This window comes from Vibrio genomosp. F6, from assembly GCF_005146325.1.
Lineage (GTDB): Bacteria > Pseudomonadota > Gammaproteobacteria > Enterobacterales > Vibrionaceae > Vibrio > Vibrio cortegadensis.
Map to the genome: position 1 here is coordinate 1147 of NZ_SYUT01000011.1, position 57671 is coordinate 58817.

The window sequence follows — 57671 nt, forward strand, 5'->3', positions numbered from 1 at the left end:
GGCTTCCAATTGGAAGCCTTTTTATTTATCTACGATAATAGAAATTAACGTTCCCAGTACGCTTCTTCTAAACTATCTTCTCTTTCAGGCAAGCCACGAGAAAGTCTTGGTGAATGCTGAACCAATACTTCATAGCTCGCACGGTTTGAATATTTACATACTTGAGAGAAAGATGAATATGTCAAAAATGAATGCTGGTGCTTACTTGAATTTGGCACATTCTCTTTGTGATATTTATTTGCCGCCATATCATGCAACAACGCAGATAACGCAGCATCACCCGCACCATTAGTATTTTTAATTTTTTCAGGCCCACCCATATATGGTGCAATATGTGAGTACACTTTAAGTGGATTTTCACACAAACCTTTAAATGCAGGACGACTAAATTCAAAACGGTTAAATTCAGGCACAGAACCAGGCAATAGTGGCAGCGAGGTTTCACGTTTTGCTTCTTCTTCTGTATAACCCGCCATAAATAAGCCGACAGGACCAGAAGTGCATAAAACTAAGTCAACCCAATCTAATGCTTTATCAGAGGCTGCTAATGGATCGCTTTCACCTGTTAATGCTTCTGCTTCATCTTCATTCATTGCAACAACGGTAACGTGCTGTTGTAAGAAATCTTGCCAAAATTCTGGATCATCCTGAATAACGAATTTAGTACCTAGAGTTAATACCACTGGCACATCATATTGCTTCGCATACTCAATTGCTCGCATTGTCGCATCTGGCATAGGATCACCCGCTTTACAACGAACTAAATAAGCGGTTAATACCAACGCTGATGCATTTTCAAAAATACGCTCAGGGATATTATCTGGATGAAGTTGATTCATCTGACCTTCACTAATAGCAAAAGTACGTTCACCATCTTCTGTAATTAGCGCGAAACAACGACCAATAGCCCCATCGACGCCCTGTAGGTGATTCAAATCCATACGGCTAGAGGTATTACATAAATAGCGGTAACCGTAGCTTCCGATTTTAATGTCCTGACTCATCACACCTAATAAAGTAGAACGGTCATCCGCAAGTACAGAATAATTGTGTAACGTGTTGCCAATCGTGCCACCAGCATATTCATTAGTAATAAGTTGGTTTTCCTTCAACTCTTGATATAACGCTTCTGCAGAAGTGTCATCAATAACTAATGAATGTCCCTTACTCAAACCATATTTTTCGATAAGTTCTGAGTTTACTTTTGCCTCAATATCAACCAATGTTTGATCAATACCAATAATATGGGTACGTGACATTTTTTTACTTTCATGCGCTTGACTCACTAGTGGATCGCGAGCGTGGACTGGAAAGTAATGCTTTGATTTTCGTTGGCCAGGAAATTTCATACAATTCGTCTAAGTAAAGGAGAGGGTTGAGATCCGGAATTCTACCGCGACCAAATAGGCGCGGCAATAATGGAGATTATAGCAAACGATTGCTAAAGGTAATTATTATTCACCTTCCATAAAGCTAAGATCTGGTAGCATATCCAAGTGCTCTGAATAACGCTTTAAATTAAACTCAGCATCATTTTTCATGACATCAAAAATCTCTATAGCCAAAGCGCACGCCATTGCCTGAATAGCATCTTCACGCGCCGTACCTGTCATCATAAGACGCATTAGAGTTTCAGTTACTTTCTTTGGGTTGCCTTCTTCTAATTGATTTTCAATGGTTTCGATCAGTGTTGCTTCATCGATAAATTCACTTTGTTCTGTCATTTTTTCAGCTCTCGTCATCATTAATAGGCGGACTATGCCACATCCTCTTCATGACTGGGAATAAAATCTGATTTTCAGCTTCGATTTGGTTGAATTGCGTAACGCTTAATCGAATAAATTGTGATTAACGTCTCGGATCTGTCCCCCACAAATTCTTTCTGTTAGAATCTGCACCCAAGTCAATTTAGTGGTTTTATATAATGTCAGATAACAGCCAAAAGAAAGTCATTGTCGGAATGTCCGGCGGCGTTGATTCATCGGTTTCTGCCTACCTGCTTCAGCAACAAGGTTACCAAGTTGAAGGCCTGTTCATGAAGAACTGGGAAGAAGACGACAACGAAGAATATTGCACCGCAGCGGAAGATTTAGCCGATGCACAAGCAGTATGTGACAAACTGGGCATCCATCTGCACACTATTAACTTTGCTGCAGAGTACTGGGACAACGTATTTGAGTACTTCCTTGAAGAGTACAAAGCGGGTCGCACTCCAAACCCAGACATTCTTTGTAACAAAGAAATCAAATTTAAAGCTTTCTTAGAATTTGCAGACGAAGTACTCGATGCAGATTTTATCGCAATGGGTCATTACGTTCGCCGAACTTTCCCAACCGCAGAAGAGATCGAGAATGGTGCTAAGCCAGAAATGCTTCGTGGCCTGGACTCAAACAAAGACCAAAGCTATTTCTTGTACACTCTAAGTTCAGATCAGGTTTCTCGCAGCTTATTCCCTGTTGGCGAACTCGAAAAACCAGAAGTACGCCGAATTGCTGAAGAGCAAGATCTCATCACGGCGAAGAAAAAAGACTCAACAGGTATCTGTTTCATCGGTGAGCGTAAATTCACTGAGTTTTTAGGTAAATACTTGCCTGCGCAACCTGGCAATATCGAAAGCCCAGATGGTAAAGTCATCGGTCAACACCAAGGTTTGATGTATCATACTTTGGGTCAGCGTAAAGGTCTTCATATTGGCGGTACGAAAGGTGGCGGTGGCAACGAAGACCCATGGTTTGTAGGTGAGAAAGATCTTAAACGCAATGTACTTATCGCGGTACAAGGCAAAGATCATCCACTACTTAAATCTGAAGGCTTATTAGCGTCACAATTACATTGGGTAGATCGCACACCAATCCGTGAAACCATGAAATGTACTGTGAAAACACGTTACCGCCAGACAGATATTGCTTGTACAATAATCCCTGTCGATGATGAGAACATCAAAGTAATATTTGATGAGCCTCAAATTGCCGTCACTCCGGGCCAATCCGCAGTGTTCTATAAAGACGAAATTTGTCTTGGTGGCGGAATCATCGAGAAACGCATTTAATTCATTCTAAGTTTAGGAGTCGCAACGTGGCTAACACCATTTATGACCGTACTATTGCTTTTGCTGGTATTTGCCAAGCTGTTGCTCTAGTTCAACAAGTAGCAAAGAACGGTTCTTGTGATAATGATGCTTTTGAAGCGTCTATGAATGCGATTGTAAGTACGAATCCAATCAATACCATCGGTGTTTTTGGCCGCGAGTCAGACTTGAAGCTGGGCCTAGAGTGCTTAGTTCAAGGTATTGATAGCACTCCAACAGGGAGTGAAATTACACGCTACATTATCAGTTTGATGGCTCTTGAACGTAAATTAAGTGCTCGTAATGACACCATGTCACAACTTGGCGATCGTATCCAAATGGTGGAACGTCAACTAGAGCACTATGATCTGCTTGATGAACAGATGATCAGCAATATTGCGAGCATTTACTTAGACGTTGTGAGTCCTATCGGGCCTCGAATTCAAGTAAATGGCACACCATCAGTATTACAGCAAACGTCCAATCAACATAAAGTCCGTGCACTGCTTTTATCCGGTATTCGCAGCGCTGTTCTTTGGCGTCAAGTGGGTGGTCGTCGCCTCCATTTGGTTTTTTCTCGTAAGAAAATGGTAGAACAAGCACAAATTTTATTAGCTCGAATGTAAGCAAAGCTCGCCTGGATTGGCGAGCTACTTTTTTATACACCCCAACTTTTATTTACATATCTAGGAGATTCACATGGAATTGTCAGCATTAACTGCTGTTTCACCTGTAGACGGTCGCTACGGAAGTAAAACAATTTCTTTACGCAGCATCTTTAGTGAGTACGGCTTGCTGAAGTACCGTACTGTTGTTGAAGTTCGTTGGTTACAAAAATTAGCTGCGACGCAATCGATTGCGGAAGTGGCTACATTAAGTGCTGAAGCGAATCAATTCTTAGATAACATCGCAGCAAACTTCAGTGAAGAAGACGCTATGCGTATCAAAGAGATTGAACGCACAACGAACCATGATGTTAAAGCCGTTGAATATTTCCTAAAAGAAAAAGTAGCAGACGTTCCAGAACTGCACGCTATCAATGAATTCATCCACTTTGCTTGTACTTCTGAAGACATCAACAACACGTCACACGCCCTAATGCTAAAAGAAGCGCGTGATACGGTTATTCTTCCTGAGATCCGTAACGTTATCGATGCGATTAAAGCTTTAGCTAACGAATACCGCGATGTTCCTCTTCTTTCACGTACACACGGACAGCCTGCTTCTCCGTCAACTATGGGTAAAGAGATGGCTAACGTGGCGTATCGTATGGAGCGTCAATTCAAGCAGATCGAAAATGTTGAAATTCTAGCGAAAATCAACGGCGCAGTAGGTAACTACAACGCTCACCTTTCTGCTTACCCAGATGTAGACTGGCATGCATTTAGCGAAGAATTCATCACTGAATCTCTAGGCGTTAATTGGAACCCATACACAACGCAAATTGAACCTCACGATTACATTGCTGAACTATTTGACGCGATTGCACGATTCAACACAATCCTTCTTGATTTTGATCGTGATGTTTGGGGCTACATTGCTCTTGGTCACTTCAAACAAAAAACGATTGCTGGCGAAATCGGCTCTTCAACAATGCCGCATAAAGTTAACCCAATCGATTTTGAAAACTCAGAAGGTAACTTAGGCCTTGCGAACGCAATCTTCAGCCACCTAGCTCAAAAACTTCCTGTTTCTCGCTGGCAGCGTGACCTTACTGACTCTACAGTTCTTCGTAACTTAGGTGTTGGTTGTGGTTATGCAATCATCGCATACACCTCGACTCTAAAAGGCATCAGCAAGCTTGAAATCAACCAAGCAGCGCTTGAAGCTGAACTAGACAAAAACTGGGAAGTTCTTGCAGAACCTGTACAAACAGTCATGCGTCGTTACGGCATCGAGAAACCATACGAAAAACTAAAAGAACTGACTCGTGGTAAACGTGTAGACGGCGAAGGTATGCGTGCATTCATCGATGGTTTAGAAATCCCTGAAGATGAAAAAGTTCGTCTAAAAGAGATGACGCCAGCGAACTACATCGGCCAAGCGGTTGAGTTAACTGATAAGCTGTAATGAATATGAGGCATAAGTTCGATTGGGCATAGGTTCCTTTGGGCCTATCTTAATTGAATTTTCTCAATGTATAAAAAAGGTTCCTTAAGTGGAGCCTTTTCTATATTTGGTATTAGATTTTTTCAAAAAAGAGAGTAACCTTCCCTACTTCAATGCCAAACTTCTTAATGCTAGTGACATTAAATACTCGTTTTTCGTCCTGTCGATACAACCAATCATCAAAGAAGACGGTCACCGTTGAGTCCTCCATTTTTAGTTCGAAGTCATACTGCCACCAAAGTGCATTACCACTCTCCTTACCAATCGCATAGCCGATAATGTCATCTGCTTCTCCTTGATATGTTCCATCATCCAAACGCGTGATTACCCATATTCGTTGTGAAACTTCTCCATCATCAAATACAAAGTCTTCAGTCAATGTCAGTGTTCTGTCCTCTACTTCTCCGAATAAGGAAACCGTAAATCGACGAGTCTGAACGCCTTTATAGTCTTGAACCATCCCCCAAGCCTGAGTGTTCCCAGAAAAGTATTCAAACAACTCAAATTTTGGGGTACTTGCTTGGTAATCACTTATTTCGGATGAACAACCACCGAGGCCTGAAACACAGAAAATAAGAAGTGAAAGCTTTAAAACCTTCCATTTAATCATCATTGGCTTGCTCCTATAAGCTGTGAACGTAAATCTGGATATGAACTTTTTGGGGATAACCAAATGGCAAGAAAGGCATCATTGAGCTCTTCATCTGCTATTTCACCAATGACCTTTTTGTCGCCAATAATTTTTTTGTCACCAATAGCATTTTTCTTACTAATAGCCTCTGTTTCACGATCAACCTCTTTTTGACGAGTAACATCGGATTCAGACATCGCTTCGATAAAGTAAATTGTTCCTAATTCGCCATCGGTGACGTACACCAACCGATCGCCCTCTTTAAGATTCGGAAATATTGTCCCTAATATCTCTAGCCACTCTATTTGTTTGTCTTGAGGGTATTTCAGCTCATTCCATTGCTCCTCCGTTGCATCTAATAACTGCTTCTTGGATATGGTTCTTTGGTATTTGATATCTAACGCGATGGGATGAGGAGTGATATCTCTCGCTTGAATGTATCGCCCTGTTGGACTGTATAAGGTCGATTTATAGACATCGAAAAATAGCCAAGAGAGCTGAGCCTCTCCTATTTTTTTCCACGAATCCCAGTTTGTTAAGGTAGAGTGAGTTACAGGCTTTTCGACTATCGATATACTTGACGTGCCGCTGCTTGATAATGTTTTTTCACAAAAAAGCAAGGCACTAAAAAACAGGAATAGCGATAACCCTTTTCTTGTTGGATTATTCGAAGCCACATGCTCACTACAGTTGATATTTAATTTTTTGATTACCATGATCATAAACCTTCAACGTCACCCATATAACAATGGCCCATTCAATCATCAATACTAATACACTGCTGAATGGATCAAACCCAAACATCACCGCCCCGAGTTGTTCTCCTGCGTAATAACTTAAGCCACCCGCGATAGCTCCAACAAAAATAATGCCACCTCGCAAATAGTCTCGAATTAATGGATAGAGCTGGAAGGCATACCATGCGTATCCAGCCCAGAGCAAAACTAGCCACACAGGGATATATTGATCATCAAACACCAATACACCAATGAGTGAATTAACGCTGTCGAAAATAACGCCAAGTATCGCAATACTGAAACAAGACCAAATAGGCAAGCCTTGATATCTACACGATAATACAAAAGTGATGACCACGCTGACCACTAACCAACTGACCCAATCTCCTTGCCCCAGAACAGCCATAAACCAGAGCACTTGAAACCAGGTCGAAATTAAAAAAATTCTCATACTTGTGGTCTTTGAAGTGTGAGATGAATAGTACTGATACTTCTCGCTAAAAACCCACCTTCGCAATAGCATAAATAATATCGCCACATCCGAATAAATGGTTCATCATAGCCAAGCTCTCGTAATCTAGGCTCTGCAAGATTAAATCGAATCTGCCAATCTTTTAATGTTTTGGCGTAGTCCAATCCAATATCAAATAAATCTCTAATGACTAAATCACTGTGCTTGGTCGTCGCACTGGACAGGCAAGTGATGGATGGTAGAAATCCGCCCGGAAATATATATTTCTGAATAAAATCAACGCTATTGCTATAAGACTGGTACCTTTGGTCGGCAATGGTAATCGCTTGGATCGCCATCAATCCATTTGGCTTTAGAAGTGACTGACATTTTTTTATGTATGATGGTAAGTACGATTTCCCTACTGCTTCAATCATTTCAATTGAGACTAACTTATCAAACTCACCTTCAAGCACCCGATAATCCTGCTTTAAAAGCGTAATCTGATCTTCTAAGCCTGCACTGCGTATTTTATCTTGAGCATAGTGAAACTGCTCTTCAGATATCGTTGTGGTTGTCACTCTGCACCCATATTTTTCTGCCATATAAATGGCCATCGCCCCCCATCCTGTACCAATTTCTATAACATGATCACTCGCTTGTAATTGCAGCTGCTGGCATAGCCTTTCCATTTTATTAATTTGAGCCGCTTCTAAAGTATTGTTTGAGCCACTATATAATGCAGAGGAGTAGAGCATTTTTTCATCGAGGAATGTTTCATAAAGTGCATTTCCTAAATCATAATGCGCGTGAATATTCTTTTGTGATTGTGCAATGCTGTTACGGTTAAACCAATGACTCAGCTTATGCACTACAGAGCTCACCCAACTACTTTTAGATTCAATGCTGTCGAGAGCGCTCATATTAAGTGCCATCAACTGCATTAAATCCGTTAAATTTGGACTCTCCCACCAACCATCGATGTACGCTTCACCTGCGGCAATACTGCCTCCTTTCATTAGACGAACATAAAAGTCTGGATGATTGATTTCAATCGTCGCGTTTGGTTCGCCTTTTCTTGGTAAGCCAAAAGTATGACTTACTGATTCACGACTACTTGTATAAGATTCGATAAGGGTTAAGCTGCCCACTTCAAGATGTTGCAGGCATTTAAGTAAACCATCCCTTGTCACTCTTTGCAGGTAAGATTGAGTTTTGTGAATATTCAGTGATGAAGCATCTAACATGATGATTTCTCCTTATCTTTACTTTTTCCTTTGCTTACTAATGTGTTATCTAGCGCGTCTATGTTGTTTTCTTGCGTTGTTGCCTTCTTGCGTATAACTGAGTGTCCATAAAACGGCGCGCCTTTTAGCCACAATTTGAGCGCATGCCAATAGATACCGAGTACCACTTTTATCGCCATCACTGGGGTGCGCATTAATAGACTCATGAGATTGGAGGAGCTAAAAGCCTGCGGTTTCATGGCGAGTGTCGCCTCGAACTCTTTTCTCTCGCGATGACACTCCAGGTGGATCATCAAACGATTGTCTACAGGCTTTAACTTCCAAACGTATTTTTGATCCATCGGATTAAACGGAGACACATGAAATGATTTTTGATGTTGCCAGTGCTGTTCATTGTCACCGGGTTCGGCAGGAATGGCGTAGTAATGCCGCTCATTCCATGGCGTGTTACTCACCTCCGCCAGCATGTACTGCCAATGGTTATCTTCATCAAATAAATAGTAAAAATTCACAGGACTGAAATAGATCCCTAAATATCTCAAATGACAGATTGCTAGCACTTTTCCCGATAATGTCACCCCGGTTAACTCAGACACTTTCATTTGGACCGCTTTTTTTAAACAACCCGATCCAAGATAATCACTCCGACGAAATTGCGCCCAGTGCCACCAACGCGATCCGAATCCCCAAATGTTTTTTTCCAATACTGGCAACTCATCAATATCAATGCATGGCATAAAAAGCGGGTAACGAAGAGAATGCAATACCGGTGAAAAACGACGGTGTTGAACATGCCCTACCATCAACTGGCTTGAATATTGACCACTCATACTAAGCCACTCCCTGCTGATGAGAGCTACTGTCCTGACTACATTGATCAAATAGTTCGTTTACCACATCAACAGCACTCCTCACTCCATCTTCATGAAAACCGTTATGCCAATATGCACCACAAAACCAAGTATGATATTGCCCATTGATTTCATGTCGGCGGCGTTGCGCTTCAATCGTGTTAGTGCTGAACACAGGGTGGTGATAGGTAAAACGTCGTAGGATTCGTTCTTCTTTAATATTGTCACTACTGTTTAATGACACACAAAATGTTTCAGGGGCAGATATGTGTTGAAGGATATTCATGTTATACGTCAGCGAAGGTAATCGACACTGCTCTTGATCGGATTCATCAAGTACGTAATTCCAAGATGCCCAGGCTGCTTTTCTTTTGGGAAGCAGGTTAATATCGGTATGCAAGGTCACTTCGTTCGCTTGATATTCCATCTTCCCTAAAATATCCAACTCTAACGGTGTCGGATCGGCAATCATTTTCATTGCTTGATCGCTGTGACAAGCAAAGATCACCTGATCATAAAATTCATGCTTACCGTTCACTTCCAAGGTGACTCCAACGGCATCTCGACGAACCGAAGTGACAGGGCTATTAAGTCGAATATTGGCTGAGAACCCTCTGGTTAAAGGCTCGATATATGCTCTAGAGCCGCCTTCTATCACATACCACTGTGGTCGGTTTACCACATCAAGTAACCCGTGATTAAGAAAGAACTGCAAGAAAAAACGAAGTGGGAATGAGCGCATGTCAGCTAAAGTCGATGACCAGATTGCCGCTCCCATTGGAAGGATGTAGTTAGTGCAGAAATAGTCACTAAAACCATTTTTTTTCAAAAACATGTCTAACGTTTGACTATCACAAGATAAATCATCAACGCTGAGTTTCGCTAGCTTATTAAATCTGAGTATCTCACCAATAAAACCGTAAAATTTCGGATTAAACCAATTTCGTTTTTGAGCAAATAACGATGTTAAAGTGTGTCCGTTATACTCCAAACCATTCGCGTCATTTCGAACGCTAAAGCTCATTTGAGTCGGGCTTCCTTTCACCCCAATGTCATCCATCATCTTAATAAAATGCGGATAGGTTCGATCGTTGTAGACAATAAAACCCGTATCGATCGCGTATGACTTTCCCCCAACCGTCACATCCACGGTTGCAGTGTGTCCACCAATGTAATCATTCGCTTCAAACAAGGTTATATCGTGATGCTTGTGAAGATGGTAGCCACAGGTTAACCCTGAGATCCCACACCCTATAATGGCAATTTTCATCATTAACTCCTTTAATCTTTTATTAATTTAGAAACTAAAATGGTTTGCCAGTGGTAAGGCAGAAGTGAAATCATTCGTAAAAAATAAGTAAATCGTTTAGGGAAATAGATCGTTTTACATCCTTTTGCTACCCCATTGCGAATCGCTTTCGAGGCTTGTTCAACAGAGATTAACATTGGCATAGGAAAATCATTTTTAGCCGTCAAAGGTGTTTGAACAAAACCGGGATACACCGTCAAAACGTCAACACCTTTTGGACTCAAACTAAGTGATAAGCTTCGAGCAAAATAGCTCACTGCGGCTTTTGATGCGCCATAGACTTCCGCCCTAGGTAGAGCGACTTCACTGGCTATTGACCCCACAATCACCAATCGATCATTAGGCTTAAAATACCCTTGGATTGATTCGATGCAGTTCGCCAGTCCGATAACATTCACGCTCATCACTCTTGCCATAAGTTGAGCATCTATAATACCTTTATCTATATATTCGCAATCACCGGCATTCATTATCCAAAGAGAGGTTGTTATATCTAACGACCTGAGCCGCTGTTTGGTCTGATCTAAATCGGTAATATCAAAACACAATGGCGTAATGTTGTGCCCTGATGCGACAAGGTTATTGAGCTTTTCTTTATTACGCCCACATGCATAAACATGCCAGCCTTTCGAGGCATAATCTAAAGCGAGTTGCTCACCAATCCCAGAGGTTGCCCCTGTAATAAAAACGCTAGGGTTATGACTTTTCATTGGCCCAACCTCTGTTTGATTGAGCGAATAACGCTTCCCAGCAGAGGAATGTTTTCGTAGATCATCTCTCCGAGGTCAAAATAATCACGGTGATAAATCACTTTATCATTCTGAAATTTTAAGTGACTGGCTCCATTGACGGTAACGGTTTGGCCACCTTGTAGCTTAGGGTGTTGCAACGACATTGACCAAGTTAGAAACCCAGAATCTCCCACTTGCTGCTGAGTATGGATATCAAAGTCGCATCGATGGACATTTTGATAGAGCGATTCAAAGTAACCTAACAATTCATTCCAACCTTCCAGCCGATGTGCTGCATCTTCAAAAACGACATCATCATGGTAAATGCCATCCAGCAGATGTAAGTTGTCTCGGCTTAACTTCTGATAAATATCACTCACTACTTCAATATTCATCGCCACACCACTCTTATACAAAAAATCATTATGTATAAGTTAGTACAAGAATTTAGATTGTACAAAAAAATAATTGTACAAGTTTTTTTCTTATTCACATCTAATAGGCACAAAAAAGGCTTGGTCAGTAACCAAGCCTTTGTATTTAATTTATTTAGATCATGTGATGTTTTACATATTACGTAATGATTCAATTCGCTTATCAAGTGGCGGGTGACTCATCAGCAACTCCGTCATTGAACGCTTACCATTGATACCAAATGCCATCATTGAACCTTCAAGTTGTGGCTCATGGCTTACCTTCAATCGTTCTAATGCGGCGATCATTTTCTGCTTGCCCACTAATTGCGCAGCACCTGCATCGGCATGAAACTCACGATGACGGCTGTACCACATTGTAATGAAGCTTGCTAAGAAGCCGAAGACCAATTCTAGTACCATTGAAACACCAAAATATACCATCATGTTGCTTCCGCCTTCGCCCTCTTCGCTATCATTAGATGCGACAATGTTGGCAATAAAGCGGGATAAGAAGATAACAAAGGTATTAACCACACCTTGCATCAGTGTCATCGTCACCATATCCCCATTAGCAATATGGCTCACTTCATGCGCTAATACCGCTTCTGCCTCATCACGAGTCATGCTATGCAGCAAACCTGTTGAAACCGCGACTAATGAATCATCACGCTTCGCACCTGTTGCAAAGGCATTAATGTCTGGAGAGTCATAAATCGCAACGGTTGGCATCCCAATACCCACTTGCTGCGCTTGACGGCTCACGGTTTCCATCAGCCAATGTTCCGTTTCATTGCGAGGACTTTCAATAACAGAACCGCCCACTGAACGCAGTGCCATTTTCTTTGACATCAGCAAAGAGATAAAAGAACCACCAAAGCCAAACACTGCCGCCATTAGTAGCAGGCCCGAAAGACTACCTGGTTGCATCCCTGTGACAGCATAAACAATATTCAGAACAACACTCAGCACCATCACAACCGCTAGGTTGGTTGCTAAGAACAACATTACTCGTTTCATTACTTTTCTCCGAAGGAAACTTCTTATTTTTATGTTATACGTGGAGTATAGCTCTCACACACGATGAATATATACATATAGTCTTAGATTTGGAAAACAAGGTTAAGTAGTAAATTGAAACATTTAATTACTGACGTTTCTCTGTTCACTAAACTCCTTAGACTTTGGTCTTATTGAGATGTGGTAACAATAGGGTTAGATTCAGTCTATTAGTGATATACGAAACATACCCCAAGCGCAAGGAAAGGATAAGATCATGGTTGAAGGCACTAATTTTGAGATGGCAATTGACCTACTCTGCTGCCACTTAGGTATATCCGAAGATGAAGCAAAACAACAACTTGGCATAAAGACTGATACGCATACTCAGCAACAGATCAGTGAAATGCAACAAGCTCTTATGGGGCTAACTAACGACAAGTAACCGTTATAATCGATTTAATACGGAATTTAACGACAAAAAAAGGGCTACGAATCACGTAGCCCTTTTTATTTGTCTAAGATTTATGCCAAAGCGAGACTTACACTAAAGCTAGAATGGGATCGACATTAATGTATTTGCCAATATCTCTCGACTTAACATTTGGTACATAAGGAATTTCACCAAGTTTAGGTGCATCAATCTTATCTTCCAACATGCCGATAATATCTGCGTAATGCTCAGTACCTGGATTAATACGGTTAGCCACCCAACCCACAAGATTTAAACCATCAGCAATGATAGTTTCAGCCGTTAGCATGGCATGGCTCAAGCAGCCTAGCTTGATACCCACAACAAGAACAACTGGCAATTTCTCTTGTTTTACCCAAGTCGACAAGCATTCAGTATCCGAAATAGGAACTCTCCAGCCACCAGCACCTTCAACCAGTACAATGTCTGAAATCTCTTTATGTTGAGCAAGTTTCTCACTTAACAAAGGATATTCAATGGTCACATCTTCATGCTTAGCAGCAATATGTGGAGAGCACGGCAGCAATAAAGCGTATGGATTTACATCTTCATATGCTACGTCATTGGTCGCCGCTTGCTGTAAATGCAGCGCGTCTGAGTTACGCAGCCCTTGTTCAGTTTTTTTACTTCCGGCAGCAACTGGCTTGTAGCCAACCGTCGATAAACCTTTGGCAGCTAGTGCCTGTAAAATAGCCTTTGAACCGACTGTTTTACCTACTTCGGTATCCGTACCTGCAATAAAAAATGCATCAATCATAGATTAATAACCCCTAAACAAACTTGATATGTTGCTGGTAAAAGACCTTGTTGGTTTTGAAACTCTCGGTATTCATGTTCAACTTGCTGTAATACTTTGCGACTGGTCAAACCATGTGAGCGTCCGCTTACGTGGTTCGCACCAATCCCCTTAAGATCACGCATTAATTCAAAAGCGGTATCGTACCAAACTGTGATGGAGGGCAAGTCTAATTGATGCTTCAAGCAGTAAGATTGCGCTAACGCAATTTTTACCTGATTGATACAAATAAACTCATTCACGTGTTGATATGTATCAATTTTTGACCACGCTTGGCTTAGTTCAAATAACGATCCCTTAATTAGTGTTGAAAATACGCAGTGACCACTAGATTTAGTGACACGCTTAATTTCGCGCAGTGGTACTGATAAGTCATCACACCACTGAAGCGCTAAGCTGGAAAAGACGACATCGAAAGAGTCGTCATCAAACGGTAGACATTCAGCATCCGCTTGGCGATAGTCGGAAACCATCGATCCACACCTTATTTCTGCTTGTTGGAGCATCGCCTGTGACAAGTCAGCACAAGTCACCTTTGCGCCTCGTTTAGCTAATTCATAAGAGAAATATCCAGTTCCACAACCTAAGTCTAAAACTGCCAGACCAGTTAGGTCTTGTGGCAATTTATCAAGTAATCGCTGACCGACATCGCGTTGAAATTCTGCATGCTTATCATAAGATTCAGCGGCTTTACCAAAGGCTTGAGCAATAGCCGATTTATCTTGTACTGGTTTTTTATTGATCACAGGTGAATCCATTAACACTTCACATTTCATTGATTCTGGATCTCTACGGCTGCGGTGATCGCGTCGGCTAAAGCCAAAATATCACTGTTGGTATGCTTAGCGGTTAAGGTAATTCTTAGTCTCGCGAACCCGTTAGGAACCGTTGGAGGACGAATAGCCGTTACCCATAACCCTCTGTCTTTTAAACCGTTCGCAATTCCAACGGCTTGATCCGATGATCCACAGATAAATGGTTTAATAGGCGTTATCGTCTCGGTAAAGCCTGCCAGTCCAGCCAATCTCTCTGAATACAACTCTTGCAAGTCACTTAACTTATCTCTTCGCCATTGTTGAGACTGAATCATGGAAATCGCATGACTGATTGCATGAGCCTGAGCGGGAGGAAGTGCTGTAGAATAAACGTGATGTCTTGCAAACTGAGTCAAGTAATCACCAACTTCTGCACTGCATAGTATCGCTGCCCCTGAAAGCCCGACCGCTTTTCCAAAGGTCACCACTAATAAATCAGGTTTAACATCTACTTGTGAGCAGCTCCCTGCGCCATTCTCGCCATGTATACCGATACCATGGGCATCGTCGACCGCTAACCATGCGTTATTTTGTTCACACAACGTTTTAATTGTTTTAAGAGGAGCGGTATCGCCATCCATACTAAACACGCCTTCTGTCACCACAAGCGCACTATCTGATGCCGCCAGTATTGATGAAAGGTGTTCTGTATCGTTATGTCTAAATCTCTTTAAGCTTGCAGCCGATAACATCCCGGCTTCCATCAACGATGCGTGATTTAATTTATCCTGAATCAGGATATCTTGCTTATCAAGTAAGGAGAATATCAACGCTTGATTAGCACTAAACCCTGAATTGAAAAGAATGGCCCTTTCAAAACCTAGCCATTCACATAGCTTGGATTCAAGGTTCTGATGAGCGGAACTAAACCCCGTGACTAGCGGTGATGCGCCACTCCCGGCTCCAAATTGATCAAGCCCTTCCTTCCAAGCTCGAATCAATTCAGGATCGCCAGCGAGCCCTAAATAGTCGTTATTAGAGAAATTAATAAATGGCTTGCCATCATGCACAAAGCGCGTTTGATTACCTGATGACATTGGCTGCAACACGCGAGTGAGCCCTTGATTACGTCTCTGCTCAAGGGCGAATTTAATGCGTGAACTAAACGCTGGCATCATAAAAAATGTCGTCTTTCGAAGGACGTGAAGCGACACGTTCAACGACTTGATCAAGTAAGTCGTTCTCTTGAATTTCATCCGGTTTTTGGCTTACTTGCTCACTATTAATACCCAGCTTTTTAAATAGCTGCATATCACTATCTTCATCTGGATTTGGCGTCGTAAGTAGCTTACATCCGTAAAATATTGAGTTCGCACCGGCCATGAAGCACAGAGTTTGCATCTGCTCATTCATGTTTTCTCGGCCAGCAGACAAACGTACTGCTGATTTCGGCATCATGATTCGAGCAATTGCGATCAACTTAATGAAATCAAATGGTTCAACGTCATCAACGTTTTCCATTGGCGTGCCTTTGACTTTGACCAGCATATTGATTGGCACACTCTCAGGCTGCACTGGCAAGTTAGCAAGCTCAACTAGTAGTCCTGCGCGATCATTAGTGCTTTCACCCATACCAATAATACCGCCAGAACAAATTTTCATTCCCGCATCACGAACGTGGGAAAGTGTATCTAAGCGATCTTGGTAAGTACGCGTGGTAATGATGCTGCCATAAAATTCAGGTGACGTATCAAGGTTGTGATTGTAGTAATCCAAACCAGCTGTTGCCAACTCTTCAGCTTGGTCTGGGGTCAGCATCCCTAGCGTCATACAGGTCTCTAAACCCATCCCTTTCACACCTTTGATCATTTCCATCAAGTGTGGCATATCACGCTCTTTTGGATTTTTCCATGCCGCGCCCATGCAGAAGCGTGTTGAACCTGCTTTCTTCGCTTTTTCAGCGGCATCTAGCACGCGTTCAACTTCCATTAATCTTTCACGATCGACATCGGTACGATAGTGGGCACTTTGTGGGCAGTACTTACAATCTTCAGGACAAGCGCCCGTTTTAATAGATAATAGAGTGCTCACTTGAACGTGATTATGCTGTTGATGTTGACGGTGGATAACTTGTGCTTCAAACAACAAATCCATAAAAGGCTTATCCAAAAGCTTTCGAACTTCTTCTACTGTCCAGTCATGACGAACTTCCACGTGCCGATCCTTATTTCACTATTGATATTTTAATAATATGTGCATTGCTACTTGGCTAGTCTACCGACAAACAGTAGACTGTCAACGATCAACAAAAACACAAGTTTACAAGTGGTTAATATTTACACAATGCATTATGGAATGGCTATGGATCTCGAATTTGACCGTCAACACATCTGGCACCCTTATACATCAACACTGAACCCGCTCACTTGCTATCCTGTCACAAATGCTGATGGCGTATTCATTGAACTTGAGAACGGTAAACGACTTATTGATGGTATGTCTTCTTGGTGGTCTGCCATTCACGGTTACAACCATCCTCACCTTAACCAAGCCGCCCACCAGCAGATCGATAAAATGTCTCATGTCATGTTTGGTGGTATCACTCATCAACCTGCAATCGATACCTGTAAAAAACTGCTTAAACTCGCCCCTGATAATCTTGAACATGTTTTCCTTGCCGATTCCGGTTCGGTCGCTGTAGAAGTGAGTTTAAAAATGGCCCTACAGTACTGGCATGCCAAGGGGGAGCAGCGACCAAAGTTCCTGACATTAAGAGACGGCTATCACGGGGATACTTTCGCGGCGATGTCAGTGACTGATCCCAACAATTCAATGCATAGCCTCTATAAAGGTTTTTTACCTGAACATATTTTTGCAAACTCGCCAAAAACGGAATATTGGCAACCGTGGGATGAGACTGATATTGACGATTTTAAGCAGAAAATCACCGACCACCACTCGCAAATAGCCGCTGTTATTTTAGAGCCTATTGTTCAAGGTGCGGGGGGGATGCGTATCTATCATCCTGAGTTTCTCAAGCAAGTACGCTTATTGTGTGACGAGTTCAATGTACTGCTGATTTTAGATGAAATCGCGACTGGGTTCGGACGTACAGGTAAATTGTTTGCTAGTGAACACTCTGGAATTCAACCGGATATAATGTGTGTAGGTAAGGCATTAACTGGTGGCTATATGACACTATCAGCCACTTTAGCGAGCAAACAAGTCGCAGACACGGTATGCGGAGGCGAAGCAGGTTGTTTTATGCACGGCCCTACTTTTATGGGAAATCCGCTGGCTTGCTCAGTGGCTTCTGCAAGTCTGGATCTGATTGAGCAAGGTGACTGGCAAAAACAGACAAAGATGATTGAAGAGCAATTTTCAAAACAGTTACCGAAGCTCACTGAGCATGCGTTGGTAAAAGATGTTCGTTGGCTAGGCGCTATCGGTGTCGTTGAAACCCACCAACCAGTTAACATGGAGAATATTCAGGCCCTGTTTGTGGAGCATGGTGTTTGGATCCGCCCATTTGGTAAGCTCATCTACATGATGCCACCTTATATAAGCCAACCAGAGCATATCGAGGCATTAATTCATGCCATTGATTCTGCCTTAAATGATGACCACTGTTTCGCCTCAGAATAAGAGCGGTATAAACAAAAAAGAGCCGCGAATCATTCACGGCTCTTTTCATATTCGTTTAAAGTGTTACTGCACTAACATTTACCCATTTTGCAGGCAAACGGACCAGACAATAGATCTTCATCTTTAACACGAACCTGCCAATCTTGATGCCATTGTTCAAGTTCATGAAGAGGTAAAGGTCGACTCATAAAGTAGCCCTGCCCCATGCCATCAGTAATCGAACGTAAATGCATCCATACTTCTCGGGTTTCGATGCCTTCTGATACGGTTTCCATACCCAGTTTTTTTGCCAAAAATAGGCTAGCGGCAACAATAGATTCAGCACTGCGACTCACCAACATCTTCTGTACGAAACTTAAATCAATCTTTAATTCCGTAAAAGGCATATCATCTAGCAACTGCATCGAAGAGTAACCAGTCCCAAAATCATCAATAGCAAGTTCAAATCCCTTCATACATAAACGGATTGCTGATGAAAGCGTATAACCGAGATGCTCGATCATGTCGGTTTCGGTCAATTCAAACCTTAATCGCTGAGGCAACGATGGGTGCTCTACCTGTAACGCCAATACAGTATCAACAAAACTCGCATCCATAAGGTCTTGCGCGGTGATATTGATCGCCACACGACGGTTTCCTAGGGTTGGCAAGTCACGCAATGCGCACTTTAATAACAGCAGGGTCAGTTTTGTTGAAAGCCCATATTTAATGATCTTTTCAACAAAAAATATCGGAGATAACAAACCGTGCTCAGGATGGTCCCAACGAACCAAAGCCTCAGACTCTAGCCACTCACCCGTTTCGAATTTAATGAGAGGCTGATAGAAAGGGATGAACTGCTCTTTATCTAATGCTTCAAGTATGTCTTCACGGCTAAAGTCAGGCAACGGTTTTGAGAAGTAGTGCTTAGGCTTTAAATTTTGATTTAATATGGCATCAAGCTTTACTTTATTGATCGGCTTGCTGATCGCCCCTAATAAGTTCATGTTGTAAGCCGTACACATTCGACCCGCTGCTTTTAAAACGACTTCCGTTACCGCACTCGATATGATGACTTCACCACCATAATCCGCTTCAGCAAGTAACCTTAATAGCGTGATACCATCAATACCTGGCATATTTAAATCGCAGATCACCATATCTGGAGTCTGTATTTCGATTAAATCTAACGCTTCCTGCGCACTTCCGACACCTTCAGCTTCGACATGATCAAACTGTTTCAATAAGGCGAGAAGCGCCATTCTTTGAAAGTTATGATCTTCAATGACAAGAATACGTTTAGACATTTATGGTTATCCATATATACGAGCAAAAATATAGAAAGTAATAAATTAATTTACTCTTCTATTAATTTTTTGTTCTGCTCAATTGTTAAATTAACTTCTTTAAATAGCGATTTATTACCTGCAATTCCTTCTTGCTGTTTATAGTCATCATGACTAACAATCTGTTCTGCAACTTTTATATTGAACCGGTAGTCACCCCATAGCTTGAATAAATACTCAATTGGTAAACCATCGAATGATTTAGGGAATGTGACTAATGTACTTTTCTGACTGCGCCAATCTGCAATCAACTTTTTAGCCATTTTGTTTTGGATATCTCGCAAAAGCGATTGAGGCTCTTGATCTGATACCGCAACTAACTTTTGCAAAGTACTCTGCATTTCTTGCCACATACCTAGAACATGCAGCGTATGATATGCCACAAAGAGAGTCTCGAAACACTCTTCAACTTCTTCGCAGGATTGCAGTAGCTCATATGCAGCAGAATATTGGCCGCTGTTTGCTAAAGACCATACCCCTAAACGACTTTGCAGGGAGTTATCCGGCTTAGTAAACTTTTTGTTCCGAGTTAACATACCCCAGATTTCACTGGTAGAACGGTTACTAAACTCAGCTTCTTGTAAAAGGATCCAACTAAGCAAAAAGTACAGGTTTGGTTCTTCCCAAATAGAATGGCTAGATTTAAAGGCAAGCTCCTGAATTAACTTCGAGATATTTTCGTTAGCAAGAAATCCAACATGCTGCAAAATCAGAGCATACAAACGAGGAAGCCTTTGCGGCGACATTTTATGTAAATGCAGCATACTCTCCGCAGCTTGTTCATACATGCCCTTTTCAAACTGAAAACGACACTCTAATTCAAGCACAGGAACAGAGAAGCGATTAGCTTTACGTAGGGGCAGCAATACTTTCTCCGCCTCTTCGATATTGCCCGCCTTCAGCATTAAGTCAACGTACATAATATGCGCGCGAACATAACTATTGGCTTTTATGTAATTCACCAATAATCGTGATGCGATATCATCTTCACCTACCGATATAATTTCACTACACAATTTGGTTAACGCTAAATTGTATATTTTCTTACTCTTCGCTTCTTTTAACGTCGGTAGAGCCTCTGATAAACCCGCTTGATGATAACTATCAACTACTCGTGTGATGAATGCTTTTTCATCCATGCAGGCTTTCAATGATTCTGTGAGTACATCTACTCTCAGTGGTTTAACGATAAAACCACTTGGTTCAAACTCAGAAAAGCTACGAATTACAGTTGCTGAATTGTCAGCAGTGACAATCAAAATGATCGGATCGTGTGCAAGCAGTTTCTCGTGATAAAGCCTTTCTAATAACTGGAGGCCCGTGCTTCCTTCACCTAAATTATAGTCAACAATTAGAATGTCGAAGGCCGTGACTCGGCACTCTAGCACGGCTCTATTCGCCTGACCTACCAAACGAATTTTGTCTCGATTAAAGCCAATTTTAGTCAATAGGATACGGCTAGATTTACAGATAATATCGCTATCATCAACAACCAATAGATCCATGTTTTTCAATAACTTCATAGATATCCTATTAAACAATTTGTTCAGCTTCAGCGTTCAATTGTGCCAGCTTTAAAGTGAGTTCGGCTTCAAGTTCATCGTACACAAGATCGTTCCCATGTGTAGCCTCAGATTCCAATCGCTCTAGAGGAATTGAAAAAGAGTGACATGCAAGCATTCTAGCTGCACCTTTCATTCTATGTGATATCTCTTGTATATCAGAGTGATTTTTCTCATCAAATGCGGTCAACAGTAGATTCATATCTTCGTTCTGACTTTTTACAAAATCGAAAGCAATATTTTTGGCCACTTCTTCATCACCAAAAATGTCAATGATAGCGGGAATATCGAGTAAAGCTTCTTCTGGCTTATCCACTTCACTACTCTTGAGGTGCTCTTCACCCCAGAATGTCTCTTCTGAATCATCATCGCCTGCAAAATCAAACTCAAAACCATCGATGGCGGATAAGTCATCTGAACCGCTACCTTGCACTGGCTCAGCGACTTCAAACTCGTTCTCAAATGCAGCCAGTGCTAATTCGTCCGCACTTTTTTGATCTATTGCGCTATGTTCTTGAGCTATTAGATCATTTTCGCCAGCAACATCTACATTATCTTCAGTGACAACGATTTCTTCCTGAGCAGACAAAATTTGTGGTAACCAATGATCTAGCGTTTCAGTCAACTTCACCTTACTCACAGGTTTCGATAAAAATGCAGACATACCAAGCTCAATACACTTCTCATCTTCTCCCTGAATTGCATTCGCAGTAAGGGCGATAATTGGCATAGCTTCGCGACTTTCAGCACCCTCTTTGGCTCGAACCGCTTTTGTTAACTCATATCCATCCATTTCAGGCATATGACAGTCTGTAAGAAGCAATCCATATTCATCACTTTGCAATGCTTCAAACGCTTGAGCACCATCATTAACAACATCAGCGGTATAACCCAACTGAGACAGCATGGTCATGATCACTTGGCGGTTGATCGGATGATCTTCAGCAACGAGGATAAGTCGTCCATTTTCAATCGCTTCTTTACGACTTTGAACAACCACCTTGTTTTGATTTTCAGCCACATTCATCGAAGCACCGACAGCAACAGGTGTTTTTAGGCAGTGATAAAGCTGATCTGGAATGATTGGGTTAACAGACATTGCCCAGAAACCATCGTAAGGTTCAGGCGAAAGCATCCCTTTTCTTCTCTCAAGAACAATACATTTCACTCCCGGAAGCTGATTTTTAATCCAGCTGTGTTTCAAATCTAAACGCTCATATTCAAAACGAGTAATGAATAATGAACTGATGCGATTTCGAGATGCTAGAAAAGCAAGTTGATTCTTATCATCAAATGCTTCGTGGTCCATTTTGACATCACAGTGAGACATATACTCAATGAGATCATCAAGTTGATTAAACTCGCCAACTACAAGGCTCTTCTCACCTTTAAAGTTCAACGACTCTTGTTGCTCAATCGCTTTAACAGGAATAACCACGCTAAAGCATGAGCCTTCACCTAGTTGGCTAACAACGGTGATTTCGCCGCCCATCTGCGCAACAAGCTCATTAGTAATAGATAGACCTAAGCCTGTACCACCAAACTTCCTTTGAGTACTTTCGTCCGCTTGAACAAATGGCATAAACAAGCTGTTTTGAGCATCCTCATTAATTCCCACACCTGTATCTGATACAGAAAAACGCAATGTTTGATATGAGCCTTCATGTGCCAGCAGATCAACCGCCAAGCGAATGTGCCCTTTTTCAGTAAATTTAATCGCATTATTGATGAAATTATTTAGAATCTGCCCCAAGCGAACATCATCGACATGAACAATGCTTGCTACTTTTGGAGACAACCAGTACTCAAATTTTAACCCTTTAGCATGGGCATGACTGGCTTGTGTCTGAGTAATTCGAGATAACATCGAATGGATATCAGCATCGATTGGAGACAGCGTTAACTTGCCCGCTTCAATTTTCGAGAAGTCTAAAATATCATTAACGATATGCAGCAAGTTATCAGCCGATTTTGTTAAACTGCTGTGGACTTTCAGAGCATCATCACGCATTGGATATTGGCTAAATATTTCCAGTAAACCAATAATTCCGCTGATTGGAGTTCGAATTTCATGGCTCATATTCGCCAAGAATCGAGACTTAGCTTCTGTCCCTGCAATGGCTTTTGCTTTTGCGGCCTCTAGCTCGGCTTGTTGGTTTTTAAGCTCAGTGATATCGGTCAGTACGGTATTCCACGTAAAGTGATCACTATTTGAAGTAATTCGACTCTGAAGGTGTAACCATTTATCTCGATCTTCTGACGTGATATGCAGTTCATACGACATAGAACCAATATCTGCACATACTCTAGTATGAGCAATAAAGTCATCGCGTTGCTGTTCATCTAATACATTTAAGAATTTACGATGATCCTTGACGAGTTCTTCAGAGCTCACTCCGACTAACTCTTGAATACCCGCACTCACAAATGTGAAGTTGAGATCATCTAAATCTTCTTTACTTTGAACGTGTTGAATAACCGCTCCGCTAACGTTATCAGCTAGATACTGAACCCGCTGTTCAGCTTCACGAGCTCTTAGCTCTGCATTTCTTAACTCTGTAACATCATTAAGAATGGTAACAACACCGTCGGCACTGCTACTCTCTGAGAGTTGATATGGGCATTTCCAGTATGAGAACTGTCTTTCTTTACCACCAATAACGACATTTTTTTCCATTCGAGGGAGCATTTCACCCGCGAGAACTCTCTGGTCTTCACTACTATGGTTAACGATCTCATCAAGTTCTTTACTTTCAAGAGAACCACCAGCAACAAAATGAGCAAGATCGTCATCACTAGCACTCAACATCGAAATAGCAGGGTTAGTCGTAACGATATTGCCATCAATATCTTTTACCACAATCGGGAATGGGATGGCATTGAGCAACGATCGTTCAAATTGAACTCTTCGTTTTAATTCTGTTTCCGCTTCGACCCTCTGCTGAACCTCACCTTGTAGCTTACGGTTCCAATAAAAAACCACACCTATAATTAACAGCGATGCCACTGAAATAATCGAGATCCATAAAACAACTTTCTGAGTTTGTACTCCAGTTTGGTATGAAGTACTCATCCATTTTTTTTCTATTTCGACCATTTTACTTGGCGGTATCACGCTAAGCGCTTTATTTATGATATTAAGTAAAATCTGGTTTTCTTTATTCACCGCAAAAGTAACAGGAATAAAGGAACGTTCATTAATGTTATTAATGACTTTTAATTGGCCGGCATACTGGCCTTGTAGATATGGGGAAGCAAGCAATAAGGAGCTAATTGCGACATCAACTTTACTTTCATTTAGGGCCGTAACAAGATCATAAACACTATCGTATTCAAGCACGGTACAGCTTACACAAAACTCTTTAGCCATTGACTGACCGTACGTTGCCGCAATGACCCCAATGACATCACTTTTCTCTAAGTTATCGAATGACAACTCTTTCTCATAATCGTCTGAGCGTCCAATAAGTACCCAAGGTTCTCGCATGAACGCTTGGCTTAATAACATCTTTTCACGTCGTTTAGCGGTAGGAGACAGTGACGACATCATCTCAAACTCACCGTCTAGGAATGCCCAGTAGCTTTCCCTATGAGTTGAGTAGTATTTCGGATCGAATTTGATCCCTGTTAATCGGCTTACTTCTTCAAGAACATCCGCTGCGATCCCTTTGTAAACACCATTTTCAACGACTTCAATCGGAGCCCAATCACTTTCAACACCAATGCCAATGACAGGGTGATTATCGATCCACTGCTGCTCTTCTTTTGATAACGTTAGTGATGAGGCTTTACGAATATATTCTTGCTGTCTTTCATCTAACCAGCGATTAAGAATACGTTCATGTTCAGGTAAAGCATTCACTTCACGTATGCCTTGGTTCAATCGCTCCAGCATTTCACTATCAGATTTTGGCACACCTACATACAGTGTATCGACTGGAAGATCATCCAGCATGTACATATCCACATCTTCCAGGTACGGACTGTTTTTGTAATGCTCATATAACATTACGCCATCGCCAATTTGAGCATCTGCCAAGCCTAAAGCAACGGTTCGAATCGCTTCTAAGTTACTCGGGACAGATAACGAACTCGCGCTAGGTAAAACGTTTCTTAAAAAGCTTTCATCAGCAAAACCTTTAATTGTTGCGACCGTTTTGTTTTCAAGCTCTTTGTATGTCGTCACTGGGGTTGCGCTGATAGCAGCACGACGCACCGCAAACATAGGTTCAGTAAACGTCATGATGGATTCACGTTCTAATGTCGCTGTCACCCCAATCATTACATCCAGTTCACCTTTGATGTATGCATTCATAACATCGCTGAAAGTAGCGTAAGGCAGTATTTCGACTTTGTAGCCTGCTTGTTCTGCATAACGGCGAAAAAGGGATGGAAGCAAACCGACAATTTCGCCATCTTCATCAGCCATCGCTAATGGTTCAATATATCGAGAAGGGAAACCAATGGTTAAGGTTTGTAACTTGCTGTTATCAATATTATTTTGAGTTTCAGCTAGACTAAATTGAGATGTAAGAATTAAGAGAAGACACAAAAAAATGTTTTTGATCATCTTGACCTTCATGTGCATAACGATTTTCTAAATAAAATTCCGTATTTATTGTAAAAATCTTTGCGATGGCTTAATGAATTGATCACCTAATCATCAATTCACGTGATATTGGTGCATATACTATCACTTACTGTACCGTAAATAAAACCCACCTCCCCTTATTTATAAAATACACCTCACTGTTTAGAGAAGAGGGCACGTCTCGCCTGGTTTTACTATCTAATGAGAGGCCTATATTCGTCAAACTTAAACTCCAGATATAAAAAAACCAGCACGTGGCTGGTTTTTTGTTTATTCATTCAACGGTATATTTTTAACCGATGCATTAACCGATGTGCGTTGCGCCGCCCATGTATGGTTGTAATACAGTTGGAACCGCGATACGGCCATCTGCTTCTTGGTTGTTTTCAAGAATCGCAACCATAGTACGTCCTACCGCCAAACCAGAACCATTCAATGTATGAACCAGTTCAGGCTTCTTCTCGCCTTTACGACGGAAACGAGCTTGCATACGACGAGCTTGGAAGTCACCCATGTTTGAACATGAAGAGATTTCACGGTACGTCTCTTGCGCTGGTACCCATACTTCTAAATCGTAAGTTTTGCTAGAGCCGAAACCCATATCACCAGTACAAAGAACCACTTTACGGTAAGGAAGTTCTAACATCTGTAGAACTTTCTCAGCATGGCCAGTCAGTTCTTCTAATGCTTCCATTGAATCTTCAGGCTTAGTAATTTGAACTAATTCAACTTTGTCGAATTGGTGCATACGGATAAGACCACGAGTATCACGGCCGTACGAACCTGCTTCTGAACGGAAACATGGCGTATGAGCTGTCATTTTAAGTGGAAGCTCAGCTTCATCAGTGATGGTATCGCGCACCATGTTTGTTACTGGAACTTCCGCAGTTGGAATCAGCGATAGTTTCTTAAGAGGTACGTCACTCACTTGCTCAGTTAGCGGGCTAGTGTGGAATAGATCTTCACCAAATTTTGGTAATTGACCTGTACCAAACAAGCTGTCTGAGTTCACTAGGTATGGTACGTACATTTCTGTATAACCATGAGTATCGGTATGCAGATCTAACATGAACTGTGCAATAGCACGGTGTAGGCGTGCAAATTTACCTTTCATTACGATAAAGCGAGAACCTGAGATTTTTACTGCGCTAGCAAAATCCAAACCGCCAGACATTTCACCAAGATCAACGTGATCTTTCACTTCGAAGTCGTAAGTTTTTGGCTCACCCCAACGTGAAATTTCCACGTTCTCATCTTCATCTTTACCGTTTGGTACAGAGTCATGCGGAAGGTTAGGGATCGCGTTTGTGATCTCTTCTAGGCTAACTTGAAGTTCAGCAAGCTCTTTTTTTGCTTCATCAAGATCTGTACCTAAGCTACCGACTTCTGCAAGGATACGCTCAGCTTCTTCGTGCTCGCCCTTCGCTTTTGCTTGGCCGATGGACTTCGATCGAGAATTACGTAACGCTTGTAGCTCTTCAGTTTTCATTTGAAGGGACTTGCGCTTTTCTTCAAGTTCACGAATTTTCTCTACATCAAGAATAAATCCTCGACGCGCCAATTTTGCCGCTGTTTCATCCAGCTCAGCTCGAAGTAATTTAGAATCCAGCATTGCTAATCCTATGCTTTAGTTATATTTGAGGATACGGTAGAAACTCTACCGTTAAAGAATTTTTTATACTTGGTAACGATATCCAAAAAGCACTACTTTTCATAGCGCTTTTGTGGGCTTTTTGCGTCTAAATCCGCCAGATAATCTAACTTATCACCAATTTTCCCCTCTAAACCTCGATTTGTTGGGAAATAGTAACGAGTATCGGCTATTTCAGGAGGGAAATATTTCTCTCCTGCCGCATAAGCACCAGGCTCGTCATGAGCATAACGATATTCCGCGCCATAGCCCATGTCTTTCATCAAACTTGTTGGAGCATTACGTAGATGATGAGGAACTTCATACTCAGGCTGATTATGGGCGTCTAGCATGGCATTTTTCCACGCGACATAAACGGCGTTGCTCTTTGGTGCACACGCTAAATAGACGACAGCTTGTGCGATCGCCCTTTCACCTTCAGAAGGACCAATTCGAGTAAAGCAATCCCAAGCAGACATCGCCACTTGCATCGCTCTTGGATCGGCATTACCAATATCTTCAGAAGCGATAGCAAGTAAGCGACGCACGATATAGAGAGGGTCACAACCTGCGGCAATCATCCTAGCTGACCAATAGAGCGCGGCGTCAGGGTTCGAACCTCGGATGGATTTATGAACCGCAGAAATCAAGTCGTACCAAATATCCCCTTTGTTATCAAAACGAGCGACTTTTTCACCCGCCACTTCTGCAAGCAAAGGTAATGTGATGCTCTTCTGCCCTTCACTATTATCTTCTGCCATATCATACAGAAGCTCGAGATAATTAAGTGACATTCGGGCATCGCCATTTACTAATTCTGATAGGCGATCCAGTACATCATCGATAAAATCTGCCGAGATCTGACCTAAGCCTCTCTCTTTATCTTCAACCGCTTGATCGATCACTTGACGAATATCTTGCTCACTGAGAGAAGTGAGTTTGTAGACTCTTGCTCGTGATAACAGAGCGTTATTGAGTTCAAACGATGGGTTTTCGGTCGTCGCCCCAATGAAGGTGATCGTTCCATCTTCAATGTGAGGCAGAAAAGCATCTTGCTGACTTTTGTTAAAGCGATGGACTTCGTCTACAAATAAAATAGTACGTCTTCCTGCCATTTTATTTTCACGTGCTTTATCAATGGCCGCTCGAATATCTTTCACACCAGAAGTCACGGCGGATACCCGTTCAACTTCCGCATTGGCATAATTTGCCGCCACTTCCGCTAGCGTTGTTTTTCCTGTACCAGGAGGCCCCCACAAAATCATGGAATGAATGTGGCCAGCTTCTAATGCTCGACGTAATGGTTTTCCAACACCCAATATATGCTGTTGACCGATATACTGTTCAACCGTTTCTGGTCTCATGCGAGCAGCAAGAGGACGAAAATCTTCATCTCCGGAAAAATCTAGACTGTAATTACTCACGATAATGGCTCATTCGTTGAATATCTGACTCGGATGAATCAGTTGCGTTGATCGTCAACATCAACCCCATCAGGGATCTCAAAAGTAAACGTCGCTTTATTAGGTGTCGTCAAATTTACGTTTTTAAACTCAAAACGTCCTTGCTGGCCATCTTGCTCAATGACATTAAACCCTTGAACAACGCCTTTGCTGTTAATATCAATTTGGAATTGACCTTGATTCGAATCGACAGCCGTTGGAGTGAGAACAAATTGATCGCCATTTTGGTTAACTTGATAGTTATCCCAATCACTCTCTTTACTGCGAGTCAGTAGCACAAAAGGAGTTTGCTCTGTCGCCTGAGCTTGCCAATAAATGCTAACTTGCTCAATAAATGGACTGTAATACCATAGGCTCTTTCCATCTGACACTAGAACATTTTCATCGGGTAATGTTGTTGTCCAGCGGAACAGACCTGGTCGCGCGATCTCGACTGTCCCTTCTCCTTCCATGACAAGATCACCCCCAGGGCTAATCACTTGCTGGGAAAAATCAGCACTAAACCCTGAGTTCAGAGCCAAACGGCTACTCAATTCATCTTTAGGGGCCGCAAACACTGAGCAGCTCAAAAACAATAATAACGATAATTTTTTCATTCAGATTCTCTTATAGGCATACATTGAGTAGACCATCAGACATTTTCAAAGTTCAGTGAACTAATTAAGCCGCAACAACACAACCACTTGGCTGTGTTGTTGCTGTTCACTATTACTCAATATTTTAGACGATTACATATTTTTAATTGGAGGGGGTGCAATCACTTCACGATTACCATTATGGCCCGGAGCACTCACGATACCTTGAGCTTCAAGTTGCTCCACAATTCGTGCGGCACGGTTGTAACCGATCTTAAACTTGCGCTGTACGCCTGAAACCGAACCTCGGCGAGACTCCGTTACATGTTCAACCACTTGATCAAACAGTGGATCGGTATCTTCATCTTTTTCCAACTGTTCACCTGGAAGTAGTGAATCTGCCGTTTGTTCGCCATTAACGATCTCATCAATGTAGACAGGTTTACCCCGCGCCTTCCAGTTATTCACCACGGCATGCACATCATCATCGGACGCGAATGCGCCATGTACACGAATGGTATGGTTTGAACCTGGAGGTAAGTAGAGCATATCACCCATACCAAGTAATGATTCTGCGCCACCCTGATCGAGAATGGTTCGTGAATCAATTTTGGTTGATACGGTAAAACCAATACGTGTAGGAATGTTCGCTTTGATGATGCCCGTAATCACATCAACTGATGGTCTTTGGGTCGCCAGGATCAAGTGAATGCCTGCTGCACGAGCTTTTTGAGCAAGTCGAGCAATTAACTCTTCCACTTTCTTACCCACAACCATGATCAAGTCGGCAAACTCATCGACAACCACCACGATATACGGCAAGTTTTCAAGCAATGGCGCTTCTGTATCCATACTGTCTCCCTCTTTCCAGAAAGGATCGTGAATAGGATGTCCAGCTTCTGCTGCCATTTTTAGCTTTTCGTTATAGCCTTTCAGATTACGAACACCGACAGCTGACATTAACTTGTAACGTCGCTCCATCTCTCCAACGCACCAGCGTAATGCGTTCGAGGCATCTTTCATGTCGGTGACCACTTCTGATAATAGATGCGGAATACCTTCATATATTGATAACTCAAGCATTTTCGGGTCAATCATGATAAAGCGAACTTCATCTGGCGATGCTTTGTAGAGCATGCTCAAAATCATGACGTTTACCCCCACCGACTTACCCGAACCGGTTGTACCCGCAACAAGAACGTGTGGCATTTTGGATAAATCCGCCACAACCGCTTCACCTGCAATATCTTGGCCTAGTACAACAGTGGTTGGCGAAGTTGATTGCTCAAATTGAGGACTATTAATAACGTCTGATAAATAGACGGTTTGTCTGCTGACATTTGGTAATTCAAGACCAACATAAGGCTTACCAGGTATAACCTCAACAACACGAACCGCGATGGCAGAAAGTGAACGAGCCAAATCCATAGACAAGCTTGAAATCCGGCTGACTTTCACGCCTGGCGCTAAATCTAACTCAAAGCGAGTGATCACTGGCCCTGGGAAAATATCCACAACCGTCGCTTTAATCTTGTAGTCGGCAAGCTTAGATTCAACCAAACGAGCAATCTCTTCTAACGCATCTCTATCAATGAAGTTCTCGCGTTTTTCAGGATGATAAAGAAGTTGAAGTGTCGGCAGTGGCTCTGCGGGTTTAGGCAAGTTGATCTCTTGCTGAACCAAGAACGGGTTTTGTGCCCCAGCCATATTTTCTTGTGCAGCAGAGATGATCTCTTGGAAAGCTTGTACATCTTTATCAGGATGCTCAAGTTCACCTTCCACGACTTCAATGTCAGATTCAGATGCATTGACTTCAGCAGGGAGATCAACATCAGAAAATGCGGCAACCTCTTCCGACTCATGATGAGTAACGCTGTCGCTATCTTCTTCAATAATATTTAAATCTGAAATAACTGGTTCAATGTGATTTGGCGTGTCTACGTCGGTAATTTGTTCAAGCCCAAACTCTGAAATTCTAGGCTGATTCACCTCATCTTCCACGACAAAATCTGCGATTGGTTCCGAAAAATCAGTGTTAACTTCATTCTGATATTCAGGTTCTGGCTGAAATTCTGTTTGAGGAGAGTACAAAGGCTCTTGTTCAGCATTGACCTCAACGTTCTCTGATGCAAATGAAGCGATACGGCTGATCTCGTCTTCAAGATTTTCTTGGGCAAAGTCATCTTCACTTTGAGCGGCGTATTCTAACTCTTCAATCGTTGCAGTGAGTTGCTTAGAACGATCGACTGATAACTCAGGCTCTTCATCATAATGCTCAGGCTGATACGATGAAGCTGGAATACTGGCTGCAATAGAAGCGCCTCTTCCAGAAGTAGACTCGGCAGGCATATGAATATTGTAACGAGGCTTCACATCGCGTTCAGCGTCATCAGTATCAATGGTATCCGTATAATTATTGGCTTGAGATTCATCTTCAAGTGAGCTTGCACTCTCTTGCGAGACTAAGTGTTCAGTCGACTCAGAGCGAGATTCTACATCAGGTAAGTGAGCTTTCTCTGTCGTGAATTCTTGGTGATCAATATCATCAAGAACAGGTTCAAGAACTTCTCTATCAGTACCGCGAAGCTTATTTAGCCCCCAAGTACATGCCCCAATCGCACCGTTACCTAGCCCTTCAACAATACTTAACCACGAAATACCCGTCAGAAGGGTAAAACCCGCCCCCCATAAGAAGAGAAGAACTAGGGTCGTTCCGAGAATATTCAAAACAGGCAATGATAAGTTTGTGAGTACATCACCCACAACGCCACCTGATGAGAAATACCATATATCATCAAAGTTGGTATCAGCTAAACCGCAACTGGTTAATATCAATATAGACAAACCGAGTAATCGAGTGCCCCATAGCACAAAATCTAAGTCGTCTTGTTCGCCTCGCTTACGGCAAAGAACCCAAGCAGCAATGATAACAATAAGAGGGATTAAGTAGGCAAGTGAACCGAAAATGAAAAATAGTGTATCTGCTATCCACGCTCCGACGATACCACCAGCATTTTGAATGTCACCGCCCCATGCCGTTTGCGACCAAGAGGGGTCCGCTGGGTTAAATGTGAATAATGCAATAGAAAGTAAAATGGAAGCGAGCACGCCTAAAATTAAGCCACACTCTTTAAGGCGTTGTACGCCATCTAAACGTGAAGACTGAGGCTCTTCACTAGTCTTAACTATGGTTTCGACTTTATCTGTGTTCTCTCTGAACATAACCTACTTGATTCTTTGATGAGTAAAAACAGTCCGAGCGGCAAAAGCCGCTCGGTTTGTTTAGCAATTTAACCATATCAAGGTCAAAAACCCAATCAATGATAGCCATAAAACCGAAGCAGTATCAGCTTTAGGGCTAACTTAGGTTTTTAACTTGAATCAGCGGGTTTTAATAACAAGCTGATTAGTTTGTTTCACTTCTTCCATAACTACGTACGTACGAGTGTCGTTTACTCCAGGTAGACGCAATAATGTGTCGCCCAAAAGTTTACGATATGCACTCATATCGGATACGCGCGTCTTAAGAAGATAATCAAAATCACCCGAAACTAAATGACACTCTTGGATGTCATCTAATTTTTGTACCGCAGTATTGAACTGTTCAAATACGTCCGGAGCACCACGATTAAGCGTGATTTCAACAAATACCAATAAAGAGGCATCTAGGTACTGCGGATTTAACAGCGCTGTATATCCCGTAATATAATCTTGACGCTCCAAACGACGAACACGCTCTAAACATGGTGTTGGTGAAAGACCAACACGTTTAGAAAGTTCAACATTTGATATTCGACCATCTTTCTGCAATTCATTAAGAATATTGCGATCGATACGGTCTAGTTCCTTAGACGGCTTCTTATAGTTGTCTGCCATTTTTTATTCCACCTTATTACTTCCTTGCAAAAAAATATACTACAACTTTTTAATATTTAGTATCAAATCCTAACAAAACATCACTATACTAGACATTAATTCGACAGAATTACCCTACACACAGATAAAACAACCAAAATAAAATAAGGAGTCAGGATGATCATTGGCGTACCAAAGGAAATCAAAAACCACGAATACCGTGTTGGTATGATTCCAGCTAGTGTGAGAGAGCTAATCTCACATGGCCACCAAGTTTTTGTAGAAACCAATGCCGGTAACGGTATCGGTTTTTCAGACGATGATTACATCGCTGTAGGCGCATCCATTCTTCCTACTGCTGCCGACGTTTTTGCGCAAGCAGAGATGATTGTAAAGGTTAAAGAACCTCAAGCTGTAGAGCGAGCTATGCTTCGCGAAGGGCAAATATTATTTACTTATTTACACCTTGCACCAGATTTTCCACAAACGGAAGAGCTGATCAAGAGCAAAGCTGTCTGTATAGCGTATGAGACTGTAACAGATAATATGGGTCGCTTGCCACTATTAGCTCCAATGTCTGAGGTTGCAGGTCGAATGTCTATTCAAGCTGGCGCGCAAACTTTAGAAAAATCTCATGGTGGTCGTGGTCTTCTACTCGGTGGTGTACCGGGTGTTGAACCAGCAAAAGTTGTCGTTGTAGGCGGTGGTGTTGTGGGTGCTAACGCAGCTCGCATGGCTGTTGGCCTTCGTGCTGACGTAACCATTTTAGATCGCAATGTTGATACGCTACGTCGCTTAGATGAAGAGTTCCAAGGTCGCGCAAAAGTGGTTTATTCTACAGAAGACGCAATTGAGAAGCATGTTCTAGAAGCAGACCTTGTTATTGGTGCTGTGCTTATCCCTGGCGCTGCGGCTCCAAAATTGGTAACAAAAGAGCACATTGCTAAAATGAAACCTGGCGCGGCCGTTGTTGATGTGGCGATTGACCAAGGTGGCTGTTTTGAGACTTCTCACGCAACGACACACGCCGATCCAACGTACATCGTTGATGAGGTTGTTCACTACTGTGTTGCAAACATGCCAGGCGCGGTTGCTCGTACTTCAACTTTTGCGCTAAATAACGCAACTCTGCCTTACATTGTTAAGCTCGCAAACAAAGGTTATCAGCAAGCACTTACTGATGATCACGGTTTCCTTGAAGGCTTAAACGTTATTCACGGAAAAGTAACATGTAAAGAAGTAGCAGAAAGCTTTGACTTAGAATACGTTGAGCCTGCTGCTGCGATTGCAATGTTTAACTAATGAAAAAATGAGTGACATGCTAGCTATCTGAGTAGGTAAGGTAACGAAAAGAAAGCAGCTTAGAAAAGTCACTACCAAAATAGCCCGTTGCTCACACGGGCTATTTTTTTATCCATCATTATCGCTTTTGAGCATGTACAAGGATATTTCTTGGTGAGACCTGTTTATTACAAAAAGTTTTAATCGACACGTCATAACCCTTTTCTTCAAGGTAAAGCGCCTTATCGTAAGCAAGCCACAACTCTAGCGGACGTCTGAATATTTGCTGAACCAGACTTAATTTCTCCATTTTCCAAAACAACGCCTCACCCACACCCATATAGTGGCCAAAATCCACCTTCGGTATATCAAAGTTCTTAGCGTCGATTGCCCACTTGCAAAACTCTTCAAACCCCTCTGATAACTGGGATTTTTTAATGCTCGGAATCGGACAGTACTCTTCTTGATGCAGTTCATTCACCAGCACGTGGTTCAAACCTAGGCGGTAAGTCATTTCAAGTTGGCGATGACGCTTGACTCTCTCCCCACCCGTCACGGTTTCTTGCAGCGGGATCCTCAGTTCACTTTGCGTCAGTTTTAAGGGGGACTGCTTGGCTAATATCGACATGGCTTGATATTCATCACTGCGAATTAAATGATAACAACAAGGTGAAAATGTGATTGCAGGAAGCTGATTTTGGGTCGCCAACTCTAATAAACGGACATGCAAATCGCCACAAGCATGGAGCGCAACCGCATGTTGCTTACAATTAAACACTTGGCTTGCATCTGTAGAAAAAGCGTCCCCTTGAATAAATTGCATATTCAAAGCTTGCTGATTTGCGGCAGCCGTTCCGCTGTCACACAAACTCTGTTGCCATTCAAAACTCGTGACCTTTTCTTTCGATTGTTGTGACAAGATCCGCCCAAGAAAGCCTTTACCCGCACACCACTCTAACCACTCCTCTCCCTTATGCTCGCTTAACGCAGCGGCACTCATGCTTTTTATTTGAGCAAGTTTTCTTCCTGGGACTCCAACTTCAAGGTTGCGATCTAAAATCAGCAAGCTTTGTGTTGCCTCGCTTAATTGTGTTAATTGAGATGCAATGCATGTTTCCGGAATGAAATGAGCGACTGCCTCAAGCAAGGCTTTATCATCACTTTTGAACATTTCTATATCAGATCGTGATAATCCATCAAGCCATAGAGACAAATCAGGATACTCATCAAGCCAAAGAGAAGCGTCATTTGAACAGGCGTGAAAAGGCTCAAATCGCCATAATGATTGATATGACAATAAAAAATGATCGAGCAATTGAAATGATTGGTGCATGCGTTCCCCCTAGCCGTGCATTGTAGGGGGAAGCCAAAGACTTGAACAGCCTTGTGATGCGATGTTTAACGAATTGGTAAATCTATATCTTTAAACATCTCTTCAATTTCAGCATTCGATTTAAGAGAGATCGCTTGCTCGACCACAGGCTTAGTCAAGTGTGGTGCAAAACGTTCCATGAAATCGTACATATAAGAACGCAAGAAGGTTCCTCTTCTAAAGCCAATACTCGTGGTACTTGCACCGAAAATATGGCTCGCATCAATAGCAACTAGGTCGGTATCTTGTTCTTTATCAATCGCCATACTGGCAATAACACCAACACCAATCCCCATGCGTACATAGGTTTTAATCACATCGGCATCTGTTGCGGTAAAGACCACTCTAGGAGTAAGTCCGACTCGATTAAATGCGGTATCGAGCTCAGAACGACCAGTAAAACCAAAGACATAAGTCACGAGCGAGTATGCAGCAAGATCCTCTATACTAATTCTTCTTTTATTCGCTAATGGGTGATCTTTAGTCACAACAATCGAGCGATTCCAATGGTAGCAAGGGAGCATAATCGCATCTTGGTATAAATGGAGCGCTTCTGTCGCGATTGCGAAGTTTGCTGTACCTTTCGCGACCGCTTCCGACATTTGGCTTGGCGTGCCCTGATGCATGTGCAGTGAAACTTTAGGATAACGGGCAGTAAAGCCTTTGATAACGTCAGGTAGAGCGTATCGAGCTTGAGTATGAGTGGTCGATATGTTCAACGTCCCCATCTCTGGATGAGTATGCTCGCCAGCCACCGCTTTGATACTTTCTACTCTAGCCAATATCTCTTGTGAGATTCGAATAATGTCTTCGCCAGCAGGGGTTACTTGCGTCAAATGCTTACCGCTTCGCTCAAAAACTTGTATGCCGAGTTCGTCTTCGAGCAAACGCACTTGCTTACTAATTCCTGGTTGAGAGGTGTAAAGGCTCTCGGCCGTCGCTGATACGTTAAGATTATGGTTTACTACCTCAACAATATATCTTAATTGCTGTAATTTCATTTTGACCCTCGTAATCCTTTACCAATGGCTAATATTGCACGCCGACAGATAAGATACGCCTTAAGCTATGTAATATAATTAATAGTTATAACGTGTAATGCAGATAATTGGTAGTCAAAATAGAGAGTTGTCGGCATCCGAAGCATAATTGCATAATACACTTATCCGTATTTTGCTATTAAAAGCACATTATTATTAAATTTGTAGGTGCAGTTGTACAATGGAATCGTGTATCCTTAAATACTAGCCATTGAATTATAAAGCAGATATCAAACATATGAATATTGGTTTAATCATAGCTCTTGTAGCCGTCTTATTGGTGTTAGTCCTTGGCTATAACATCATGCTTCAATATAAAATGAAGGTCGAGACGTCGAAAAAACAAGAATCATCTCGTTACTTGACTCTTATTGATGCAACAGAAGATCTCATTGGGAATGCTCACCACGTCCCATTCAGTAAAGATCTGCTCGTTTGTCTGAATACGCGAATTTTAGATGCACTTGAAAATATGTATCAACTCGATCCTAGAAATAAACAGCTTGCTCAGCGTATTGTTCACACAAAGCAGCAAATCACTCAACTAAAAGAAAATTATCCCGATGGTGACACCACTTCTTTTAAAGTGCCGAGCAGTGACAAACAAGCGATAGTGATGCTTAAGCTGGTAAAACGTCTTCGTGATACCGTTCGTAATGAGCACAATAAAGGTCGATTTGAAACACAGGCTTACGTCGCAGAAAATGCTCGTCTTGAAACGATTCAGATTCGTATCAACATCGAGAATGTCGTAAAACGTGCCAAAGATTCTATCGCACGAGGTCAAACTGGTACTGCCGTACAACTTTTGCGTAAAGGCATTGATGCTCTCAGCACAAAAAATGATGCTTATTCAAATCAAGCACGTGAAAAACTGCAGTTAATGCTGAACGAGCTTGATAAAAAACGCCAAGTTAAAAATGCTGAAGATCTTCAACAGATTGAAGAGAAAGAGCGTGATGATGACATGGACGCACTTTTTGGTGAGAAGAAAAAATGGTAAGCCTTCGATAGGTTTCCTATTCACTCATTATCAAATTTAGCCACAAGGTCGCCATTCGCGACCTTTTTTCTACAGTGAAACTTTTTTTACAGTGAAAGTAATGATCAATAATACTGCTATTCAAGAGCTACTCGCTCCCATTAAACAATTCTTACATTGCGAAACGCCCGATGCTTGGATCAATGAGGCGAAGAAACCTGAAAACCTTAAGATCATCCTACTCGACCATTTGCTTTGCGAACTTAAAGCAGGCCAATCGGCTATGTATTTAATCCGTAAGTACGCGGTGGATAAAGAGAGTGCAAATACACTGTTAGAGTGGTTTAAACCTTATGAGGCTTTTGCTTACCGCAAAGAAGGTTCTCTTGAGAGCCTTAAAGGAAAAAGTAATATTTCAAAGGCAATTATGGCTAAAACTAACTCACCTTATAGCCAAGATCTTATTGATAAAATGGTTCTCCTTATTAAAGAAGAGCTACACCACTTCTATCAAGTTCTTGAAATAATGGATGAGAGAAATATTCCTTATGAAAACATTTCGGCTGGAAGATATGCCAAAGGGCTGTTGTCTAAAGTGACGACTCATGAACCAAATACGCTCGTCGATAAACTGATCATTGGTTCACTCATTGAAGCGCGATCTTGTGAACGATTTGCTAAACTTGCTCCGCATTTAGATGAGGATATGGCAAAGTTTTATATTTCTCTTTTACGCTCTGAAGCACGCCATTACCAAGATTACTTAACGTTGGCACAACAAATCTCACCTGTCGATATCTCGAAACGAGTGCAAGAGCTAGCTCAAGCAGAGGCTGAATTAATTTCGACACCTGATGATGATTTCAAGTTTCACAGTGGTGTGCCTATCTTAGAGTAAGCAAATTGAAACAGCTCAATTATCCGTTATTGCGAGTTGAGCTGTTTCATCTTATACATATTATCATCGGCATTCTTGATCAGTTGATTCACGCAAGACGTATTTTTCGGATAAAGGCTCACACCAACACTTACTGAAATTTTTGCGGCCGTTTCATCTGATATTTCAATTTCCTGCTCCATACAGCCAATGATATCTAACTTTAACTGTTCAATGACTTCTGGGTCTACAGAGTCCAGAATAATAGCAAACTCATCACCTCCCATACGAAACAGATCGGCATCAAATGGCTGAATTGCATTAGCGAACCTTTTAGATACCGTTCTTAATAAAATATCCCCGGCTTGATGACCATAAGTATCACTAATCAACTTAAATCCATTCAGATCCATGACAAACAGTGAAAAGTGCGATGTATTCTGAACTCGCTGTTTAAGGCGCTTGAAAAGTGACAACCGATTGTTTACCCCCGTTAATGAATCCGTCAGAGCGAGATTACGGTGGATAATGATCTCTTTCTTGAATAAGACAATAACGATAGCGATACAAAAACACAAAATGAAAACTAATAGAACTTGTACATTCGCGAGTTGGTTTCCTTTATCAATTTGCACCAAAAAGTCCGCGTTCTTTAATTGATAATTTTTGTTCAAGAATGTCACCAACTTCATGTATAAACTATTCAACCGAACATTATATTCATCCGCAGTGTTTTCATCATTTATATTGGATAGGTAACCATCAAGCACCTTATAGTCATTGTATAGCTGATCAAAAAACTGTTTATTTTTTGGTATGTTATAAAAATCTTGCGAATCAGAGCTAGTAACGATCAACTCAAGACGTGTCCAAGTGATGTCATACTGAACTTTGACTTCGTTAAGCACTTGTTTTGATGTCAAAGTGAAAGGAGATAAAACAGCCAGTTGAGAGAATTCTTTTTGAAGCTGTAGTAGATGCCAGGTTGCTTGATCTTTTCGAGAGTAATAATTACTGACCAAACCTTTAGTTGAGAATATAACCGTAATATTCATCAATAATAGCGCTAGTGATAGCCAAATTAAGACACGCTTTGTTCTCTGGACGTTCGTATTCTGTATAAATGGGTTATTATTCACACTCTTCAATCGATACCTCATTAATTTGCCAAATCATCTTATTATGGTATTCAGGTACGTTTAAATGCGGAAATTTATCCAAATCATAGAGCAACATAAACGGCCCTCGCTTACGAATAGAGATAGCATCACCATTAATTGAATAGGCGATGATTGGCTGATATTCAACTAAGTCATTAACTTCAATCGAAGCTCTAAACTCATTCAACGCTGAAAAATAGAGAATCTTTGGTTTCTGTGGTGCAAATAAAGCCGTTAGATCACTTACTTTAACACCGCTAAATTTAGCGGGTTCAGCATCCCAAGGCAGGTGAGTGGTGAATGAAGTAACAGGGAACTGATTCATTAACTCTTGTCGCGAAATAGTTGTCGAATGCTCACATGACAATGCCACCTTCAAACGATTGGCCAAAGCACTATTGACGTTCGCAAAGGTACAGAACAATAACCACACTACACTGATTCGTAGTTTCATTAGCATCCATTCTCAATTATTGGTTTGTAATTATATTTTTTTTTGATGAGTAATTGTCAACTTTTGCAGCATTTCAAAATACAGGTCAAAAAATTAAATCATTTCCAATGAAAAAGGTAAGTAGATATTACTTACCTTAATTCAAGGTGGGCTAAATTAAGCTAGCATTAATTTTCTGAAGAACTTCCGCAGGCTGTGCCGCCTGGGTGATTGGGCGTCCTATCACTAAATAATCCGATCCAGCTTGGATTGCATCATAAGGAGTCATGATTCTTTTCTGATCCCCAACATCAGCGCCTGCCGGGCGGATCCCGGGAGTCACCAATTTGAAGTTTGAGCCTAAATCACTCTTTAAGAGCGAAGCTTCTTGTGCTGAACAAACGACACCATCCAAACCTGAACGTTGAGTTAGACGAGCCAAGCGCATTACTTGCTCTTGAGGTGCAACATTTAAACCAATTCCAGCTAAGTCGCTCTGTTCCATACTGGTTAGAACGGTAACACCAATCAATAACGGGCGATCCTTCCCATATGGCTCAAGAATTTCGCGTGAAGCTGTCATCATACGCTCACCACCACTCGCATGAACATTCACCATCCATACCCCTAATTCTGCCGCAGCACGAACAGCTTTTGAACAAGTGTTTGGAATATCATGAAATTTTAAATCCAAGAATACCGAAAAACCACGTTTATGTAGCTCACGGACAAAATCAGGCCCAAAAAGAGTAAACATTTCTTTGCCAACTTTTAATCGACATGTCGTTGGATCAATTTTATCAATAAAACTCAGAGCATCAGTCTGTTTATCATAATCCAGTGCTACGATAACTTTTTGGTCGTTCATTTAATCTCCTAATAATTCTTGTCACTACTTTCTTAAACGTACAAAAATGCAGCCCGTAAGCTGCATTAAAAATAATATGTCTATTCACCATCCAAGCCACGAATTGGCTTGATCGTCCCCCATCCTTTACAAGAAGGACAGTGCCAATACATTGAATGAGTAGAGAAACCACATTTACGGCATCGGTAATGTGGCTTTATTTTAAGTTGTTCCCCAACCATAGATTGCAAGGTTGTCAGGCTGTCTTTCGCCCTTCCCTCTTCAGCTTCAGCAATATGATAATCTATAAGGCGGTAAAAGCCCTTCATCGTTGGGTTTTTAACTAACTGTCGAGTCAGTAGCTCTTGTGCTGTTCCAATACTTTCATGATTCGCGACCAATTGTGCCAACATTAATTCCGCTGAAACGCCCGCCTTCTTATCAATACAAGCCCTTAGGAACTCAACCAATCCCTCTTCTTGTCCTAAGTGATGATAACAATCTGCCAGGGTAGGAAGCACTTCACTGATAAAATCAATGTCTTGGTTCAGCACCATTTCCATATACTTAATGGTTTGCTGATAGTCCTCTGATTCCAAATATAATTTGCCAAGTGAAATACTTGCTCGTGCACATTTAGGATCCTCGACCAACGCTTTTTTAAAATGCTGAATAGCTTTGTTCGTTTGCCCCTCACCCTGTTCCTGCATGGCAAGTTCACATAAGAAGTGTGCGATCTGAGATTTGACTCTTTTTCTACCCATTTTGACCAAAGCTGTCGCATAATGAATGGCTTTGCTCCACTCTTTGGTTTGTTGATAGATAGTAACAAGCTGCTGTAATGCGCTCTCTTTATGCTCAGGCTCTTCCACCAATTGCTCAAAGATTTTCTCGGCCCGATCTAAAAAACCAGAAACCATATAATCTTTTGCTAGTTGTTGAAGTGCTAGATTTTTTTGTTCTAACGTTAGGCCTGTACGAGAAATAAGGTTTTGGTGGATACGAATAGCGCGATCGACCTCACCACGCGAGCGAAATAGATTCCCTAGCGCTAGGTGCGTATCGATCGTATCGTCATCGACTTGAAGTAATTCGATAAAGTGATCTACTGCTTTATCTGATTGATCAGAAAGCAGCAAATTTAATCCCGTGACATATTGACGAGAGATTTGATGAGATTGGGTTTGCTTATCTTGCTGAGCACTACGGTTTCCCATATACCACCCGTAGGCAGCTGCAATCGGCAATAATAAGAAAAGTAACTCAAGCATTAATGGTCGCCTTTACGCAATAACTCAAGCTTTCGTTTCAACGACTGGGCTTGATGTTTTGAGTTTATTAAGTTGCTTCCTTAGACGACGAATTTGAAGTTGAGATTTTAAATGAAGGCTACCGAAAACCAACCAACCTAACCCAAAACCACTGACAAATATAACACCAAGCAGTGTTGATAAGTTAAAGCTGCCTTGCGCGACTAAGTAGTTGAAAATAACGACTTCTTGGTTTTGTGCTCCGAGGGCAAGTGCAATTAGGAAAAGGGCTATAACTGCAATTATTTTTATAATTTTCATACGTCTCCATCCTAAGGAAATTTGGCTGATACGATTATGCAGGAAAACAGGTCTGCAAACCATGGATATTAGCAATATTCTAGTTATAAAAAAGCGGTATACACTTAAGTATACCGCTTTTTTATAATTAGAATGGAGGCTTAAAGACCTAGATTTACACGTTCACGTAACTCTTTGCCTGGTTTGAAGTGTGGGACATATTTGCCTTCCAGCTCAACCTTTTCTCCAGTTTTAGGATTACGTCCTAGGCGGGGTTCTCGATAGTGCAGTGAGAAACTACCAAAACCACGGATCTCGATTCGATCACCACTTTCCAGAGTTGATGCCATATGTTCAAGAATATCTTTTACAGCATCTTCAATCTCTTTTGCAGATAAGTGTGTTTGCTCTGCGCAGAGTCTCTCAATCAATTCAGACTTAGTCATAGTTTCCCTCATTTCTTTTATTACTTTGATTGCTATATAAATATAAGACATATAAGCAATAAATGCAGGCACATATCGAAAAAAAAGGAGCCTTACGGCTCCTTCTTAAGCGATTGGATTATTCGCCTTTAGCAGCTTTGAATGCATCAGCCATAGCGTTACCGAAACCACCATCTTCTGGTTTGTTCAGTGTAGCCATTGCTTCTTGCTCTTCAGCTTCGTCTTTCGCTTTGATAGATAGGTTGATTACGCGGTTCTTACGGTCTACACCAGTGAACTTAGTTTCAACGCTGTCACCAACGCTTAAGATTAGAGACGCATCTTCGATACGGTCACGAGATACTTCAGAAGCACGGATGTAACCTTCAACGCCTTCTAGAAGCTCAATTGTAGCTCCTTTAGCGTCTACTGCAGTTACAGTACCAGTTACTAGAGTACCTTTCTTCGTGTCTGCAACGTATGCATTGAACGGGTCATTTTCCATTTGCTTAACGCCAAGAGAAATACGCTCACGTTCTGCATCAACTGCAAGTACAACAGCAGAGATTTCATCGCCTTTCTTGTAGTCGCGTACTGCGTCTTCACCAGCAACATTCCAAGAAATGTCAGATAGGTGAACAAGACCGTCGATGCCGCCGTCAAGACCGATGAAGATACCAAAGTCAGTGATAGACTTGATCTTACCAGTAACTTGGTCGCCTTTAGCTTGAGCTTCAGCGAATGACTGCCATGGGTTAGCTTTACACTGTTTCAGACCTAGAGAGATACGACGACGTTCTTCGTCGATATCAAGAACCATAACCTCAACTTCGTCGCCAACATTAACAACTTTAGAAGGGTGGATGTTCTTGTTAGTCCAATCCATTTCAGAAACGTGTACTAGACCTTCAACGCCTTCTTCGATTTCAACGAAGCAACCGTAGTCAGTCAGGTTAGTAACACGGCCAGAAAGTTTGTGACCTTCTGGGTAACGCTTAGCGATTGCTACCCATGGATCTTCGCCTAGTTGCTTAAGACCTAGTGAAACACGAGTGCGCTCACGATCGAACTTAAGAACTTTAACTAGGATTTCGTCACCAACGTTTACGATCTCAGATGGGTGCTTAACACGCTTCCACGCCATATCAGTGATATGTAGAAGACCGTCAACACCGCCAAGGTCAACGAATGCACCGTAGTCAGTAAGGTTCTTAACGATACCTTTAACTTCAGTACCTTCTTGTAGAGTTTCAAGAAGTTCGTCACGCTCAACACTGTTTTCAGATTCGATAACAGCACGACGAGAAACAACAACGTTGTTACGCTTCTGGTCTAGCTTGATTACTTTGAACTCTAGTTCTTTGTTTTCTAGGTGAGCAGTGTCACGAATAGGACGTACGTCAACAAGAGAGCCAGGAAGGAAAGCACGGATACCGTTTAGTTCAACAGTGAAACCGCCTTTAACTTTACCGTTGATGATACCAACAACAGTTTCAGCTTCTTCGTAAGCCTTCTCAAGAACGATCCAAGCTTCGTGGCGCTTAGCTTTCTCACGAGAAAGTTGAGTTTCACCGAAACCATCTTCAACAGCGTCAAGCGCTACGTCTACTTCAGCACCAACTTCAACTTCAAGTTCGCCAGCAGCGTTCTTGAATTGTTCAGCAGGGATTGCAGATTCAGACTTAAGGCCAGCATCAACAAGAACGTAACCGTTCTCGATAGCTACTACAGTACCTTTAACGATACTACCTTGTTGGAATTCAGTTTCATTTAGAAACTCTTCAAAGAGTTGAGCAAAAGATTCAGTCATTATTTGATCTTCAATAATTAAACGTCCATGGGTATCCTACCGCATGGGGTTGATAAATTCGCCGGTCATCATCCTTGCGACCAACGTTCTTTACTCACCCAGTATAGATTACTGTGTGAGTTTAGATTCAATATATTTCAATGCTTTTTCTACAACTTCGTCAATAGACATAGATGTTGAATCTAGCACGAGTGCGTCTTCAGCAGGGCGCAATGGGGCAACCGCACGGTTACGATCTCGATCATCACGCTCTTGTATTTCGCACAAAAGGTCGTCAAAGTTAACATCTAAGCCCTTAAGTTGCAACTGTTTAAGGCGTCTTTGAGCTCGTTCTTCCGCACTTGCATCCAAGAAAATTTTCGCTTCAGCACCCGTAAATACTACCGTGCCCATATCACGACCATCAGCAACTAAACCTGGAGAGGTGCTAAATGCACGTTGACGACGCAGTAATGCTTCTCTAACTCTTGGTAATGCAGCAACTTTAGATGCAGCCATACCTGTTTCTTCTTTACGAAGCTCACCAGAAACGTCTTCACCTTCAAGGATAACTTTAACTAAATCACCTTCAGCAATAAATTGCACGTCAAGGTGGGTCGCAAGAGGAACTAATGCATCCTCAGACTCTGTATCAACGCCATGGTGAATTGCAGCAAGAGCAAGGACTCGGTATATCGCGCCCGAATCAAGTAAATGAAAGCCTAGTTTATCTGCTAGCAACATACAAAGTGTGCCTTTACCTGCACCACTTGGTCCATCAACGGTAATAACCGGTGTATTTGAGGACATGTTTTACTCCACGTCTATTGTAGAAATTTTAATTGTTAGCCTCGATATTCATCATGGCTTTTATAGGCGACGTATTATAGTTTGAATCTAAACAATGAGCGAGACTCAAACAGAAAAATTTCGATCTTATTTAATACTTCACGCCACCAGCCTTAAGAATCTTTATAGATTGAATACCATCGTGCCTACTCTCGCCCTCCGGCACATAAAAAACGCCCACTCCAAGAATCAGAGTGAGCGTTGTCTAGATAAACTTAAATTCGTCTATACGATTGGACGTTGTCCACGGCTGATCCATTTCATCAAAACATGGTCAGCAGCTTCACCAGCAACACCGGCTAGTTTGGCTGATAGTTTTTTCTTTTGCACATAATGGATAGCAAGTACTGTTTTATCTTTACATGCGCTAACCACTAGATCATCAGACGTACTAATTTCATCCACTAAGCCTAGAGCTTTTGCTTGTGTACCAAACCAGTGTTCGCCAGTCGCCACTTTTTCTAGATCAAGATCAGGGCGGTGGTCACGTATGAAATCTTTAAATAAGCCGTGAGTCTCTTCTAACTCTTCTTTGAATTTGTCTCGTGCTTTATCACTGTTTTCACCAAACATAGTCAATGTGCGTTTGTATTCGCCAGCAGTAAGCTGTTCAAATTCAATATCGTGCTTTTTAAGCAATTTATTGAAATTAGGTAGCTGTGCAATAACGCCAATCGAACCGACAATCGCAAAAGGGGCAGAAACAATCTTATCAGCGATACACGCCATCATGTACCCACCACTTGCCGCCACTTTATCAACAGAAATCGTCAATGGTAATTTTGCCGCTTTTAAACGATCGAGTTGTGAAGAAGCTAAGCCGTATCCATGCACCATTCCTCCACCAGACTCTAGTCTCAGTAGTACTTCATCACCATCCCGAGCCACAGCGAGAATTGCGGTCACTTCTTCACGTAAAGAGGTCACCTCTTTTGCATCTATGCTGCCATTGAAGTCCAATACAAACAGGTGAGGTTCGCGCTTAGTATCAAGTTGCCCATCTTTCACGGCTTTTTTAATATCTTTATCACGAGACTTTGCTTTCTCTTTTTCTACTTTCTTCTCTGCTTTGTCTCTAGCTTTGATAAATGCCTCATCATGTAAATGATGTTCTAGCTGCTCAACAGTATCTTTATGTTGATCAGTAAGATTAGTGATTTCTAGTTCACCTTTAGCGGTTCCTGATTTTCCACTCACTGATTTCGCAATGACTAGAATAGCAATTATCGCTATTACTACGGTCGCAATCTTGGCCAAAAACAGGCCATAGTCCAACAAAAATTCCAATGTCATATCCCCTAATGTGTGAATTAGTGTATTGTAACCATCTTGTCACGATTACCAAGAACTTATACCAAATCAATTGATATTCTGTTCGTTTATACGTCAGCAACTATTTGGTGCATTTACTAAAAAGGATGAGCATAGTGGAATATTCAGTCTCACAAGATGCCTTAAAAGATAAAGTCATACTCGTTACAGGTGCGGGAGCTGGAATTGGCCGTCAAGCCGCTTTAAGTTTTGCTGAACATGGTGCAACCGTAATTTTATTGGGTCGAAATGTTAAAAACCTTGAATTTATCTACGATGAGATAGAAAAGGCAGGCTACGCTCAACCGGCCATCATTCCGCTAGATTTGAAAGGCGCGACTAAACAAAATTATCTCGATATGGCCGACACCATTGAAAGCCAATTTGGACGTTTAGATGGGTTATTGCATAACGCAGGCGTACTAGGGACATTAAGTCCATTTGATCAAATCGAAGAAGATACTTTTGATGATGTTATGCAGATCAATGTCAAAGCTGAGTTTTTAATGACTCAAGCTCTACTTCCTGTATTGAAAAAAGCGGAAGCAGCACGCGTTCTTTTCACCTCTTCAACGGTTGGACACTCAGGGCGTACTTTTTGGGGTAGCTATGCGATTTCAAAATTTGCAACAGAGGGGATGATGCAGATCCTTGCTGATGAACTAAGTGCGACAACTATTCGTGTCAATGCGATTAACCCAGGAGCAACGCAAACTCGTATGCGTGCGAAAGCTTACCCTGGCGAAGATGCTAATCAGCTAAAAACACCACTGGACATTATGCCTCATTACTTGCGACTAATGGATCCGGCAGAGACATCGATTAACGGCCAGTGCATCGACGCTCAGCCTAAATAGTCCGTAGTCCGTCATTTTTATCTATCAAATATAATAAAGGGAGCAATGAATGCTCCCTTTATTATAGATAAAATTTACACACTCATCCGCAATCGTTCTTGCGCAACCTCTACTAACAAATCGGGTTGGAACTTAGAAATAAAGCGGTTACAGCCGACCTTTTCGACCATCGCATCATTGAAGCTACCACTTAATGATGTATTCAGCGCGATGTACAGGTCTTTCATGCGAGGATCGGTTCGTACCTCATGAGTTAATTTATAACCATCCATCTCAGGCATTTCGGCATCGGTAAACATCATTAACAACTCTTTAGTGACGTCTTTCCCTTCATCACACCATCGCTTCAGCAGTGTTAACGCTTCAAGGCCATCGCAGCATTCGATAATATTAAAACCAAGAGGAGCAAGTGTCCCCTTGATTTGGTTACGAGCGGTCGATGAATCATCCACGATAAGAACGTTTTGCCCAACCATTAATGGTGCTAATTCATCATCTAACACCCCATCAGATATCGAGACATCGTAATCAATGATTTCAGCTAATACCTTCTCAACATCAATAATTTCAACAATTTTCGTCTGTTCTTCTTCTGATATATGGGTAATCGCGGTGAGGTAATTAGAGCGGCCTGTTGTTTTCGGTGGAGGCTGAATTTCTGTCCAAGCCGTGTTGACAATATTGCGAACTTCACCGACTAAGAACCCCTGAACCGATCGATTGTATTCCGTAATGATCAAATTCTGCTCATGCGGTTTTCCGTGGATCGGTGGGAAACCAATCGCCCCCCTTAAATCGATAACAGGTACAGATTCACCTCGCAGTGATGCAACCCCGGTAATATTGTGGTGAGCGCCGGGCAGTTTGGTCAACGGAGGCACTTTTAGAACCTCTTTAACTTTAAATACATTGATAGCAAATAACTGCCTACTATTAAGACAAAATAGTAAAAGTTCTAAGCGATTCTCACCAACCAAATTTGTTCTTTGGTCAACTGAATTCAAAACTCCGGACATATAACTTCCCAGTAATTACTTATGTTACATCGTGTTTAGTTACCATAGCTTATTTAAGAATGCTTAGGCAAAGCCACGTAGCCAAAGTGCTACGTAGCTGACAAGTTCAACATTAACTTGATGACAATGTAAGCGAAGGGTTATCCCTCTACGACTTTCATTAATAATAAACCATCGTAAAGAGCCTGCTTAATTAATGCAGCACCTGGCATGGTTGCTTGCTTGTAAAAACGAGATTCGACTAACTCTAAATCTTGGTGGTAAACAGGCAAACTTTGTTCTTCAATACAGGTCTGTATTGCTGGGTATAGTACACTCTTTGCCTGATTTATCACTCCCCCTATCAATATTTTTTCGGGGTTGAACAAATTGATAACTATCGCAATGGCAGAACCAAGGTATTTTCCAAGTTTCTCAATAACATCAACCGCTAACGGGTCGCCATCCGCCGCTGCAGAACAGATGCATTCAATCGTCATTTGCTCACGCTGAGATAATATGGACTCTTCCCCATTCGCGATTCTGAATGCGACTTCTTCACGTATTGCTTTAGAACTCGCCACCGTTTCTAAACAGCCGCGATTTCCGCAATGGCAACGCTTACCATTAGGATCAATTTGAATATGCCCTAATTCACCAATGTTGCCATGTCTACCTTCAAGTACACGGCCGTCTAAAATGATCCCTGCGCCTAAACCGTGGTGAATAGAAATCAAAACTGAATTATCGTTCTCTTGAGAGTGACCAAACAGCTTTTCAGCCAACGCCCAAGCCCTTGTATCGTTAGCTACAAAAACGGGTAACCCTGTGGCTTTGTATATTTCAGGCCCTAACGCAAGGTTCTCCACGTTATAGTGTGGCATCTGCAACACTATCCCTTGCTCAGCGTTTACCAAACCAGGCAGAGTGATTGCGATACTCGTAACACGATCCAGTTGTTCTGAATAGGTTTGGAAGAATTCATCAATTTCATGCAACAGTCTTGCAAGTACGTCGTCTTGGTCAATCTCATGAATATCGATTTTGGTATCAATGAGGACATCACCACCTAACTCATGCAGTGCAATCGTCAGATAACCTCGTCCTAGACGCATCGATAAAAACTGCCAGCCTTCATTATTTGTTTGTAAGCCAACGGCAGGACGGCCTCTTGAAATCGCTTCTTGAACCGTTGTTTCATGGATCAGGTGAGCTTCAATCAACTCACGAGTGATCTTAGTTATACTCGCAGGTGCCAATGCGCTTTGCTTTGACAAATCGATACGAGAAATGGGACCTTTAAGGTCTATTAATTTATATACACGACCAGCATTGACCTGTTTGATATGATCAATATGGCCCGGTTGAGCCATGTACATTTTGTGCTCCAAAAATAACAACCTGCCAATTTTTTTACTTTGCGAAGTAATTGTGAAGTCATTTGGTATATTGTCGTGACAGCCATCACGGATATACATGAATCTTTGGGTTTTCAATCAAATATTGAACGGTTATTTACCCTACAAAACATGAACACCTCACTTTTTTTTCACTAAGAAAAAACCCAGTTCACACTTCTAAAGTCGCACTAAATGTAATCAATTAATTTTTAAATCATAATTATTTAAATTGCTTATACTTAACGATGTTGCTCAAACTCGTCGCGTTACCATTAGGAGAAAATAATGACTTCTAAACCAAGAAGAACAAAAATAGTCACCACTCTTGGCCCTTCTACCGATAAAGACAATAACCTCGAAGAAATCATCAAAGCAGGTGCCAACATGGTGAGAATGAACTTCTCTCACGGCACAGCTCAAGATCACATTGACCGAGCAAATAAAGTTCGTGCCATTGCTGCAAAACTCGGAACTCACATTGCTATTCTCGGCGATTTACAAGGTCCAAAAATTCGAGTTTCTACGTTTAAAGATGGAAAAATCGCCCTAGAGATCGGGGACAAATTCACACTAGATAGCGATTTAGGACTAGGCGAAGGCAACCAAAATGCCGTTGGCCTAGACTACAAAGAACTGCCCAATGATGTCGACACTGGCGATATACTGCTGCTGGATGATGGCCGAGTTCAACTAAAAGTAACAGCCGTTGAAGGCAATAAAGTGCATACCGTGGTTACGATTGGTGGACCTCTATCAAACAACAAAGGGATTAATAAAAAAGGAGGAGGCCTGTCAGCAGAAGCGTTAACGGAAAAAGATAAGCGAGATATCATTACCGCAGCTGAAATCAAAGTCGATTACCTCGCTATCTCATTTCCTCGTAATGGCGAAGATATGAATTATGCACGTCGATTGGCACGGGATGCCGGTTTAGAAGCTCACCTAGTCGCAAAAGTAGAACGTGCCGAAACCGTCGCAAGCCAAGAGAGCATTGATGACATCATTATGGCTTCAGATGTTGTTATGGTCGCAAGGGGGGATTTAGGGGTTGAAATTGGCGATCCGGAACTCGTAGGGGTACAAAAACAACTCATACAGCGAGCAAGAAGCTTAAATCGCACGGTAATTACGGCCACCCAAATGATGGAATCGATGATCAGCGCTCCTATGCCGACTCGTGCAGAAGTTATGGATGTGGCTAATGCGGTTTTAGATGGTACAGATGCCGTTATGCTTTCTGGTGAAACCGCGGCAGGGCTATATCCGGTAGAAACCGTGAAGTCTATGGCTGAAGTGTGCGTCGGTGCAGAAAAAATGGCCGTGGTTAAACGCTCAAATTACCGTATTGATAAAACCTTTGTGACCGCTGAAGAGACCATTTCAATGGCAACCATCTATGCCGCCAACCATATGGAAGGCATTAAAGCGATGGTCACGATGACTGAATCAGGGCGAACTGCGCTTATGATGTCACGACTCAGTTCCGGGTTACCTCTTTTTGCACTTTCACGAAATGAGGGCACCTTAAACCGTTGCGCTTTATATCGTGGTGTAACTCCGCTCTACTTTGATACCAATGTTGAGGCTGGATTTGATGTTGCGATGGCGGCATTACAATCACTCAAAGAGCAAAAGTTACTGAAATTTGGTGACTTAGTGATTATTACTCAAGGTGATATTATGGATGTCGCAGGTTCAACGAATTGCATGAGAATTTTACCTGTAATGTAAACTGAACTTCCCATCTATATTAAAGAGCCCAGAATAGACACTCAAAATCTGGGCTCATTTCTGAATAGATTCATTGAGATAAGTACCTTGCTGAATTGCAGTGTATTGTTCTACAAATCGATAACCCGCATCGACGCCCATTTGGTAGTCAAACAACAAATCTTCTGGCTTACTCATTAAAGAACTTGAGCGAAGTGATTCCGCTGGAGCAATTTGAATAACAAAAGCGTCATCAGGAGGCGCATTTAAAAAATCTTGTGTTAAAGAGTAAGTTTGATAATGAACCATTAGCATATCAGCCAAACCAGAATCAAATTTATCGCCGACCAAATGACTTAAGCGATATATATCATCAGCGCCAAATAGCCACCGACCACCATTCAATAAATCCAAATGACGGTGATCTCTCTTTTGTGCCTTAGAGCGCGATATCTGCTGTTGGAAAAAACTTCCCCAATCAGACCGCCATTGATCCATTCTTGACTGCCACTGCTCTTGGATAGTGTCAAAAGAGTCACGAAACCACTCTATTTCAGTCGAAGAGACACTCTTACTCTGCTCTTCATCATCGATAGCCTTACGAGCGGCATCGACAGCCTCAGTCCGTATAACCACCAGATTACGAGCCTCTTTTCTCCACGCCTCTTGAACAGGAATTGAAGCTGATACCCCACCGTCGATATAGTGTTTGCTATCAATAATGATCTCTTTGGTGTAAAGCCTAGGGATTGCGCATGTGGCGATCATCACTTGATACCAATTGTCCGTCAGTAGAGGTAAGTAAGCATCTGACAAATTTTTTTCGTCGGTCACAGCAGCGTAAGCTTTTCTCTGAGCGAGCACTCTTCGCCCCATATCGACATCCAATTTATACGGATACTCAGAGATGCGATCAAGCGCCCATTCCATATCCATTGGCTGCTTGCTTCGTATATAACTAAAGAGATTAAAGAAATTGGGGTCGGTGGTTAAATCCATAATGAAGGATTTTCCGAGGCCGTGTTGACGACACAGATAAGCACAAAGATTGAGAGCACCAGCCGATGTGCCATAAAATTCGTCAAATTCATCGAAATTAGAGAGAAGAAGCGCATCAATAACGCCAGAGGTGAAAATGCCTCGTTGCCCACCACCTTGGGCAACGAGCGTTGTTTTACCCGATATGTATTTCGAGAGTTGAACAGCGTCAATTCGCGAATCTACATTAGTTATGATTCCACTATTTTTTTTCATTCGTACCTTTCTATTTCACCCATCAACGGCCTCAACTCAATATTGCAACCATTCCAAAGGCGATTAAAATTGAATAGATAGCAGCCGTAATAAATAGAGCACTTTTTAGATCTTGTTCCATAACCTTCTCCTTATATTATAAGAAAGTAATAACAGCTGTGTGAAGTATGTTCAAGAAATCAACAAATTATGCGTAAACTTATGCCATTGCTATCACAATAAAGCCTCATCGAATAAGGATTGTATTATGACGAGATTTCACATCACCTCTTTGCTTTATTTACTCATGGTCGCACCTTTTACTTCATCTGCCGCAGAGCTTTTCATTACTCCTATGGTTGGCTATACCCTTGGTGGTGGTGTTGAAGATGAGTCAGACAATAATTATGATCTTTCGGGGGCGGTAAACTACAGTGTTGCCCTAGAGACACCGCTGGATCAGGGGCGAATCGGGCTCTTTTACTCAAATCAATCATCCGAACTTGATGACATAAAGTTGACATCTTCTGTCCAGTACCTCCACTTTCAAAGCAGTATTTATTACCCTGCAACCAACAATATTTCAGGCTATCTCGGCCTCGGCATTGGCGGATCTTATGTTGATGTCGATTGGGTCAAAGATAAATATGGTTTTTCCGCAAGCCTATTTGGAGGCGTCGAATATCAACTCAGCAGCAATGTAGCTCTGACCAGTCAAGTCCGCTGGCTAGGGACCGTTGTGGATAATGAAACTTCAGGACAATGCACTCTTCCGACCACTGGGAACTCTTGTACTATTCGCTTTAAAACCGATTGGATGAATCAATTCCAGACTAATGTGGGGCTCAGAATCTCTTTTTAGCTTAAAAATGATCAGTTCAAGAATTTGGTATTTATAGGGTCGTAATCGGTGGTATTAACTGAGAGGTGTACAAATTTCAGTCATACGCTCTATTTAATTTTTAAGTCTTTTATCCTACTCTCTCAATAAATACCCGAACAATCACACTGAACCAAGGCATTCACCACTGCTCATTCACTAAAAAACAAGTGAATTAACAATATATCAACCAACAGACCCTCATTAAATAACATCTACATTCTATTGCCTTAACCAAATTTAATCGGTAGTCTCAATGACATGCGTAGCTGATAGTTTCAGTTTTCGCAAACACACATCGTATAATTAAGAACAATATTCTGAGTTCTCTCTAAGCAAACAACATATATAACTACATTTTTGCTAAATCATGGAAGATAGAGCAATCATTCAATAGATTTCCTCTATTGGACTTTCTTCCACTATCTAGCACCAAGCTAAGAGAGAAGCTTCATACCTCAGGGAGTTGAAAAGGAGTAATTTATGAAGCGAGAACAGTGGGGATCCCGTGCAGGATTTATCCTAGCAGCAGTCGGATCTGCGATCGGTCTTGGAAACATTTGGCGTTTTCCTTACATGGCCTATGAGAATGGTGGTGGTGCCTTTTTTATCCCTTACCTTTTTGCCATGCTCACCGCAGGTATCCCTTTCATGATCCTAGAGTTTAGTATGGGTCAGAAGTACCGTGGTTCAGCACCAACCACCTTAGCAAAAATCAATTCAAAGTTTGAATGGCTTGGTTGGTTCCAAGTTGGCGTAGCTGCCGTTATTGCGGTTTATTATGTGGCGGTTATTGGTTGGGCTATCTCTTACTTTGGTATGTCGTTTACTCAAAGTTGGGGAGCGGACACGAACGCTTTCTTCTTCAGTGAATACCTTGCTCTTGGTGATAACACTCCAACAAGCTTAGGTAGCATTCAATGGAGTATCGCGGCTTCGATGCTTATAGCCTGGGCAATCACTTACGCTGCCATTGTTGGTGGTGTAAAAGCTGGTATTGAACGCGCTGCAAAAATTATGATGCCAATTTTGTTCATCATGGTTGTTTTGTTAATTGCACGCATGATTTTCTTACCTGGTGCTCTAAACGGTGTGAACTACCTGTTTGAACCCGATTTCAGCAAAATTTGGGATGTTAAAGTTTGGGCTGCTGCTTATGGTCAAATCTTCTTCACCCTAAGTATTGGTTTTGCCATTATGCTTGCTTACTCTAGCTACCTGCCAGAGAAATCAGACATCACAAACAACGCGTTCATGACGGTGTTGATTAACTGTGGCTTCTCTATCCTTGCTGGTATCATGATTTTCTCTGTACTAGGTTATATGGCTCAAGAACAGGGCAAACCACTAACAGAAGTGGTAAGCGCGGGCGTAGGGCTTGCATTTGTAACGCTTCCGGCTGCAATTAACTTGTTGCCTGCTCCTTACATTCTGGGGCCGCTATTCTTCTTTGCTTTGGTTGTGGCTGGTCTTAGTTCACATATCTCAATCATGGAAGCGGTCACCTCAGCGGTAATTGATAAGCTGAACTGGAGCCGTAAGAAAGCGGCCAATATTGTCATTGGTTCTGGATTTGTTATTTCAATGGCATTTGCAACCAACGGTGGCCTACTGCTTCTTGATTTAGTAGACCATTTTGCAAACAACGTTGGTATCGTAGTGAGTTGCCTAGTTGAAATCGTACTCATGACTTGGTTATTGAAAATTGCAGATGTACGCGAATACGTAAATAAAATCTCTGACTTCACAATCGGTACTTGGTTTGATGTGTGTCTACGCTTCATCACTCCTGTTATTTTAGCCATTATCGTTGCTACTAAACTGCAAGCATTACTGACAGATGGTTACGCAGGCTACGACTTAACACTTGGTTGGGTAATGATTGGTCTATTGCTCGCTGTCGGCGTGGTAATTAACGTAACTAGCCGCAAGGAGGCTTAATTATGACTACTAGTGCAATTATTATGATGGTTCTTGGTCTTGGCATTACTTGGGGTGGCGCTGCTATCTGCATCAAGAAAGCGATGGACAAGAAGTAACTTAACATTCATTTCTGAATGACAAAATGCCGATAGTTTTCTATCGGCATTTTTACATCTGAACATTAATCGTGATAAGTCTTTCAATAGAGCAAGTCCAACACGACTAGACCTACCTCTCTATACTCAGCCTACCCCACAGAACTCACAATTATGACCAATAATGATTGGATGACATCTTAAGACCCCAACTCCACCATAAATTACACTCCAACCGATACCAATACCATGACGTGCCTTTAACAATAACATCATCATAAGTCCTTCTAATACATCGAATGCAACGACTAGAACCGTGCACGAATAACTAAGGTCCATTGACCTTTCGATCTGGTTTTATGCAGTTTGTGGGGGCTCTATATAAGACAGAGGCTTTGAAATATCGTTACCCTGCCAGATAAACCACACACGCTGCCCGAAAGGTTCGGTGAAAGGTCAGCAGACCCTAATGTATGGACTCATGGCTGAAGAGAAGCGCATAGAACCAGTAAAGTAGACAAGTGCATTAAGAGTTTCATTTATGTCGCAGGAAGGAGGTCACACAAGTACACATCGATGGTGAAGCCAAAGTCGGTAGCAATGCACAAAGAAGTGAAGACTTTTTAATTAGGAGTAACGTTTAAAAACGAGCGACAGCCCCACTTTTTTCAAGATCAAAAAAAGGAGACCGTAGCCTCCTTTTTATTTCATTCAGATTAATGATTACGCGTTGTTGCGAATCCATTCATCCATTTCAGTCTTAAGGTTGTCTGATTTAGTACCGAAGATAGCTTGAACACCACCAGATACAACAACAACACCAGCAGCACCAAGCTGTTTCAGTTTGTCTTGGTTAACTGCATCTGTTTCAGCAACAGAAACACGTAGACGAGTGATACAAGCATCTAGGTTAGTGATGTTTGCTTTACCGCCAAATGCTGCAACTAATTCACCCGCTAATTCAGAACCAGTAGCTGCAGAAGCAGTGTCTTCACTTTCGTCTTCACGGCCAGGAGTTTTAAGGTCCATAGCTTTGATTACTGCACGGAATACTACGTAGTAGATTACAGCGTATACAAGACCAAGACCAACTAGAAGTAACATGTTCTCAGCACGAGGAGATTGAACAATAAAGTCAATGAAACCGTTAGAGAATGTGTGACCGTGTACAACACCTAAAGAGTTAGTTAGTACGTAAGCTAGACCAGAAAGTACCGCGTGAATTCCGTATAGTACTGGAGCAATGAATAGGAAAGAGAATTCAATTGGTTCAGTAATACCTGTTAGGAAAGAAGTTAGAGCGGCAGAAGCCATGATGCCCATTACTTTGGCACGGTTTTCAGGTTTAGCTGAATGCGCGATAGCGATAGCAGCAGCAGGAAGACCGAACATTTTGAATAGGTAACCACCCGCTAGTTGACCGAAACCGTTACCAGCAGCGCGAGATG

The 57671-nt window shown here is 41.9% G+C and carries 52 protein-coding genes (1 of these 52 running past the window's edge); 13 read left to right on the forward strand and 39 right to left on the reverse strand.

All coding sequences use genetic code 11. From position 1 onward, the window contains the following. Positions 1 to 44 precede the first annotated feature (44 nt). Together FCV43_RS02125 and FCV43_RS02130 are read right to left on the reverse strand one after the other, a co-directional pair. Positions 45 to 1349 (reverse strand): inosine/guanosine kinase, encoded by a 1305-nt coding sequence (locus FCV43_RS02125; protein ID WP_136993885.1) that lies wholly within the window; start codon positions 1347 to 1349, stop codon positions 45 to 47. 105 nt (positions 1350 to 1454) lie between these two features. After that, entirely contained in the window at positions 1455 to 1724 is a 270-nt protein-coding gene (locus FCV43_RS02130; protein WP_113796069.1) for a hypothetical protein, read from the reverse strand. Positions 1725 to 1924: 200 nt separating this feature from the next. Between FCV43_RS02130 and mnmA the strand changes: the two genes are divergently transcribed. From mnmA to purB, 3 genes are all read left to right on the forward strand, one after another. Continuing rightward, positions 1925 to 3049, forward strand: coding sequence for a tRNA 2-thiouridine(34) synthase MnmA (gene mnmA / locus FCV43_RS02135; protein WP_113795950.1), 1125 nt, complete (start codon positions 1925 to 1927; stop codon positions 3047 to 3049). A 26-nt stretch (positions 3050 to 3075) separates the two neighbouring features. Continuing rightward, entirely contained in the window at positions 3076 to 3693 is a 618-nt protein-coding gene (hflD, locus tag FCV43_RS02140) for a high frequency lysogenization protein HflD (protein WP_017052225.1), read from the forward strand. Positions 3694 to 3766: 73 nt separating this feature from the next. Beyond that, positions 3767 to 5137 carry an adenylosuccinate lyase gene (gene purB, locus FCV43_RS02145; RefSeq protein ID WP_136993886.1) on the forward strand — a complete coding sequence of 457 codons (1371 nt, stop codon included), beginning with the start codon at positions 3767 to 3769 and terminating at the stop codon, positions 5135 to 5137. Positions 5138 to 5249: 112 nt separating this feature from the next. On the opposite strand, the gene FCV43_RS02150 is transcribed toward purB, so the two are convergent. The 9 genes from FCV43_RS02150 to htpX form a co-directional block, all read right to left on the reverse strand. Further along, a complete protein-coding gene (locus tag FCV43_RS02150; RefSeq protein WP_017052140.1) occupies positions 5250 to 5789 on the reverse strand; it encodes a DUF3833 family protein in 540 nt (179 codons plus the stop codon). Further along, entirely contained in the window at positions 5786 to 6523 is a 738-nt protein-coding gene (locus FCV43_RS02155; RefSeq protein WP_017052139.1) for a hypothetical protein, read from the reverse strand. The genes FCV43_RS02150 and FCV43_RS02155 overlap by 4 nt, the downstream gene beginning before the upstream one ends. Further along, positions 6492 to 6995 carry a DUF2878 domain-containing protein gene (locus FCV43_RS02160; protein ID WP_170961587.1) on the reverse strand — a complete coding sequence of 168 codons (504 nt, stop codon included), beginning with the start codon at positions 6993 to 6995 and terminating at the stop codon, positions 6492 to 6494. Before FCV43_RS02160 ends, FCV43_RS02155 begins: the two co-directional genes overlap by 32 nt. After that, complete coding sequence (locus FCV43_RS02165) at positions 6992 to 8242, reverse strand: SAM-dependent methyltransferase (protein WP_136993888.1); 1251 nt, start codon at positions 8240 to 8242, stop codon at positions 6992 to 6994. Before FCV43_RS02165 ends, FCV43_RS02160 begins: the two co-directional genes overlap by 4 nt. Further along, complete coding sequence (locus FCV43_RS02170; RefSeq protein ID WP_136993889.1) at positions 8236 to 9072, reverse strand: DUF1365 domain-containing protein; 837 nt, start codon at positions 9070 to 9072, stop codon at positions 8236 to 8238. Before FCV43_RS02170 ends, FCV43_RS02165 begins: the two co-directional genes overlap by 7 nt. Before the next feature lies 1 nt (position 9073). Next, positions 9074 to 10363, reverse strand: coding sequence for an NAD(P)/FAD-dependent oxidoreductase (locus tag FCV43_RS02175; protein WP_136993890.1), 1290 nt, complete (start codon positions 10361 to 10363; stop codon positions 9074 to 9076). Between the two features lie 11 nt (positions 10364 to 10374). Further along, positions 10375 to 11112 (reverse strand): SDR family NAD(P)-dependent oxidoreductase, encoded by a 738-nt coding sequence (locus FCV43_RS02180; protein WP_136993891.1) that lies wholly within the window; start codon positions 11110 to 11112, stop codon positions 10375 to 10377. Then, complete coding sequence (locus FCV43_RS02185; RefSeq protein WP_136993892.1) at positions 11109 to 11528, reverse strand: nuclear transport factor 2 family protein; 420 nt, start codon at positions 11526 to 11528, stop codon at positions 11109 to 11111. Before FCV43_RS02185 ends, FCV43_RS02180 begins: the two co-directional genes overlap by 4 nt. Positions 11529 to 11699: 171 nt before the next feature. Then, entirely contained in the window at positions 11700 to 12566 is an 867-nt protein-coding gene (htpX, locus tag FCV43_RS02190) for a protease HtpX (protein WP_017053878.1), read from the reverse strand. 256 nt (positions 12567 to 12822) lie between these two features. On the opposite strand from htpX, the gene FCV43_RS20320 reads away from it, so the two are divergent. After that, a complete protein-coding gene (locus FCV43_RS20320) occupies positions 12823 to 12990 on the forward strand; it encodes a hypothetical protein (RefSeq protein ID WP_017053879.1) in 168 nt (55 codons plus the stop codon). Positions 12991 to 13087: 97 nt separating this feature from the next. Here the strand turns inward: FCV43_RS20320 and bioD are convergent, their stop codons facing one another. Genes bioD through bioB form a run of 4 tightly spaced genes read right to left on the reverse strand, consistent with a single transcriptional unit; the run spans position 13088 to position 16782 of the window. Next, a complete protein-coding gene (bioD, locus tag FCV43_RS02195; protein WP_136993893.1) occupies positions 13088 to 13774 on the reverse strand; it encodes a dethiobiotin synthase in 687 nt (228 codons plus the stop codon). Then, on the reverse strand, positions 13771 to 14571 hold the full coding sequence (bioC, locus tag FCV43_RS02200) for a malonyl-ACP O-methyltransferase BioC (protein ID WP_136993894.1): 801 nt from the start codon (positions 14569 to 14571) through the stop codon (positions 13771 to 13773). The genes bioD and bioC overlap by 4 nt, the downstream gene beginning before the upstream one ends. Before the next feature lie 14 nt (positions 14572 to 14585). Beyond that, entirely contained in the window at positions 14586 to 15743 is a 1158-nt protein-coding gene (bioF, locus tag FCV43_RS02205; RefSeq protein ID WP_240697116.1) for an 8-amino-7-oxononanoate synthase, read from the reverse strand. After that, positions 15730 to 16782 (reverse strand): biotin synthase BioB, encoded by a 1053-nt coding sequence (gene bioB, locus FCV43_RS02210; RefSeq protein WP_017053883.1) that lies wholly within the window; start codon positions 16780 to 16782, stop codon positions 15730 to 15732. Before bioB ends, bioF begins: the two co-directional genes overlap by 14 nt. 147 nt (positions 16783 to 16929) lie before the next feature. On the opposite strand from bioB, the gene bioA reads away from it, so the two are divergent. Continuing rightward, entirely contained in the window at positions 16930 to 18213 is a 1284-nt protein-coding gene (bioA, locus tag FCV43_RS02215; RefSeq protein ID WP_136993896.1) for an adenosylmethionine--8-amino-7-oxononanoate transaminase, read from the forward strand. Between the two features lie 71 nt (positions 18214 to 18284). Here bioA and FCV43_RS02220 read toward each other — a convergent pair whose 3' ends face one another. The 8 genes from FCV43_RS02220 to lrp all read right to left on the reverse strand — a co-directional run bounded on the left by FCV43_RS02220 (position 18285) and on the right by lrp (position 33235). Then, a complete protein-coding gene (locus tag FCV43_RS02220) occupies positions 18285 to 19499 on the reverse strand; it encodes an EAL domain-containing response regulator (protein ID WP_113795939.1) in 1215 nt (404 codons plus the stop codon). 50 nt (positions 19500 to 19549) lie between these two features. Next, a complete protein-coding gene (locus tag FCV43_RS02225) occupies positions 19550 to 21061 on the reverse strand; it encodes a response regulator (RefSeq protein ID WP_136993897.1) in 1512 nt (503 codons plus the stop codon). Between the two features lie 10 nt (positions 21062 to 21071). After that, positions 21072 to 25670, reverse strand: coding sequence for a transporter substrate-binding domain-containing protein (locus FCV43_RS02230; RefSeq protein WP_170961588.1), 4599 nt, complete (start codon positions 25668 to 25670; stop codon positions 21072 to 21074). A gap of 325 nt (positions 25671 to 25995) precedes the next feature. Then, positions 25996 to 27303 (reverse strand): serine--tRNA ligase, encoded by a 1308-nt coding sequence (serS, locus tag FCV43_RS02235; protein WP_017053888.1) that lies wholly within the window; start codon positions 27301 to 27303, stop codon positions 25996 to 25998. A gap of 92 nt (positions 27304 to 27395) precedes the next feature. After that, positions 27396 to 28745, reverse strand: coding sequence for a replication-associated recombination protein A (locus FCV43_RS02240; RefSeq protein ID WP_017053889.1), 1350 nt, complete (start codon positions 28743 to 28745; stop codon positions 27396 to 27398). Between the two features lie 38 nt (positions 28746 to 28783). Beyond that, entirely contained in the window at positions 28784 to 29380 is a 597-nt protein-coding gene (gene lolA, locus FCV43_RS02245) for an outer membrane lipoprotein chaperone LolA (protein WP_136993899.1), read from the reverse strand. A gap of 132 nt (positions 29381 to 29512) precedes the next feature. Beyond that, a complete protein-coding gene (locus tag FCV43_RS02250; protein ID WP_136993900.1) occupies positions 29513 to 32581 on the reverse strand; it encodes a DNA translocase FtsK 4TM domain-containing protein in 3069 nt (1022 codons plus the stop codon). Between the two features lie 159 nt (positions 32582 to 32740). Then, the gene (lrp, locus tag FCV43_RS02255; RefSeq protein ID WP_017053892.1) at positions 32741 to 33235 is read right to left on the reverse strand and encodes a leucine-responsive transcriptional regulator Lrp; all 495 of its coding nucleotides are present in this window, start codon (positions 33233 to 33235) and stop codon (positions 32741 to 32743) included. A gap of 156 nt (positions 33236 to 33391) precedes the next feature. Here lrp and ald point away from each other — a divergent pair, with 156 nt between their 5' ends. Further along, positions 33392 to 34516 (forward strand): alanine dehydrogenase, encoded by a 1125-nt coding sequence (ald, locus tag FCV43_RS02260; RefSeq protein WP_017053893.1) that lies wholly within the window; start codon positions 33392 to 33394, stop codon positions 34514 to 34516. A gap of 118 nt (positions 34517 to 34634) precedes the next feature. On the opposite strand, the gene FCV43_RS02265 is transcribed toward ald, so the two are convergent. After that, positions 34635 to 35828 (reverse strand): methyltransferase, encoded by a 1194-nt coding sequence (locus FCV43_RS02265; RefSeq protein WP_136993901.1) that lies wholly within the window; start codon positions 35826 to 35828, stop codon positions 34635 to 34637. 65 nt (positions 35829 to 35893) lie between these two features. Next, positions 35894 to 36868 carry an HTH-type transcriptional regulator CysB gene (gene cysB / locus FCV43_RS02270; RefSeq protein ID WP_017053895.1) on the reverse strand — a complete coding sequence of 325 codons (975 nt, stop codon included), beginning with the start codon at positions 36866 to 36868 and terminating at the stop codon, positions 35894 to 35896. Between the two features lie 277 nt (positions 36869 to 37145). Between cysB and FCV43_RS02275 the strand changes: the two genes are divergently transcribed. Together FCV43_RS02275 and miaE are read left to right on the forward strand one after the other, a co-directional pair. Beyond that, positions 37146 to 37910, forward strand: coding sequence for a DNA repair protein (locus tag FCV43_RS02275; protein ID WP_136993902.1), 765 nt, complete (start codon positions 37146 to 37148; stop codon positions 37908 to 37910). A 100-nt stretch (positions 37911 to 38010) separates the two neighbouring features. Further along, positions 38011 to 38787, forward strand: a complete 777-nt coding sequence (gene miaE, locus FCV43_RS02280) for a tRNA isopentenyl-2-thiomethyl-A-37 hydroxylase MiaE (RefSeq protein WP_136993903.1) — start codon at positions 38011 to 38013, stop codon at positions 38785 to 38787. Positions 38788 to 38813: 26 nt separating this feature from the next. Here miaE and FCV43_RS02285 read toward each other — a convergent pair whose 3' ends face one another. The 9 genes from FCV43_RS02285 to sohB all read right to left on the reverse strand — a co-directional run bounded on the left by FCV43_RS02285 (position 38814) and on the right by sohB (position 47106). After that, positions 38814 to 39821: a GGDEF domain-containing protein gene (locus FCV43_RS02285; RefSeq protein WP_170961589.1), complete on the reverse strand. Its 1008-nt coding sequence runs from the start codon at positions 39819 to 39821 to the stop codon at positions 38814 to 38816. 76 nt (positions 39822 to 39897) lie between these two features. Next, positions 39898 to 40380, reverse strand: coding sequence for a molybdopterin-dependent oxidoreductase (locus FCV43_RS02290; protein WP_136993905.1), 483 nt, complete (start codon positions 40378 to 40380; stop codon positions 39898 to 39900). A gap of 151 nt (positions 40381 to 40531) precedes the next feature. Beyond that, positions 40532 to 41227, reverse strand: coding sequence for an orotidine-5'-phosphate decarboxylase (gene pyrF, locus FCV43_RS02295; protein WP_136993906.1), 696 nt, complete (start codon positions 41225 to 41227; stop codon positions 40532 to 40534). Between the two features lie 80 nt (positions 41228 to 41307). Beyond that, positions 41308 to 42477, reverse strand: coding sequence for a lipopolysaccharide assembly protein LapB (gene lapB / locus FCV43_RS02300; RefSeq protein WP_017053901.1), 1170 nt, complete (start codon positions 42475 to 42477; stop codon positions 41308 to 41310). A 24-nt stretch (positions 42478 to 42501) separates the two neighbouring features. Beyond that, entirely contained in the window at positions 42502 to 42777 is a 276-nt protein-coding gene (locus tag FCV43_RS02305) for a LapA family protein (protein WP_136993907.1), read from the reverse strand. A gap of 140 nt (positions 42778 to 42917) precedes the next feature. Beyond that, complete coding sequence (gene ihfB / locus FCV43_RS02310) at positions 42918 to 43202, reverse strand: integration host factor subunit beta (protein WP_017053903.1); 285 nt, start codon at positions 43200 to 43202, stop codon at positions 42918 to 42920. Positions 43203 to 43320: 118 nt separating this feature from the next. Next, positions 43321 to 44991 (reverse strand): 30S ribosomal protein S1, encoded by a 1671-nt coding sequence (gene rpsA / locus FCV43_RS02315; RefSeq protein WP_017053904.1) that lies wholly within the window; start codon positions 44989 to 44991, stop codon positions 43321 to 43323. Between the two features lie 108 nt (positions 44992 to 45099). Beyond that, positions 45100 to 45780 carry a (d)CMP kinase gene (gene cmk / locus FCV43_RS02320; RefSeq protein ID WP_113795927.1) on the reverse strand — a complete coding sequence of 227 codons (681 nt, stop codon included), beginning with the start codon at positions 45778 to 45780 and terminating at the stop codon, positions 45100 to 45102. Positions 45781 to 46044: 264 nt separating this feature from the next. Beyond that, positions 46045 to 47106, reverse strand: coding sequence for a protease SohB (gene sohB / locus FCV43_RS02325; protein WP_029203502.1), 1062 nt, complete (start codon positions 47104 to 47106; stop codon positions 46045 to 46047). A 140-nt stretch (positions 47107 to 47246) separates the two neighbouring features. On the opposite strand from sohB, the gene FCV43_RS02330 reads away from it, so the two are divergent. Beyond that, complete coding sequence (locus tag FCV43_RS02330) at positions 47247 to 47987, forward strand: YciK family oxidoreductase (RefSeq protein ID WP_136993908.1); 741 nt, start codon at positions 47247 to 47249, stop codon at positions 47985 to 47987. A 74-nt stretch (positions 47988 to 48061) separates the two neighbouring features. Here FCV43_RS02330 and FCV43_RS02335 read toward each other — a convergent pair whose 3' ends face one another. Both FCV43_RS02335 and mlc read right to left on the reverse strand, forming a co-directional pair. Then, positions 48062 to 49003 (reverse strand): chemotaxis protein CheV, encoded by a 942-nt coding sequence (locus tag FCV43_RS02335; RefSeq protein ID WP_017053908.1) that lies wholly within the window; start codon positions 49001 to 49003, stop codon positions 48062 to 48064. A gap of 140 nt (positions 49004 to 49143) precedes the next feature. Next, a complete protein-coding gene (gene mlc / locus FCV43_RS02340; RefSeq protein ID WP_017053909.1) occupies positions 49144 to 50361 on the reverse strand; it encodes a sugar metabolism global transcriptional regulator Mlc in 1218 nt (405 codons plus the stop codon). Positions 50362 to 50667: 306 nt separating this feature from the next. On the opposite strand from mlc, the gene pyk reads away from it, so the two are divergent. Continuing rightward, positions 50668 to 52113, forward strand: coding sequence for a pyruvate kinase (gene pyk / locus FCV43_RS02345; RefSeq protein WP_113795925.1), 1446 nt, complete (start codon positions 50668 to 50670; stop codon positions 52111 to 52113). Between the two features lie 54 nt (positions 52114 to 52167). Here the strand turns inward: pyk and FCV43_RS02350 are convergent, their stop codons facing one another. Together FCV43_RS02350 and FCV43_RS02355 are read right to left on the reverse strand one after the other, a co-directional pair. Then, a complete protein-coding gene (locus FCV43_RS02350) occupies positions 52168 to 53346 on the reverse strand; it encodes a patatin-like phospholipase family protein (RefSeq protein WP_136993909.1) in 1179 nt (392 codons plus the stop codon). A gap of 31 nt (positions 53347 to 53377) precedes the next feature. Then, positions 53378 to 53467 carry a YnhF family membrane protein gene (locus FCV43_RS02355; RefSeq protein WP_017053912.1) on the reverse strand — a complete coding sequence of 30 codons (90 nt, stop codon included), beginning with the start codon at positions 53465 to 53467 and terminating at the stop codon, positions 53378 to 53380. Positions 53468 to 53593: 126 nt separating this feature from the next. Between FCV43_RS02355 and FCV43_RS02360 the strand changes: the two genes are divergently transcribed. The 3 genes from FCV43_RS02360 (at position 53594) to FCV43_RS02370 (ending at position 56244) form a co-directional block, all read left to right on the forward strand. Beyond that, entirely contained in the window at positions 53594 to 54187 is a 594-nt protein-coding gene (locus FCV43_RS02360; protein WP_136993910.1) for an outer membrane protein, read from the forward strand. A 501-nt stretch (positions 54188 to 54688) separates the two neighbouring features. Further along, positions 54689 to 56146 carry a sodium-dependent transporter gene (locus tag FCV43_RS02365; RefSeq protein ID WP_017053914.1) on the forward strand — a complete coding sequence of 486 codons (1458 nt, stop codon included), beginning with the start codon at positions 54689 to 54691 and terminating at the stop codon, positions 56144 to 56146. Positions 56147 to 56148: 2 nt separating this feature from the next. Then, positions 56149 to 56244: a methionine/alanine import family NSS transporter small subunit gene (locus FCV43_RS02370; protein WP_017053915.1), complete on the forward strand. Its 96-nt coding sequence runs from the start codon at positions 56149 to 56151 to the stop codon at positions 56242 to 56244. Positions 56245 to 56946: 702 nt separating this feature from the next. Here the strand turns inward: FCV43_RS02370 and ptsG are convergent. Then, positions 56947 to 57671, reverse strand: partial view of a PTS glucose transporter subunit IIBC gene (ptsG, locus tag FCV43_RS02375; protein ID WP_136993911.1) — the 3' portion only. Its footprint extends 709 nt past the window's final position; 725 of the gene's 1434 nt are visible here — the last part of the coding sequence; its start codon lies off the right edge, out of view; it ends in the stop codon at positions 56947 to 56949.

Excerpts from the sequence above, each read along its gene's own strand:
- FCV43_RS02160 (WP_170961587.1), bottom strand. The coding sequence starts at position 6,995 with ATGAGAATTTTTTTAATTTCGACCTGGTTTCAAGTGCTCTGGTTTATG.
- bioC (WP_136993894.1), bottom strand. The coding sequence starts at position 14,571 with ATGGATTCACCTGTGATCAATAAAAAACCAGTACAAGATAAATCGGCT.
- bioF (WP_240697116.1), bottom strand. The coding sequence starts at position 15,743 with ATGCCAGCGTTTAGTTCACGCATTAAATTCGCCCTTGAGCAGAGACGT.
- FCV43_RS02180 (WP_136993891.1), bottom strand. The coding sequence starts at position 11,112 with ATGAAAAGTCATAACCCTAGCGTTTTTATTACAGGGGCAACCTCTGGG.
- FCV43_RS02350 (WP_136993909.1), bottom strand. The coding sequence starts at position 53,346 with ATGAAAAAAAATAGTGGAATCATAACTAATGTAGATTCGCGAATTGAC.
- FCV43_RS02220 (WP_113795939.1), bottom strand. The coding sequence starts at position 19,499 with ATGTCTAAACGTATTCTTGTCATTGAAGATCATAACTTTCAAAGAATG.
- FCV43_RS02155 (WP_017052139.1), bottom strand. The coding sequence starts at position 6,523 with ATGGTAATCAAAAAATTAAATATCAACTGTAGTGAGCATGTGGCTTCG.
- ald (WP_017053893.1), top strand. The coding sequence starts at position 33,392 with ATGATCATTGGCGTACCAAAGGAAATCAAAAACCACGAATACCGTGTT.
- FCV43_RS02250 (WP_136993900.1), bottom strand. The coding sequence starts at position 32,581 with ATGTTCAGAGAGAACACAGATAAAGTCGAAACCATAGTTAAGACTAGT.
- FCV43_RS02370 (WP_017053915.1), top strand. The coding sequence starts at position 56,149 with ATGACTACTAGTGCAATTATTATGATGGTTCTTGGTCTTGGCATTACT.
- FCV43_RS02360 (WP_136993910.1), top strand. The coding sequence starts at position 53,594 with ATGACGAGATTTCACATCACCTCTTTGCTTTATTTACTCATGGTCGCA.
- FCV43_RS02335 (WP_017053908.1), bottom strand. The coding sequence starts at position 49,003 with ATGTCCGGAGTTTTGAATTCAGTTGACCAAAGAACAAATTTGGTTGGT.
- FCV43_RS02225 (WP_136993897.1), bottom strand. The coding sequence starts at position 21,061 with ATGAAGTTATTGAAAAACATGGATCTATTGGTTGTTGATGATAGCGAT.
- cysB (WP_017053895.1), bottom strand. The coding sequence starts at position 36,868 with ATGAAATTACAGCAATTAAGATATATTGTTGAGGTAGTAAACCATAAT.
- FCV43_RS02285 (WP_170961589.1), bottom strand. The coding sequence starts at position 39,821 with ATGAATATTACGGTTATATTCTCAACTAAAGGTTTGGTCAGTAATTAT.
- lrp (WP_017053892.1), bottom strand. The coding sequence starts at position 33,235 with ATGGCAGACAACTATAAGAAGCCGTCTAAGGAACTAGACCGTATCGAT.
- FCV43_RS02165 (WP_136993888.1), bottom strand. The coding sequence starts at position 8,242 with ATGTTAGATGCTTCATCACTGAATATTCACAAAACTCAATCTTACCTG.
- purB (WP_136993886.1), top strand. The coding sequence starts at position 3,767 with ATGGAATTGTCAGCATTAACTGCTGTTTCACCTGTAGACGGTCGCTAC.
- FCV43_RS02150 (WP_017052140.1), bottom strand. The coding sequence starts at position 5,789 with ATGATGATTAAATGGAAGGTTTTAAAGCTTTCACTTCTTATTTTCTGT.
- rpsA (WP_017053904.1), bottom strand. The coding sequence starts at position 44,991 with ATGACTGAATCTTTTGCTCAACTCTTTGAAGAGTTTCTAAATGAAACT.
- FCV43_RS02290 (WP_136993905.1), bottom strand. The coding sequence starts at position 40,380 with ATGAAACTACGAATCAGTGTAGTGTGGTTATTGTTCTGTACCTTTGCG.
- cmk (WP_113795927.1), bottom strand. The coding sequence starts at position 45,780 with ATGTCCTCAAATACACCGGTTATTACCGTTGATGGACCAAGTGGTGCA.
- pyk (WP_113795925.1), top strand. The coding sequence starts at position 50,668 with ATGACTTCTAAACCAAGAAGAACAAAAATAGTCACCACTCTTGGCCCT.
- ihfB (WP_017053903.1), bottom strand. The coding sequence starts at position 43,202 with ATGACTAAGTCTGAATTGATTGAGAGACTCTGCGCAGAGCAAACACAC.
- FCV43_RS02365 (WP_017053914.1), top strand. The coding sequence starts at position 54,689 with ATGAAGCGAGAACAGTGGGGATCCCGTGCAGGATTTATCCTAGCAGCA.
- FCV43_RS02170 (WP_136993889.1), bottom strand. The coding sequence starts at position 9,072 with ATGAGTGGTCAATATTCAAGCCAGTTGATGGTAGGGCATGTTCAACAC.
- pyrF (WP_136993906.1), bottom strand. The coding sequence starts at position 41,227 with ATGAACGACCAAAAAGTTATCGTAGCACTGGATTATGATAAACAGACT.
- lapB (WP_017053901.1), bottom strand. The coding sequence starts at position 42,477 with ATGCTTGAGTTACTTTTCTTATTATTGCCGATTGCAGCTGCCTACGGG.
- FCV43_RS02305 (WP_136993907.1), bottom strand. The coding sequence starts at position 42,777 with ATGAAAATTATAAAAATAATTGCAGTTATAGCCCTTTTCCTAATTGCA.
- FCV43_RS02125 (WP_136993885.1), bottom strand. The coding sequence starts at position 1,349 with ATGAAATTTCCTGGCCAACGAAAATCAAAGCATTACTTTCCAGTCCAC.
- lolA (WP_136993899.1), bottom strand. The coding sequence starts at position 29,380 with ATGAAAAAATTATCGTTATTATTGTTTTTGAGCTGCTCAGTGTTTGCG.
- FCV43_RS02185 (WP_136993892.1), bottom strand. The coding sequence starts at position 11,528 with ATGAATATTGAAGTAGTGAGTGATATTTATCAGAAGTTAAGCCGAGAC.
- miaE (WP_136993903.1), top strand. The coding sequence starts at position 38,011 with ATGATCAATAATACTGCTATTCAAGAGCTACTCGCTCCCATTAAACAA.
- bioD (WP_136993893.1), bottom strand. The coding sequence starts at position 13,774 with ATGATTGATGCATTTTTTATTGCAGGTACGGATACCGAAGTAGGTAAA.
- FCV43_RS02130 (WP_113796069.1), bottom strand. The coding sequence starts at position 1,724 with ATGACAGAACAAAGTGAATTTATCGATGAAGCAACACTGATCGAAACC.
- htpX (WP_017053878.1), bottom strand. The coding sequence starts at position 12,566 with ATGAAACGAGTAATGTTGTTCTTAGCAACCAACCTAGCGGTTGTGATG.
- mlc (WP_017053909.1), bottom strand. The coding sequence starts at position 50,361 with ATGTACATGGCTCAACCGGGCCATATTGATCATATCAAACAGGTCAAT.
- FCV43_RS02355 (WP_017053912.1), bottom strand. The coding sequence starts at position 53,467 with ATGGAACAAGATCTAAAAAGTGCTCTATTTATTACGGCTGCTATCTAT.
- FCV43_RS02265 (WP_136993901.1), bottom strand. The coding sequence starts at position 35,828 with ATGCACCAATCATTTCAATTGCTCGATCATTTTTTATTGTCATATCAA.
- bioA (WP_136993896.1), top strand. The coding sequence starts at position 16,930 with ATGGATCTCGAATTTGACCGTCAACACATCTGGCACCCTTATACATCA.
- serS (WP_017053888.1), bottom strand. The coding sequence starts at position 27,303 with ATGCTGGATTCTAAATTACTTCGAGCTGAGCTGGATGAAACAGCGGCA.
- FCV43_RS02230 (WP_170961588.1), bottom strand. The coding sequence starts at position 25,670 with ATGATCAAAAACATTTTTTTGTGTCTTCTCTTAATTCTTACATCTCAA.
- FCV43_RS02175 (WP_136993890.1), bottom strand. The coding sequence starts at position 10,363 with ATGAAAATTGCCATTATAGGGTGTGGGATCTCAGGGTTAACCTGTGGC.
- FCV43_RS02275 (WP_136993902.1), top strand. The coding sequence starts at position 37,146 with ATGAATATTGGTTTAATCATAGCTCTTGTAGCCGTCTTATTGGTGTTA.
- mnmA (WP_113795950.1), top strand. The coding sequence starts at position 1,925 with ATGTCAGATAACAGCCAAAAGAAAGTCATTGTCGGAATGTCCGGCGGC.
- FCV43_RS20320 (WP_017053879.1), top strand. The coding sequence starts at position 12,823 with ATGGTTGAAGGCACTAATTTTGAGATGGCAATTGACCTACTCTGCTGC.